This window comes from Polaromonas sp. (assembly GCF_030680935.1).
Classification (GTDB): Bacteria; Pseudomonadota; Gammaproteobacteria; order Burkholderiales; family Burkholderiaceae_C; genus Polaromonas.
This window is the reverse complement of the sequence record NZ_JAUXUP010000012.1, coordinates 1-55536: the sequence shown is the minus strand read 5'-3', so window position 1 is coordinate 55536 and position 55536 is coordinate 1. Positions and strand designations below refer to the sequence as shown.

General features: G+C 60.1%; 59 protein-coding genes (1 of these 59 only partly in view). 35 read left to right on the top strand and 24 right to left on the bottom strand.

All coding sequences use genetic code 11. The features are described 5' to 3' along the window. Both Q8L50_RS04055 and Q8L50_RS04050 read left to right on the top strand, forming a co-directional pair. A protein-coding gene (locus Q8L50_RS04055; protein WP_305347373.1) for a thermonuclease family protein crosses the window boundary here: on the top strand, positions 1-317 show its 3' portion. The gene continues 163 nt to the left of window position 1, outside the view; 317 of the gene's 480 nt are visible here — the last part of the coding sequence; its start codon lies beyond the left edge, outside the window; its stop codon occupies positions 315-317. Positions 318-469: 152 nt separating this feature from the next. Next, the gene (locus Q8L50_RS04050; protein WP_305347372.1) at positions 470-667 is read left to right on the top strand and encodes a CsbD family protein; all 198 of its coding nucleotides are present in this window, start codon (positions 470-472) and stop codon (positions 665-667) included. A gap of 133 nt (positions 668-800) precedes the next feature. Here Q8L50_RS04050 and Q8L50_RS04045 read toward each other — a convergent pair whose 3' ends face one another. The 6 genes from Q8L50_RS04045 to Q8L50_RS04020 form a co-directional block, all read right to left on the bottom strand. Further along, the gene (locus Q8L50_RS04045; protein WP_305347371.1) at positions 801-1115 is read right to left on the bottom strand and encodes a BON domain-containing protein; all 315 of its coding nucleotides are present in this window, start codon (positions 1113-1115) and stop codon (positions 801-803) included. A 94-nt stretch (positions 1116-1209) separates the two neighbouring features. Further along, positions 1210-1629, bottom strand: coding sequence for a hypothetical protein (locus Q8L50_RS04040; RefSeq protein WP_305347370.1), 420 nt, complete (start codon positions 1627-1629; stop codon positions 1210-1212). 10 nt (positions 1630-1639) lie between these two features. Further along, positions 1640-2005, bottom strand: coding sequence for a hypothetical protein (locus Q8L50_RS04035; RefSeq protein WP_305347369.1), 366 nt, complete (start codon positions 2003-2005; stop codon positions 1640-1642). Positions 2006-2037: 32 nt separating this feature from the next. Then, on the bottom strand, positions 2038-2436 hold the full coding sequence (locus Q8L50_RS04030) for a hypothetical protein (protein WP_305347368.1): 399 nt from the start codon (positions 2434-2436) through the stop codon (positions 2038-2040). 131 nt (positions 2437-2567) lie between these two features. After that, on the bottom strand, positions 2568-2732 hold the full coding sequence (locus Q8L50_RS04025; protein WP_305347367.1) for a DUF1328 domain-containing protein: 165 nt from the start codon (positions 2730-2732) through the stop codon (positions 2568-2570). A gap of 281 nt (positions 2733-3013) precedes the next feature. Next, on the bottom strand, positions 3014-4354 hold the full coding sequence (locus tag Q8L50_RS04020) for a CHASE3 domain-containing protein (protein ID WP_305347366.1): 1341 nt from the start codon (positions 4352-4354) through the stop codon (positions 3014-3016). A gap of 132 nt (positions 4355-4486) precedes the next feature. Here Q8L50_RS04020 and Q8L50_RS04015 point away from each other — a divergent pair, with 132 nt between their 5' ends. Then, on the top strand, positions 4487-5119 hold the full coding sequence (locus Q8L50_RS04015) for a response regulator transcription factor (RefSeq protein ID WP_077593954.1): 633 nt from the start codon (positions 4487-4489) through the stop codon (positions 5117-5119). Positions 5120-5159: 40 nt separating this feature from the next. On the opposite strand, the gene Q8L50_RS04010 is transcribed toward Q8L50_RS04015, so the two are convergent. Then, positions 5160-5555: a response regulator transcription factor gene (locus Q8L50_RS04010; RefSeq protein ID WP_305347365.1), complete on the bottom strand. Its 396-nt coding sequence runs from the start codon at positions 5553-5555 to the stop codon at positions 5160-5162. Positions 5556-5884: 329 nt separating this feature from the next. Between Q8L50_RS04010 and Q8L50_RS04005 the strand changes: the two genes are divergently transcribed. Then, entirely contained in the window at positions 5885-7939 is a 2055-nt protein-coding gene (locus Q8L50_RS04005; protein ID WP_305347364.1) for an AsmA family protein, read from the top strand. 8 nt (positions 7940-7947) lie between these two features. On the opposite strand, the gene Q8L50_RS04000 is transcribed toward Q8L50_RS04005, so the two are convergent. The 3 genes from Q8L50_RS04000 to gpmA all read right to left on the bottom strand — a co-directional run bounded on the left by Q8L50_RS04000 (position 7948) and on the right by gpmA (position 11131). Next, positions 7948-8709 carry a molybdopterin-synthase adenylyltransferase MoeB gene (locus tag Q8L50_RS04000; RefSeq protein WP_305347363.1) on the bottom strand — a complete coding sequence of 254 codons (762 nt, stop codon included), beginning with the start codon at positions 8707-8709 and terminating at the stop codon, positions 7948-7950. A gap of 50 nt (positions 8710-8759) precedes the next feature. Then, complete coding sequence (locus tag Q8L50_RS03995) at positions 8760-10196, bottom strand: S41 family peptidase (RefSeq protein ID WP_305347362.1); 1437 nt, start codon at positions 10194-10196, stop codon at positions 8760-8762. Positions 10197-10384: 188 nt separating this feature from the next. Next, complete coding sequence (gene gpmA / locus Q8L50_RS03990) at positions 10385-11131, bottom strand: 2,3-diphosphoglycerate-dependent phosphoglycerate mutase (protein ID WP_305347361.1); 747 nt, start codon at positions 11129-11131, stop codon at positions 10385-10387. 159 nt (positions 11132-11290) lie between these two features. Here gpmA and Q8L50_RS03985 point away from each other — a divergent pair, with 159 nt between their 5' ends. From Q8L50_RS03985 to Q8L50_RS03970, 4 genes are all read left to right on the top strand, one after another. After that, entirely contained in the window at positions 11291-11701 is a 411-nt protein-coding gene (locus tag Q8L50_RS03985) for a rhodanese-like domain-containing protein (protein WP_305347360.1), read from the top strand. A 41-nt stretch (positions 11702-11742) separates the two neighbouring features. After that, positions 11743-12000, top strand: coding sequence for a glutaredoxin 3 (gene grxC / locus Q8L50_RS03980; RefSeq protein WP_305347359.1), 258 nt, complete (start codon positions 11743-11745; stop codon positions 11998-12000). Positions 12001-12104: 104 nt separating this feature from the next. Next, positions 12105-12572 (top strand): protein-export chaperone SecB, encoded by a 468-nt coding sequence (secB, locus tag Q8L50_RS03975; protein WP_305347358.1) that lies wholly within the window; start codon positions 12105-12107, stop codon positions 12570-12572. A gap of 39 nt (positions 12573-12611) precedes the next feature. Further along, positions 12612-13652: an NAD(P)H-dependent glycerol-3-phosphate dehydrogenase gene (locus Q8L50_RS03970; RefSeq protein WP_305347357.1), complete on the top strand. Its 1041-nt coding sequence runs from the start codon at positions 12612-12614 to the stop codon at positions 13650-13652. A 266-nt stretch (positions 13653-13918) separates the two neighbouring features. Here Q8L50_RS03970 and Q8L50_RS03965 read toward each other — a convergent pair whose 3' ends face one another. Further along, the gene (locus Q8L50_RS03965; RefSeq protein WP_305347356.1) at positions 13919-15457 is read right to left on the bottom strand and encodes a wax ester/triacylglycerol synthase family O-acyltransferase; all 1539 of its coding nucleotides are present in this window, start codon (positions 15455-15457) and stop codon (positions 13919-13921) included. Positions 15458-15585: 128 nt separating this feature from the next. Between Q8L50_RS03965 and Q8L50_RS03960 the strand changes: the two genes are divergently transcribed. Then, positions 15586-15840: an acyl-CoA-binding protein gene (locus Q8L50_RS03960; protein WP_305347355.1), complete on the top strand. Its 255-nt coding sequence runs from the start codon at positions 15586-15588 to the stop codon at positions 15838-15840. A 182-nt stretch (positions 15841-16022) separates the two neighbouring features. Here the strand turns inward: Q8L50_RS03960 and Q8L50_RS03955 are convergent, their stop codons facing one another. Next, positions 16023-16649: a cyclopropane-fatty-acyl-phospholipid synthase family protein gene (locus Q8L50_RS03955; protein ID WP_305347354.1), complete on the bottom strand. Its 627-nt coding sequence runs from the start codon at positions 16647-16649 to the stop codon at positions 16023-16025. Positions 16650-16663: 14 nt separating this feature from the next. Here Q8L50_RS03955 and Q8L50_RS03950 point away from each other — a divergent pair, with 14 nt between their 5' ends. Continuing rightward, the gene (locus Q8L50_RS03950; RefSeq protein WP_305347353.1) at positions 16664-16990 is read left to right on the top strand and encodes a helix-turn-helix domain-containing protein; all 327 of its coding nucleotides are present in this window, start codon (positions 16664-16666) and stop codon (positions 16988-16990) included. Between the two features lie 234 nt (positions 16991-17224). On the opposite strand, the gene Q8L50_RS03945 is transcribed toward Q8L50_RS03950, so the two are convergent. The 5 genes from Q8L50_RS03945 to Q8L50_RS03925 form a co-directional block, all read right to left on the bottom strand. Continuing rightward, entirely contained in the window at positions 17225-18049 is an 825-nt protein-coding gene (locus tag Q8L50_RS03945) for an SDR family oxidoreductase (RefSeq protein ID WP_305347352.1), read from the bottom strand. 218 nt (positions 18050-18267) lie between these two features. Beyond that, positions 18268-19473, bottom strand: coding sequence for a CaiB/BaiF CoA-transferase family protein (locus Q8L50_RS03940; RefSeq protein WP_305347351.1), 1206 nt, complete (start codon positions 19471-19473; stop codon positions 18268-18270). After that, entirely contained in the window at positions 19470-19805 is a 336-nt protein-coding gene (locus Q8L50_RS03935; protein ID WP_305347350.1) for a polyhydroxyalkanoic acid system family protein, read from the bottom strand. The genes Q8L50_RS03940 and Q8L50_RS03935 overlap by 4 nt, the downstream gene beginning before the upstream one ends. Further along, positions 19798-20889 (bottom strand): aminopeptidase, encoded by a 1092-nt coding sequence (locus Q8L50_RS03930; RefSeq protein ID WP_305347349.1) that lies wholly within the window; start codon positions 20887-20889, stop codon positions 19798-19800. Before Q8L50_RS03930 ends, Q8L50_RS03935 begins: the two co-directional genes overlap by 8 nt. 6 nt (positions 20890-20895) lie before the next feature. Next, positions 20896-22986 (bottom strand): molybdopterin-dependent oxidoreductase, encoded by a 2091-nt coding sequence (locus Q8L50_RS03925; protein WP_305347348.1) that lies wholly within the window; start codon positions 22984-22986, stop codon positions 20896-20898. Positions 22987-23060: 74 nt separating this feature from the next. On the opposite strand from Q8L50_RS03925, the gene Q8L50_RS03920 reads away from it, so the two are divergent. Continuing rightward, on the top strand, positions 23061-24191 hold the full coding sequence (locus tag Q8L50_RS03920; protein ID WP_305347347.1) for an ABC transporter substrate-binding protein: 1131 nt from the start codon (positions 23061-23063) through the stop codon (positions 24189-24191). Positions 24192-24322: 131 nt separating this feature from the next. Then, the gene (locus Q8L50_RS03915) at positions 24323-25453 is read left to right on the top strand and encodes an ABC transporter substrate-binding protein (RefSeq protein ID WP_305347346.1); all 1131 of its coding nucleotides are present in this window, start codon (positions 24323-24325) and stop codon (positions 25451-25453) included. 53 nt (positions 25454-25506) lie between these two features. On the opposite strand, the gene argE is transcribed toward Q8L50_RS03915, so the two are convergent. After that, complete coding sequence (gene argE, locus Q8L50_RS03910) at positions 25507-26694, bottom strand: acetylornithine deacetylase (RefSeq protein ID WP_305347345.1); 1188 nt, start codon at positions 26692-26694, stop codon at positions 25507-25509. A 39-nt stretch (positions 26695-26733) separates the two neighbouring features. Here argE and Q8L50_RS03905 point away from each other — a divergent pair, with 39 nt between their 5' ends. Genes Q8L50_RS03905 through Q8L50_RS03880 form a run of 6 tightly spaced genes read left to right on the top strand, consistent with a single transcriptional unit; the run spans position 26734 to position 33139 of the window. Beyond that, positions 26734-27663 carry a decaprenyl-phosphate phosphoribosyltransferase gene (locus Q8L50_RS03905; protein ID WP_305347344.1) on the top strand — a complete coding sequence of 310 codons (930 nt, stop codon included), beginning with the start codon at positions 26734-26736 and terminating at the stop codon, positions 27661-27663. Beyond that, positions 27663-28616 (top strand): lysylphosphatidylglycerol synthase transmembrane domain-containing protein, encoded by a 954-nt coding sequence (locus Q8L50_RS03900; RefSeq protein ID WP_305347343.1) that lies wholly within the window; start codon positions 27663-27665, stop codon positions 28614-28616. Before Q8L50_RS03905 ends, Q8L50_RS03900 begins: the two co-directional genes overlap by 1 nt. A gap of 6 nt (positions 28617-28622) precedes the next feature. Continuing rightward, positions 28623-30164: a glycosyltransferase family 39 protein gene (locus Q8L50_RS03895; RefSeq protein WP_305347342.1), complete on the top strand. Its 1542-nt coding sequence runs from the start codon at positions 28623-28625 to the stop codon at positions 30162-30164. A gap of 11 nt (positions 30165-30175) precedes the next feature. Further along, a complete protein-coding gene (locus Q8L50_RS03890; protein ID WP_305347341.1) occupies positions 30176-30805 on the top strand; it encodes an HAD-IB family hydrolase in 630 nt (209 codons plus the stop codon). Positions 30806-30839: 34 nt separating this feature from the next. Beyond that, a complete protein-coding gene (locus Q8L50_RS03885; RefSeq protein ID WP_305347340.1) occupies positions 30840-32036 on the top strand; it encodes a M20 aminoacylase family protein in 1197 nt (398 codons plus the stop codon). Continuing rightward, positions 32033-33139, top strand: a complete 1107-nt coding sequence (locus tag Q8L50_RS03880) for a M14 family metallopeptidase (protein ID WP_370869746.1) — start codon at positions 32033-32035, stop codon at positions 33137-33139. The genes Q8L50_RS03885 and Q8L50_RS03880 overlap by 4 nt, the downstream gene beginning before the upstream one ends. Before the next feature lie 85 nt (positions 33140-33224). Here Q8L50_RS03880 and Q8L50_RS03875 read toward each other — a convergent pair whose 3' ends face one another. The 4 genes from Q8L50_RS03875 to Q8L50_RS03860 all read right to left on the bottom strand — a co-directional run bounded on the left by Q8L50_RS03875 (position 33225) and on the right by Q8L50_RS03860 (position 36786). Beyond that, complete coding sequence (locus Q8L50_RS03875) at positions 33225-33998, bottom strand: hypothetical protein (protein WP_305347339.1); 774 nt, start codon at positions 33996-33998, stop codon at positions 33225-33227. A gap of 26 nt (positions 33999-34024) precedes the next feature. Beyond that, complete coding sequence (locus Q8L50_RS03870) at positions 34025-34693, bottom strand: TetR/AcrR family transcriptional regulator (protein ID WP_305347338.1); 669 nt, start codon at positions 34691-34693, stop codon at positions 34025-34027. 78 nt (positions 34694-34771) lie between these two features. Further along, positions 34772-36028 carry a patatin-like phospholipase family protein gene (locus Q8L50_RS03865; protein ID WP_305347337.1) on the bottom strand — a complete coding sequence of 419 codons (1257 nt, stop codon included), beginning with the start codon at positions 36026-36028 and terminating at the stop codon, positions 34772-34774. Positions 36029-36285: 257 nt separating this feature from the next. Beyond that, entirely contained in the window at positions 36286-36786 is a 501-nt protein-coding gene (locus Q8L50_RS03860; RefSeq protein WP_305347336.1) for a phasin family protein, read from the bottom strand. A 228-nt stretch (positions 36787-37014) separates the two neighbouring features. Between Q8L50_RS03860 and Q8L50_RS03855 the strand changes: the two genes are divergently transcribed. The 5 genes from Q8L50_RS03855 (at position 37015) to rfbC (ending at position 42535) form a co-directional block, all read left to right on the top strand. Beyond that, positions 37015-39027, top strand: a complete 2013-nt coding sequence (locus tag Q8L50_RS03855) for an SDR family oxidoreductase (RefSeq protein ID WP_305347335.1) — start codon at positions 37015-37017, stop codon at positions 39025-39027. A gap of 111 nt (positions 39028-39138) precedes the next feature. Continuing rightward, positions 39139-40209, top strand: coding sequence for a dTDP-glucose 4,6-dehydratase (gene rfbB, locus Q8L50_RS03850; protein WP_305347334.1), 1071 nt, complete (start codon positions 39139-39141; stop codon positions 40207-40209). Further along, positions 40206-41102, top strand: a complete 897-nt coding sequence (gene rfbD, locus Q8L50_RS03845) for a dTDP-4-dehydrorhamnose reductase (protein WP_305347333.1) — start codon at positions 40206-40208, stop codon at positions 41100-41102. Before rfbB ends, rfbD begins: the two co-directional genes overlap by 4 nt. A 9-nt stretch (positions 41103-41111) precedes the next feature. After that, on the top strand, positions 41112-41999 hold the full coding sequence (rfbA, locus tag Q8L50_RS03840; protein ID WP_305347332.1) for a glucose-1-phosphate thymidylyltransferase RfbA: 888 nt from the start codon (positions 41112-41114) through the stop codon (positions 41997-41999). Continuing rightward, the gene (gene rfbC / locus Q8L50_RS03835) at positions 41996-42535 is read left to right on the top strand and encodes a dTDP-4-dehydrorhamnose 3,5-epimerase (protein ID WP_305347331.1); all 540 of its coding nucleotides are present in this window, start codon (positions 41996-41998) and stop codon (positions 42533-42535) included. The genes rfbA and rfbC overlap by 4 nt, the downstream gene beginning before the upstream one ends. Before the next feature lie 23 nt (positions 42536-42558). Here the strand turns inward: rfbC and Q8L50_RS03830 are convergent, their stop codons facing one another. Then, positions 42559-44523: a polysaccharide biosynthesis protein gene (locus Q8L50_RS03830; RefSeq protein ID WP_370869745.1), complete on the bottom strand. Its 1965-nt coding sequence runs from the start codon at positions 44521-44523 to the stop codon at positions 42559-42561. A gap of 59 nt (positions 44524-44582) precedes the next feature. Continuing rightward, a complete protein-coding gene (locus Q8L50_RS03825) occupies positions 44583-45098 on the bottom strand; it encodes a sugar transferase (RefSeq protein ID WP_305347379.1) in 516 nt (171 codons plus the stop codon). Here Q8L50_RS03825 and Q8L50_RS03820 point away from each other — a divergent pair. The 12 genes from Q8L50_RS03820 to Q8L50_RS03765 form a co-directional block, all read left to right on the top strand. Further along, positions 44989-45366, top strand: a complete 378-nt coding sequence (locus tag Q8L50_RS03820) for a hypothetical protein (protein ID WP_305347382.1) — start codon at positions 44989-44991, stop codon at positions 45364-45366. The genes Q8L50_RS03825 and Q8L50_RS03820 overlap by 110 nt on opposite strands. A gap of 111 nt (positions 45367-45477) precedes the next feature. Next, a complete protein-coding gene (gene rfbF / locus Q8L50_RS03815; RefSeq protein WP_305347329.1) occupies positions 45478-46248 on the top strand; it encodes a glucose-1-phosphate cytidylyltransferase in 771 nt (256 codons plus the stop codon). Further along, complete coding sequence (gene rfbG, locus Q8L50_RS03810; protein WP_305347328.1) at positions 46230-47321, top strand: CDP-glucose 4,6-dehydratase; 1092 nt, start codon at positions 46230-46232, stop codon at positions 47319-47321. Before rfbF ends, rfbG begins: the two co-directional genes overlap by 19 nt. 1 nt (position 47322) lies before the next feature. Then, positions 47323-47874, top strand: coding sequence for a dTDP-4-dehydrorhamnose 3,5-epimerase family protein (locus Q8L50_RS03805; RefSeq protein ID WP_305347327.1), 552 nt, complete (start codon positions 47323-47325; stop codon positions 47872-47874). Continuing rightward, positions 47871-49094, top strand: coding sequence for a class I SAM-dependent methyltransferase (locus tag Q8L50_RS03800; RefSeq protein ID WP_305347326.1), 1224 nt, complete (start codon positions 47871-47873; stop codon positions 49092-49094). The genes Q8L50_RS03805 and Q8L50_RS03800 overlap by 4 nt, the downstream gene beginning before the upstream one ends. After that, positions 49094-50005 carry an NAD(P)-dependent oxidoreductase gene (locus Q8L50_RS03795; protein ID WP_305347325.1) on the top strand — a complete coding sequence of 304 codons (912 nt, stop codon included), beginning with the start codon at positions 49094-49096 and terminating at the stop codon, positions 50003-50005. The genes Q8L50_RS03800 and Q8L50_RS03795 overlap by 1 nt, the downstream gene beginning before the upstream one ends. A gap of 16 nt (positions 50006-50021) precedes the next feature. Continuing rightward, positions 50022-51518, top strand: a complete 1497-nt coding sequence (locus Q8L50_RS03790; RefSeq protein WP_305347324.1) for an oligosaccharide flippase family protein — start codon at positions 50022-50024, stop codon at positions 51516-51518. Beyond that, entirely contained in the window at positions 51515-52156 is a 642-nt protein-coding gene (locus tag Q8L50_RS03785) for a DapH/DapD/GlmU-related protein (protein WP_305347323.1), read from the top strand. Before Q8L50_RS03790 ends, Q8L50_RS03785 begins: the two co-directional genes overlap by 4 nt. Before the next feature lie 2 nt (positions 52157-52158). After that, positions 52159-53301 (top strand): glycosyltransferase family A protein, encoded by a 1143-nt coding sequence (locus Q8L50_RS03780; protein WP_305347322.1) that lies wholly within the window; start codon positions 52159-52161, stop codon positions 53299-53301. A gap of 35 nt (positions 53302-53336) precedes the next feature. Beyond that, positions 53337-54215: an FkbM family methyltransferase gene (locus tag Q8L50_RS03775; RefSeq protein ID WP_305347321.1), complete on the top strand. Its 879-nt coding sequence runs from the start codon at positions 53337-53339 to the stop codon at positions 54213-54215. A 4-nt stretch (positions 54216-54219) separates the two neighbouring features. Next, positions 54220-55299: a glycosyltransferase family 4 protein gene (locus Q8L50_RS03770; protein ID WP_305347320.1), complete on the top strand. Its 1080-nt coding sequence runs from the start codon at positions 54220-54222 to the stop codon at positions 55297-55299. A 44-nt stretch (positions 55300-55343) separates the two neighbouring features. Next, positions 55344-55536 (top strand): hypothetical protein (locus tag Q8L50_RS03765; protein ID WP_305347319.1); only part of this gene is annotated, 193 nt, incomplete at its 3' end.

Sequence of the window (55536 nt, the reverse complement as noted above, 5' to 3'; positions counted from 1 at the left end):
ACGCGCCGGAAATTTGCCAGGCTGGTGGACAGGCCGCGCGAAAGGCGCTGGCTGCGCGTCTGATGGGCCGCACTGTGCAGGTCCTCCCACGCCACCAGGATGACTATGGCCGTACGTTGGCTGCGGTTTCTCTGGACGGGGAAGATATGGGCGGCTGGATGGTCGGCCAGGGCCATGCGTGGGCCTACCGCCAGGGTTCTGGCGCCTACCTGGCTTTGCAGGTACAGGCGCAAACCGCTGCGCTGGGTGTCTTTGCGGACAGTAACGCGCTGCATCCGCGTTTTTTTCGCAAGCAGCACGGACCTTGTTACCGCTGATGTATCGCCCGATGCCGCAGCGGGACCAGCGTGTCTTGCACCATGTCCTACAAGAAGTTCGGTACGCACTGACGGGCCAGCGGTCCGGGCCTGCCTAGAGTGGTTTCAGGTTGCCATAGGGGCAACCGGATCCACACTCAGAAGGAAATCTCATGAACAAACATCAGGTTGAAGGACGCAAAGATCAGGTTGCGGGCAAGATCAAGGAAGTGGCCGGGCGCGTGGTGGGCAATGAACGACTGGAAGGCGAAGGCCTTGCAGATCAGGTCAAGGGCAAAACCCAGGCGGGCTACGGCGACGCCAAGGAAGACGTCAAGGACAGGGCCAGGAAAGTTATCGACAAAATATGAGCCGGGATGTGCAGCGTTATACGCTGCACGTATTTCTGGCAAAAAAAAGGGCCCGGCAGTAATGCCGGGCCCTTTTTTTCGCAGTTTGACAGCCAGGCCTTGCGGCCTGGACATCAATCAGGAAGCCTCATGCTCAAGGACGGATGACGATGTCGTTGCGCACGGCGCGGACATTTTTGGTGTCGCGGGCGATGGCTTCGGCCTGGGCTTTTTCGGCAGCCGACTTGGCAAAACCGGACAGCTGTACGGTACCGTTGAGGGTTTCCACGCCGATGGAGGTCATGGCAACCGACTTGTCGGCAGCGTACTTGGCCTTCACCGCAGTGGTGATGGCAGCGTCGTCCACAAACGAGCCAGCCGTCTGTTGGCCACGCCCGACTGCGCAGCCAGTGCTGATGATGGTGATGCCGGCGAGGGCGGCGAATGCAATTGCGCGAGCGTATTTCATGGTGTTTCCTTGAGGTTTATAAGTCTGTTGTGGTGCGGAGAGTTGAGAAGCTGGCCAGCCGACGGCACCACGCCAGCTGGTTTGCGTATGAAATTCATCGGTGTCGGTTAGTCCCGGCGCCCGAAAGCAGAGAACCCACCACAACCGACAGATGGGGTGACTTCACGGCCGCCAGCAACGCGCCGGTCACGGACATCAGGCGCCAGGGGCGCAGGAGCACCACCGCAGCGCCCAGCCCCGCGGAAATGCCCAATAGCTTGAGCGGCTGGTCTTCGGCGTAAGTGCTGAGAACCGGCCTCGCCAGGTCGACCACCAGATGGGCGGGATGGTTTCGCCACCAGGCGCTGACCACTTGCCGCCCCAGGTCCCAGGAACTGGCGGAGGCATCTATTTCAGGCCGTGCGGCTTCGTCCGTCGGTGCGGTTTCTGCGGAATCATGGTTCATCTGGCGAACGATTGCCTTGTGGCTCAAAGCCAGGCGTTCGCGCGCAGAAAGTGCAGAGGTGTCGCTCATGGTCTGCACTTCACGCGGCGGCGCGCAAGGCGTGCGCGTCGCGCTGCACTTGTGCCTTCAATTCGGAAAAACGTTGGGTGGCAAGAGGCTTGCGGACTTTGGCAAGCGCGAATACCAGCAGCACCAGCACTGCTGCCGGCAAGACCAGCAACACCCAGTGAACCTGGCCAAACATCACCGCAAGCATCACGGCGGTGCCCGCAAGCGTAAGAAACACCACAGCAAACACCACAGCCAGCGCACCTGCGATCAGGCGCTCCAACAGCTCAGCTGCCGCTTGCGCCGCCTCTTCGTGGGCCAGAGCGGCATAACCAGAGACGTGCTCGACCACCAGGTCGGGCCGTCGGACCAGCAGTGAAAACAGTGGATGCAGCACGGATGATCCCTATGGTGTGTATTCGCTACGACTTAGCGGTTGTGGCGCTGGCGAGCTGTAGCCACCAACAGGGCAACGGCGGCACCCACTGCCGCAGCGATCAGAACCGATTTGACTGGCTCGTTGGCGACGTAACGGGTGGTTGCATCGGCATAGCGGTGCATGGAGCGTTGCGCACGCTCGCTCGCTTCAGATGCAATATCCAGGCTTTGGCGCGCCAGTTTTTGCGCTTGGGTGGCCAGACGGTCTACCACCGGGTCAATGCTGCCGCGCAGGCTGCGTACCTGATCCTCAGCCCGGCTCAGCGTGTCGTTGGCCATGTTGCGTGTGTTGTCCAACGCCCCGGCGGCGCTGCTCAGCATCTGATCAGAAAAGTGGCGGGCACTTGCCAGGGAATCATGGGTAGGTGTGCTGGAGACGGTTGTTTTCATGGTGGATTCCTTGGGTTATGACGAAGCGCCCATCGGGCGAATGGAGGGTAAGGGCCGAGATGGCAAACAGTGCCTGTGCACGGCAGTCAGGACGGCCTGCGAGAAAGCCCTGGCTGGCGGGTGCTGACAGCTCAGTTTCGTTTCATCAGGCCAACCACGAAGGTGACCACGGCAATAACGGCGAATATGAAGAAAAGGATCTTGGCGATTTCAACCGCACCAGCGGCAATGCCACCGAAGCCGAACACGGCTGCAATCAGTGCAATCACGAGAAATACGACGGAATAGTGAAGCATGTTTCCTCCTGGAAGGGCGCTGCCCTTGAATGCGGCGCTCCCTCTTGAAGCACCTGATGCAAGGTTAATAAGATGCCGGGGCAAACTTCATCGGTGAGGGACGGGAGCCCCTGTCGGTGGGCGGGATGAGCCGCTGTAGGACCCCACCGATACGGGGCGACCTGGCGCGCATGCCGTGAGAGCGCTGCATGGTGTCGCGGAGTGGCGTAACTGATCCGCCAGCTGGCGTCTGCCCGCGGTCTGCCTGTTTGCCTGTGCCAGGCGCGCAGTGCTTGACGGGGCTACAGCGTCTTTGGCAGCACCGCAGAGATCGTCGTGCCTTGCCCGGGTTCTGAGCTGATGCTCAGGCGTCCGCCAGCTGCCTCAACCCGGTGCTTCATGCCGGCCAAACCATGGCCGGACGCCTTGAGTTGCGTGGTGTCAAAACCGCCCCCATCGTCCTTGACTGTCACCGAAATGTAGCCCTCAAAGTCATGCAGGCTGATGTCGGCCTGGCGCGCTTCAGCGTATTTGCCCATGTTGGTCAGTGACTCCTGGACCAGGCGGTAAACCGTGAGCTGGGCCGAGTCGTCCAGCTCCACCATCTCCAGATCGGTGGTGATACTCAGGCCGGAGCGGTCTTCGAATTCGCGCGCCAGAATTTCCAGCGACGCCACCAGCCCCAGGTTGGACAGCGATGAGGGACGCAAATCCTCTACGATCCGGCGCTTCAGCGCAATGCCGCTGTTCAGCGTTTCTATCAGGTGTTGTATGCGCTCATTGGCTTCCGGTGAGATTTCGCCCAGGCGCGACTTGATGCGGGCCACATCCAGCTTGGCCGCTGTCAGCAGGGCGCCGAGTTCATCGTGCAGCTCCCGCGCCAGGTGGCCGCGCTCGTCCTCGCGCACATCCTGCAAATGCGTGGCCAGCTCAGCCAGCGTGGCGGTGCGGTCGCGCACCTCCTTGTCCAGCCGGTCGCGCTCGCGCTGAAGCGCGTCCTGCTCTCGCCTTCCTGCCTCAAGCAAGGCCCGCGTTTGTCGCAAATACATGTAAAACGCCAGCAGGCCAGCCAGCGTGACTCCGGCAATGCCAAAGCGCCCCATTTGCAGGGACCTGTCGATCTGCGCCTGAGCCACGCCCATCTTGTTGTTGCTGGCCTGCACCAGTTTGTCGATCTGGCTGCGAACAGCAATCATCTGTTCCAGCCCGACATCGGTGGTCAGTACAAACTTCCAGGCTTCCTCGTTGCCCTGCTTGCGCATGCGCACACTCAGGTCCATCTCGGCGAGTTTTCGCGAGACGTTTCTCGACAAGGCGCCAAACTCGGCCAGCTCATCCGTGTGAGGCGCGTAATGCCGGCGCAGGGTGTCGAGGGTCTGGTTGATGTCGCTGGTGGCGACGTCGTAAGGCGTCAGGTACTGCGGGTCGCCGGTCAGCAGATAGCCGCGCTGCCCGGTTTCTGCGTCCAGCATGTGCTGCAGCAGCCGGTTCACGGCGGCACGCGTGGCCTGGGCCTCCTTGATGTTGGCGGTGGCCTGGCTGGACAGACGAAATCCGGCTTCGTTGATGGAAATCAAAATGATCGCCGCCAGCACCGCCAGAGGCAGGCTGATGGCCATTTTGGGTATTGCAAACCATCTCATCGAGATCTCCGGCCGTATTCAGTCAATAATTCGTCAATAATCGCTAAAGAAATCCAGGGCCCGCGATGGAGTGCTCTGGTGTTGATACATTGTGCCGTGTGGCGGCGCTCACCATATTTTGGAGGACATGAAATGATCAAAATCGGGATTGTGGACGACCATGCCATCGTGCGTTCAGGGCTCAAACAGTTCTTTTCCGACCAGGTGGATTTGCGCGTGGTAGGTGAGGCCGCCAGCGGACGCGAGGCCATTGATCTGGTGCGCAACGTGGAGCTTGACATTCTGGTGATGGACCTTTCGATGCCCGGCCAAAGCGGCATCGATGCACTGGCCATGATTCGTGCCAAGGCGCCGGATGTCGGCATCCTGATTCTCAGCGGTTACCCCGAAGAGCACTACGCGGTCAACCTGATCCGGCAGGGTGCCAGTGGTTACCTGAACAAGGAGTGCGATCCGATGGAGATCGTCAACGCCATCCGCGTGATCTCGCTGGGTAAACGCTACATCACGCCAGCGGTGGCAGAGTTGCTGGCGCAGCAACTGAACCGCAAGAATGACGCAACACCGCATGAACAGCTTTCCGAACGCGAGTTTCAGGTTTTTCTGAAACTGGCCAAGGGCGAGACCGCAGGCGACATCGCCAAGGCGCTGTCGCTGAGCGTGAAGACCGTCAGCACCTACAGAACCCGGGTGATGGAAAAAATGAGCCTGGCATCGAACAGCGACCTCACGTATTACGCCTTGAAAAACAAGCTGATCGATTAAACAGGCCCAGGAGTCTGCACAAAGGCCCCAGCCGCAAGCGTCAGACGCCTGAAGGGGCGGTATGGGTACTGCCCCGCGCAATGCAGTAATCAATCAGCGCTTCAATTTCATTGGATTTGTCGAAGACCGCATCGACGCCGAGTTGCGCGCAACGTTTGCGGATATCGGCGGTGGCGTAGTTGCTCAGCACGATGACCTTCTGGTGCGGCTTGCGGTCGCGGCAGGCCTCCAGCACCCCGAGGCCGCTGCCCTGCTTGAGGAACAGGTCCACAATGGCCAGGTCCCATTGTTCTGCGTGCGCCACCAGCCACGCCTTGCCCTCGTTTTCAGCCTCTGCGGTACCGACGGGCTCAATGCCAGCCAGCTCTTCCAGCGTCGCCAGGAGATTGTCCCGGATGGTGGCATTGTCTTCAACGATATAAGTTCTGAGTCCCACTGAGCTTCAATCCCGGTTTGAAACGCTGGTGTCGGCAGCTTGTTTGGTATGTTTTCGACGGTCGATTAACCGTGTGGTCCAAATCTGTTAACTAATGTATCTGTACTCTTCGATTCATTCTGACAGGGTAGGGGAGTCGTCGGCGTAGGACATTGCCTACGGCCTTCGAGCTGTAGGCACACGCTGACAGTTCTCGGTGGCACTGGCCCACGGTTTCATCACACTTACACCCGGATACTGAATTTTGGGTGGATTTCCGCCTTTCGCGCCAAGGCCGGGACCGATACCCCCGTGATTGACTCGACCTGGTCCTTCTACCGAGGCCTGCTATGCCTGTTTTGAATCCCCCCCCCAGCGCCGCCGTTCGCTTCTCCGCCCGGCGCTGGCGCGTTGTGTTGCTGGCCTTGGGTAGCGTGGTTTTAGCCTTGGTATTACTGGGGCTGTTCTTTCCCTGGGACTGGTTGCGCGGCCCGGTGAACCGGTATGTCAGCGAGCGCACCGGCAGGACTTTTGAGATTACCCGTCGACTGGATGTCAAGCTCGGCCGCACTGTCACGGTACTGGCCGATGGTGTTGAATTTGCCAACCCGTCCTGGGCGCGTGACCCCTATCTCGTCAAGGCCGAGTCGGCTGAATTCGATATCCGTTTGTGGCCGCTGTTGCGCGGGCAGGTGATCCTGCCGCGCATCAGCCTGAAGCAGCCCTTGCTGGGCCTGCAGATCATGCCGGATGGTCGGCGCACCTGGGCGCTGGGCAAAGACACTTCGGACACGGGAACAGTCCCGGTTATTGACCAGCTGCTGGTGGACCAGGGGGTGCTCCATTATCTGGCGCAGGCGCAGGGCGCAGACATCAAGACAGAGTTTGGTATTGCTGGCAGCAGCCCTGATCAAGATCCGGCAAAAGCGGGCGCGCAGGATCTGCCACTGAGTTTCAAAGCCAAAGGCAGCTGGAAAAAGGAGGCCTTTGTGGCCGAAGGGCGCACCGGCAGCGTGTTGCAGCTCAGCGGCACCCAGACCCACCCTTTTCCAGTGGAGGTCAAAGCCAGTGCCGGTCGCACCAGCTTGCAGGCCAAAGGCAGCATTGGCAACCTGGGCGCACTGGACGGCCTGGACGTCAAGTTCGACCTGAAGGGACGCACACTGGCCGACTTGTACAACCTGCTCAAGGTGGTGTTGCCCGACACACCGCCCTATGCTTTGCGCGGCCACCTGGGCAAGCAGGGCGAGGTCTGGAAAGTGGGCGCCATACAAGGCCGCCTGGGCGAGTCTGACCTGTCTGGCGACCTGGCTTACGACACCTCCGGCGCGCTGTCCCTGCTGTCGGGCAAACTGCAATCGAAGTCGCTGGATTTCGACGATCTGGCGCCGCTGATAGGTGTGCCCACAGGCGGATCGCGCACCACTACCAAAACCGTGGCCAAGGCGGGCTCGTCATCGGCTGCCAAACAAGTGCAACCGGCTGGCAAAGTGCTGCCGGCGGCCACCCTTGATTTTGACCGGCTCAAAACCATGGATGCCGACGTCTGGTTCAAGGCCGTGCAGGTCCGGAACTCCCGGGCTTTTCCGCTGGACAGCATCAATACCCACATCAACCTGAAAGGCGGTGTGCTGCAACTCGACCCGCTCGATCTGGGGCTGGCTGGTGGCCGGCTTGCGGGATTGATCCGGATCGATGCCAACACCAAGCCGGCGGCGGTGCAAGCCAGGCTGGAAGCTCGCCTGCTGCAGCTGAACCAGCTGTTTCCGCGCATAGAGCGCACCGAGGGCAGCCTGGGCAAGCTCAACGGCCGGATTGATCTGGCTGGCCGGGGCAACTCAGGCGCGCAGATCCTGGGCTCATCGTCCGGCACCGTGGCCCTGCTGATGGGCCGTGGTGAGGTCAGCAATATCTTGCTGGAGTTCATGGGTCTCGATGGCGGCGAGATCATCAAGTTTCTGGCGGGCGGCGACCGCAACGTGCGCCTGCGCTGTGCTGCCGCTGCATTTGACGTGAAGCAGGGCCTGATGAGCAGCCGCGCCATCTTGCTGGACACCTCGGACACCGTGATCAACGGCAATGGGGAAATCAGCCTGGCCGACGAAACACTGGATTTGATCCTGTATCCACAGCCCAAAGACGTCAGCATTTTGAGTCTGCGTTCGCCTTTGAGGATTGGGGGGACGTTTTCCAGGCCTTCAGCCGGCCCGGACAAAGGTGCGCTGGCCGGGCGGGCGGGTATCGCGCTTTTGCTGGGTGCCATCAACCCCCTGCTGGCCCTGGCTGCCACGGTGGAAACCGGCCCTGGCAAAGACGCGGATTGCGAGCGCGTTCTGGCCCAGGCCAGCCCTGTCAAACCGCCTGAAAAACCGGGCGCTGCGACACCTGCCCCATCAACCAAATAGGCGGGGCGTCAGCTTGCTGCGGCAGCGGGGCCACACACCGGGCAAAGTGGCGCGCGGGCAATACGCACTTCTTGCCATTCCATACAGCGTGCCTCCAGCATCATGAGCCGGCCGGTCAGGGGCTTGCCTATCCCGCACAACAACTTCAGCGCCTCCGCGGCCTGCAGGGTTCCGATGATGCCGACCAGGGGCGCAAACACGCCCATGCTGGCGCATTGCGCCTCCTGCACCTCTTCTGCAGGAGGAAACACGCAGGCGTAACAGGGCGAATCGGACTTGCCGGGCTGAAACACCGCCACCTGGCCGTCAAAACGAATGGCCGCACCTGAAACCAGGGGCTTCTGGTGCCGGACACAGGCGGCATTGATGGCCTGGCGGGTGGCGAAGTTGTCGCTGCAATCGAGCACCAGATCGCAGGAGGGCAACTGCTCGTCGAGCACCGCCGCATTGGCGCGCAGGGTCAGGGGGATCACTTCCACGTCGGGGTTGATGGCCGCAATGGCTTGCTGCACCGACAGGGCCTTGAACTGCCCGACGCGCGCCAGCGTGTGTGCAATTTGCCGTTGCAGGTTGGTACTGTCCACCCGGTCGTCATCCACGATGGTGATACGACCCACCCCAGCGCTGCCCAGGTAAAGTGCGGCAGCACAACCCAGACCACCAGCGCCCACCATCAGCACCCGGGCGGCAAGCAGCTTGGTCTGGCCCTCTACGCCGATTTCATCAAGCAGGATATGGCGCGAGTAGCGCAGCAGCTGGGTGTCGTTCATGGGGCGGCCATTGCCGGGTGACCAGCAGCTGGCCACGGGCTTGGCGCTACTCAGTTTTCTTTCTTCTCTTCCTTGCGCTCAACAATGGTTTTGCTGATCAGCACCGGACGGCCTTTGAGCTTGTTGATGGCTTGAGCCAGCTGGAAATCCTTGTCGCTGCCAAACTCGGGCGGGCGACGCTGCTCAGGGCTCTTTTTCGACTCTTCTTCCAGCCGTTTGAGCGCTTCTTCGCGGGCTTTTTCACGGCCCGGGTCCTTGACCTCGGCACCCTGGCCACTGGCTAGGTGTTTCTCAAGGTCGGCTTCACGCGTACGCAGGGCTGCGAACGGGCTGCCTTCGGCGGTGTCATCCACCAGCACGTCGGGCACGATGCCTTTGGCCTGGATCGACTTGCCGCTGGGCGTGAAATAACGCGCGGTGGTGAGCTTCAGGCCGGTGTCGGGGCCGAGCGGACGCACGGTTTGCACCGAACCCTTGCCGAAAGTCTGGTTGCCCATGATGGTGGCGCGTTTGTAGTCCTGCAGGGCGCCGGCCACAATTTCGCTGGCCGATGCCGAGCCTTCGTTGACGAGTACCACCAGGGGCACGTTCTTGATCGCGGCAGGCAGGCGTTTGAGCGGGTCGGCGGCACTGCGCCGCTGGTAAAACTCAGGTGCAGCCTTGTAGGTGAATTTGCTTTCAGCCAGCTGGCCGTCGGTCGATACAACGGTGACGTTTTCTGGCAGGAAGGCGGCAGACACGGCCACTGCGGCATCAAGCAGGCCACCGGGGTCATTGCGCAAGTCCAGCACCAGGCCTTTGAGGTTGGGCTCCTGCTTGTAGATCTGTTCGAGCCTGGCGACGAAATCATCGACCGTGCGTTCCTGGAACTGGCTCAGGCGAATCCAGGCATAACCCGGCTCAATAACCTTGCCACGTACCGACTGGGTTCGTATTTCCTCGCGTGTGATGGTCACCGGGAAAGTGCGGTTCTCATCCTTGCGGAAGATCATCAGCACGACCTTGGTCTTGGGCTCGCCGCGCATTTTTTTGACGGCCTCGTTCAGGCTCAGGCCCTTGACGGCGGTGTCGTCAATCCTGGTGATCAGGTCGTTGGGCTTGAGGCCGGCACGGTCGGCGGGTGAGCCTTCAATCGGAGACACCACCTTGACCAGCCCGTCTTCCTGCGAGATTTCAATGCCGACGCCGACAAAACGCCCGCTGGTGCCTTCGCGGAATTCCTTGAACGATTTTTTGTCGAAATACACCGAGTGCGGGTCCAGACTGGCAACCATGCCGGAGATCGCGTCGGTGATGAGTTTTTTCTCGTCCACCGCTTCGACATAATCGGTCTTGACCATGCCAAACACGGCGGCCAGCTGTTGCAACTCTTCCAGCGGCAAGGGGGCCAAGCCACCCCGGGCCACGGCCTGCAATTGAACAGTGGTCAGGGCACCGGCCACGGCGCCGATGGAAATCCAGCCGGCAATTTTAAGTTTCTGACCCATAGGTACCCTCATTCGCCAGATTTTTGGCGGTTGTCACACATTTAGAACAATATACACCTTGGAGAAAGGCCCCGGGCAACAGTTCCCGCCTCTGTGGGCTACTTTCTGGCAACCGGGCGCGGTAGCGTGAAATTGTTCTAAAAAGTAGCTGGCTTTACCTGCGCTTGACACTCCGTCGGACCTCCTGTTCAGGCGGCCTTGCCTTGCGCGGCGACAGCGGCCTGTGCCTTGGCGATGGCACTGCTGTCGCCAAGGTAGTAGTGACGAATCGGCTTGAGATCGGCATCGAGCTCGTACACCAGCGGAATGCCGTTGGGAATGTTCAGGCCAACAATGTCTGCATCGGCAATGTTGTCCAGGTATTTGACCAGCGCTCGTATGGAGTTGCCGTGGGCCGCCACCACCACGCGCTTGCCAGCCCGTATGGCTGGCGCCATGGCCTCATTCCAGAACGGCAGAACCCGCTCGACCGTGTCTTTCAGGCATTCGGTCAGTGGCACCTCTTCGGGCCGCAATTTGGCGTAACGCCGGTCGCTGCGCTCGCTGCGCGCATCGTCCGCAGCCAGCGCTGGTGGCGGCGTGTCGTAGCTCCGGCGCCAGACCAGCACCTGGTCGTCGCCGTATTTTTTGGCGGTCTCGGTCTTGTTCAGGCCTTGCAGGGCACCGTAGTGCCGCTCGTTCAGGCGCCAGCTGTGCACCACCGGCAGCCAGGTGCGGTCCATCTCATCGAGCGTGTGCCACAAGGTGCGCGTGGCGCGCTTGAGCACGCTGGTGTAGGCCAAATCAAAGTCATACCCCTCGTTTTTGAGCAGCTGGCCGGCCTGTTTGGCCTGCTGCACGCCGGTGGGGGTCAGGTCCACGTCGGTCCAGCCGGTGAAGCGGTTGTCCAGGTTCCAGGTTGATTCGCCGTGGCGGATGAGCACAAGTTTGTACATGGTCAAAGGTGATTGGCAGGTGGCAAGAACGCAAAAAAGGCGGCAAAAAGGAGGATTTCACAGGTGTGAAAAAGCCCGATTAATGCTGCCGCGCTGCCGCCATTCTAAAATCACTCCCTAACCTGCAACCAAACCGCCCAAAACGAAGAAGGACCCACAGTGAAATTTCTCATCGACAACTGGATGCTCATCGGCATTGCCCTGGCGTCCGGGGGCATGCTTTTATGGCCGCTGATCTCCAGCGGCATGGCGGCCGGCTCGCTCAGCGCCAGCGGCGCTGTGCAACTGATCAACCGCGACAAGGCTGTGGTGATTGATGTCAGCGAGGCTGAGGAGTTTGCCACCGGCCACGTGGGCGGCGCCAAAAACCTGCCCTTGAACCAGCTGGAAGACCTGCTTCCCGCCACAGTGAAAAACAAAGCCTTGCCGCTGATTCTGGTGTGTCCCACCGGCGCCCGCGCCAATCGCGCGGTGGCCATGGCCAAAAAACTCGGCTACGAGCAGGCTCAATGCATGGCTGGCGGACTCAAATCCTGGAAAGAGGCTAACCTTCCGCTGGAGAAGGCGTAGTTTCCCTCTGCTGTTTTTCCTGACCTGACCCGGAGATGTTGATGCAAGCCGTGAAGATGTACCTGACCGCATCCTGCCCCTACTGCCTGCAGGCCAAGCAGTTGCTCAAGCAGCGCGGCGTGACTGAGATCGAGGAAATCCGTGTGGACACGCAGCCCGATGCGCGCCAGACCATGATGGAGATCACCGGGCGCCGCACGGTACCGCAGATTTTTATCGGGCAAACCCACGTGGGTGGCTGTGATGACCTGATGGCGCTGGACGGTAAAGGCGGCTTGCTGCCGCTGCTTGCCGCTTGAGTTGTTGACCGCCGGAAGCGTCCGTCAGGAAGCGAACACGGATAATCGCCAGTTGCCGCTGTCCACTCAGCGGTTTTATTTTTCAAGTAATTCGAAAGACCCCCATGGCCGAAGCCAACCTTGACCCTGTTTTCCAGATCCAGCGCGTTTATCTCAAGGACGTGTCGCTGGAGCAGCCCAATTCGCCGGAAATCCTGCTCAACCAGGAGCAGCCCGCTGTCGATATCCAGCTCGGCGTGGAAGCCACGCCTATCGCCGACGGCCTCTACGAAGTCAGTGTCACTGCCACCGTACACACCAAAATCGAAGACAAGACCGTCTTCATGGTCGAGGCCAAACAGGCCGGTATTTTCGAGATTCGCAACATGGCGCCTGAGCAGCTCAACGCCGTGTTGGGCATTGCCTGCCCGCAGATTGTTTACCCCTACCTGCGCGGCAATGTGGCCGACGTGATCCAGCGGGGCGGTTTTCCGCCGGTCAACCTGGCCGAAATCAACTTCCAGTCGATGTTTGAGCAGCAGCAGGCCGCCGCAGCTTCGGCTGCGCAGGAAGCGCCGCAAATCGTCGTTTAAGGCCAGCTCTGTGCGGCTCTGTGCAGCTTGTCCGGCGCCATGAAGATCGCCGTCATCGGGGCTGGCGCCTGGGGCACGGCGCTGGCTGTCAGTGCAGCCACCACCGACCTTTCCGCGCCCCGGCATCAGGTGACATTGTGGGCGCGTGACGCTGCCCAGCTTGCGCTGCTGCAGGCGCAGCGCAGCAACAGCCGTTACCTGCCGGGCATCAATTTCCCCAATGCCCTGGCTCTGGCGGGTGGCTCCGATGCCTCGCTGGACGCGCTGCTGGCAGGCCCGGACCTGATCGTGGTCGCGACACCCATCGCAGGCCTGCGCGGCTTGTTGCAGCGCATGCAACAGGTCAACGTGCCGGTGGTCTGGCTGTGCAAGGGTTTTGAAGCGCCACAGGCCGGCGGCGCCACTTCTTCAATGCCTTTTGGGCTTCTGGCCCACGAAATACGTGCGCAAGCAGCTATCAATTTAAGAGCGGGTGCACTCAGCGGGCCCAGTTTTGCGCAAGAGGTGGCGCGCGGCCAGCCGACTGCGCTGGTGGCCGCCAGCGAACATGCCGACGTGCGGGAGGCGCTGGTAGCGGCTTTTCACGGCCCTGCCCTGAGGGTGTACGCCAATGACGACATTGTTGGTGTGGAAGTTGGCGGCGCTGTGAAGAACGTGCTGGCCATTGCCACTGGCCTGTGCGACGGGCTGAAGCTGGGCCTGAACGCCCGGGCCGCGCTGATCACCCGCGGCCTGAGCGAAATGACGCGGCTCGGGCTGGCCCTGGGGGCGCGCGCCGAGACCTTCACCGGCCTGTCGGGCCTCGGCGATCTGGTGCTGACAGCCACCGGTGACCTGAGCCGCAACCGGCAGGTGGGCCTGCTGCTGGCGCAGGGCCACTCGCTGGAGCAGGCGGTGGCGTCGCTTGGCCACGTGGCCGAAGGCGTGTATTGCGCCCGCACGGTGGTGCAACGCGCGCGCGGGCTGGGTGTGGAGATGCCGATCTCCGAAGGCGTGGTCGCCCTGCTGGACGGGCAGATGAAACCTGCCGAGGCAGTGGCGGCGCTGATGGGGCGGGATCCGGCGGCTGAATTGCGGTAGGGACTTGTCGAAGGCTGGAAGCCTTCTTTGCTTCGACCACCTGCTGTTCGCCAACAAGCCGGGGGTTGCCCGGCGGCAACTCACTTTTCTTTTGGCGAAGCAAAAGACAAGTGAGTCGCCCGCCGGGGCGAGACCCGGCTTGTAGGCACACTCCAACAGCACGGGTTATCCAACAGGGCTCCAGAACAACTCCGAGTCAACAACCAATTGCTATCAATTAAATAGCTGATCACGCCCGTCGAATTAGGGCAAAACCCCTGAAAGCCTCAAGGGGTCGGCCCTTCATCCCCCCATGGCAACATCAGCGTCACGATGGACAGCTTGGCAAACTCCGGCACAAACTCGTCAATGATGCGCTGCGGCTCCGGGCACAGGGTGCTGTCGGTGATCACGCCAAACTGCACGCCGCCGCCGTAACTCAGGATGGACACCCCCAGCCCGACACTGCCGGATTGCGGCACCCAGAACATGCTTTGCTCCAGCGTGGCGCCGCAGAACTTGAGCTTTTCGCGCGGCCCCGGCACATTGGTCATGACTGCCGTGGTTTTTTTCGAGAACAGGTTGAGCATCGCGTCTTGCGCCGGCTTGATCAGCAGGCCGGCAACCGCCAGCAAGCTGAAGGCCAGCAGTGGCTGGTAACTGCCCTTGAGTGCCGCCATGCGCCGTCGCACTTCGTACACACGCTCGATGGGGTTGTCGACCCCGACCGGCAGCACCAGCGGTACCAGGCCAAAGCGGTTGCCCAGCTTGTAGGCCTGCTCGATGGGCCGCAGGTTCACTGGCACCATGGCGCGGATTTCCTGACCCGTCACGTCGTCGCCGTGCGACTTGAGGTATTCGCCGATCGCGCCGGCCACGCAGCTGAGCAACACGTCGTTGATCGAGCAGTTCAGCGCCTTGCCAACCGCCCGAACGTCATCGAGCGGAATCGGCTGGCACCAGGCAACCTTTTTGGTGGTGCCCGGTTGGCCCTTGAGCCGCGTTTTGGAGTCGTCGGGCATCAGGGCCAGCGCCGCGCTGTCCTTGAGCACCTGCAGCAGCACCTTGGCCATGTCCAGCGAGCCGGCCATGCCTTTTTGGGGATCACTCAGCAGGTTCAGTGAACGCACCGCGCCGTCACCCGCGGCTCCCAGCGCCTTCACAGTCAGGTCGGTGAAGGGTTTGAGCAGGGTCTCGGCAATCCAGTCCTCGGCGCCGCCGCTGCTTTCTTTTTTACGTCGCTCTGGGGGGGGCGCTCCGCCATCAACCAAGGACATGGTCACCGAAATCAGCGCAATGCCGTCGGCAATGCAGTGGTGGATGCGCACAATCATCGCGCTGCCCTTGATACCGTCGGGGCCGGTGTAGTCTTCGACCAGGTGGATTTGCCAGAGGGGCTGCTTGCGGTCCAGCGGCTGCATGGCCAGTTCGGCCACTCGGTCCTGCAGCACCTCCTGCTCATGGCCCTTGGACGCTTTGGGCAGCTTCTCGGCAATGAGGTGGTTTTTAAGATCGAAATTCCGGTCATTGACCCAGGTGGCGCCAGCGGTGTCTTCAATCACCCGCTGCTTGAAGCGGGCGTATTTGAGCAGGCTGTTTTCCAGCCGCTCGGCCACGGCGGCATAACTCACGCCTGGCTGCAGCGACCAGACGCCGACGATCATCATGAGGTTGGACGGTGTGTCCATGCGCAGCCAGGCGGTGTCCACCTTGGTCATGCGCTCGCCCGACAGACCCAGCGTGCCAGAGACCGCGCGCGTCACGTTTTTTTGTACATTTTTCGCGACTTTTTTGCCCGCTGCCTGGGCCGAAACGCGTGTGACCATGAAAACTCCGTTGACTGATTCTTGCCTCCGATGGAGGTGGGCCCCTATTCTGCAAGCAACGGGGTGGCTAAGATACTGGGCAGTTACCCGAATCCATTTCAACAGTCCCAACCTTACGGAGCAACTTCATGTCAGACCTCAAAGCCGCCTTCGACAAAGCCATGGCCGATTCCAAAAACCTCAGCGAGCGGCCCGACAACGCCACCCTGCTGAAAATCTACGCGCTCTACAAGCAGGGCAGCAGCGGCGACAACGCCGACAAGAAACCCGGCTTTGGCGACATGGTGGCCCGCGCCAAGTGGGACGCGTGGAACGGCCTCAAGGGCACGTCGCAGGAAGATGCGATGCAGCAGTATGTGGATTTGATTGCGTCATTGGGCTGACACTTATCGAGGGATATCGGTCCCCAGCCCTTATGGAATAAGCGCAAGCAGCTATTAATAACGTAGCAAATACAGGTTCAGGCGAAGGGACTTGGCGCTGCTCAAGGGTTGATAAATGCTTTGCCCATCCAGCACACCCAGCGTCGCGTCGACAGCGCTGGTTCAGCGCGCATCAGGCGTGTTTACGTTGCAATGGCCTGGTCATTCCGCCCACGGTGCTTGCGGGCAACCAGTGTGGCAAAAGCCTTGTTGGTGCCACCCGGCGCGGCGAAGTCGCTGAACTCTGAGTGAAGAATCTCCCACCCCTCGAAGCGAGTCTCGATTTCGGCGCGTGAGAAGAGGCAGTACCCTTTGACATCGAACATGTCCAGGTAGCTGGTGCCTTCGATCAGGACATTGACCACCGCTATGCCACCTTCGCGTACGTGGGCCTGCAGATGGGCCAGCGCCTTGAATGCCGTCGGACAGTCGAAGAACATCAGCAGTCCGATGCAGACGATCGCATCGAAGTCTTCATTCAGCACGTAGTCCCGCAGGTCGGCCACCAAGGCCTCCACGGGCAATGTATCAAGGGCTGCGCGCCGCTGAATGTGGGCGATGGCAGCCGGACTGGCGTCCAGCGCCAGTACAGAGCAGCCGCGCTCGGCGGCGGCGAAGGCCAGGTTGCCCAAGCCACACCCGTAGTCAAGTACCCGACCTTTCAGATACCCGATGGCGAGCTGCTCAAACGGATTGAGCGTGTTTTCGCCCAACGCCGCCTGTTTCTGAAACTGCTGGTCGAAGAACTCAATACTGCGGTTGGCTGGCATGGTCGGGTCTTTCGATGGGGTCCTTCAGACGTACTGGGCGGGCCTGCAACTATAGTCCGCTTGTTCGTGAGGCAACCTCCTGGGGCTCGGTTGACGAGCGCCTGGGCTACCGCAATTTCCCGTCTTACATCAACGAATACCGCTTGCAGGAGATGGCGGCCCGCCTGCTGGAGCCGTCGCTGGACAGGCGCTCCCTCCTGACCCTTGCCCTGGAGGCGGGCGTTGGCTCGATCGGCCCGTTCAACCGGGCTTTCAGGAGTGCCCATGGCATGACGTCAAGCGAGTTTCGCTCTTGGCGTGTGGCGCCTGCTGTCGCGGATGCCGGCGAAAACCGGACTTGACCCGGCGTGGTGGCCAGGCTCCTGGAGCGTTGGTTGACTGATCCCGCGCTGGGCCAAGCTAGCGACCTTGTTTTCAGGGAACTGGGCTTGAGCCGGGCGCAGATTCAGGGCTTGAAAGACAAGCGCATCGTGCCAGTATGTGGATTGGATTGAGTCGTTGAGCTGAGCGCTGACCGCAGGTCGGGACTTGATCGCCTGCGGCCAGGGGTCCAGCGCTGCACGCCAGGCGCGAAGTCAGATCCGGTCGAGACGTTCTTTGGCTACGGCAGCCCGGCTGATTTTTTCAACGAGCGCCGGAAACAGGCGGCCTATCCGCCATGCAAGACGCGCGCGCCCTGGCAAAACAATCACCGAAACATTACGTTCGATGGCTGCCAGTGTTTCTTCGGCACACTTTTCCACTGCATAGGGCGGTCCAGCCAGGGTCGTCAGAAAACGGCGCATGTCCGGCGCCCAGGGGATCGGAATGTCTTTGGGATTCTCGGCGTCGAGGATTGGGGTTTCGATGGCGGCGGGGCACAACACGCTGACCTTCACTCCCTTGAGCGCCGCCTCAATGCGTAGGCTTGTGGACAGGCCGACTACCGCGTGTTTGCTCAGGGCATACGGCGCCAGCAAAGGCGCTGGCCCCACCCCTGCCAGCGAAGCCGTGTTGATGATGTGACCATACCCCTGCTTGAGCATGATGGGGTAGGCCGCGAGTACCCCATGCAGTACGCCATGAACATTGATATCGATCACGCGCCGCCATGCGGCCAGCGGAATCTCATTGGTTTCTCCAGCGACCGCAATACCCGCGTTGTTGAACAGGAAGTCCAGGTGACCCTGTGCGTGGACATATTGCTCAATGCACGCTTGCACCGCATCGGCCTGGCGCACATCGAGCAAGGCCGCGCTCGCCTTGTTGCCGCATTCGGCGGCTACCTTTTGTGCACCGGCAAAATCGATATCCGTGACCAGAACGCTTGCTCCGCGCCGGGACATGGCCAAGCTCAACGCTCGACCGATGCCTGAAGCGCCCCCGGTCACAACCGCAGTCATTTTTTGCCAGTCAGTCATTCGAGTCCTCCTGTGTTTTTGAGCGGCATGCTGTCGCGGCGTGATTCTAGAGGGCTCTGAGGGACGAATGCAAGCCGTCAGCGCGTTGCGGGGTCTGTGAGGGATGACCCGCAGCGGAGGCTACAGCCCAGGTTTGCCAATACGCCCGCAGGGAAAAGGCCAATGCGTTCTTTGGCCCAGAGCGCGGCCAGCATGTGACAACGCCGCGTCAGCGCGCATCAACCCAAAACCCCACGCTCCCTCAGCGCGCCGATCTGCGCCTCCGTCAACCCGACTTCACGCAGCACCGCATCGGTGTCCTGACCCAACGCGGGCGCATTGCGACGATGGCTGCCGGGGGTGGCTGAAAGCTTGGGCACAAAGCCCGGCACGGCCAGCGCGGAGCCGTCGTCCATCTGCACGGTTTGCAACATGCCGCGTGCGGCGTAATGCGGGTCGGTGGCGATATCGGCCACGGTGTAGATTTTTCCAGCGGGGACTTGCGCCGCCTCCAGGGCGGCCAGCACCTCAGCCACCGTCAGCGTGGCGGCCCACTTGCCAATGGCTTCATCGAGTTCTTGCACGCGTGCCACGCGGCCGTCGTTGCCAGCCAGCGCGGGATCGGCTGCCAGGTCAGGCCGGCCTATGCACAACATCAGCCGTTTGAAAATGCTGTCACCATTGCCGGCGATCAGCGCATAAGCGCCGTCGCTGCAGCGGTAGGCATTGGTCGGTGCAATGCCGGGCATCGCGCTGCCGGCCGGGCCGCGCACCGCGCCAAAAGCGCTGTACTCGGGCAACAGGCTTTCCATGCAGTTGAAGACGGCTTCGTACAGCGCCACATCAACCACCTGGCCCTGGCCGGAGGTGTGGCGGTGCTGCAGCGCCAGCAAGATGCCGATCACGCCATGCAGCGCGGCCAAGGTGTCGCCTATGCTGACGCCGACGCGCACCGGCACCCGTCCCGGCTCGCCGGTCAGATGGCGCAGGCCACTCATGGCTTCGGCCACCACGCCAAAACCGGGCCGGTCGCGGTAGGGGCCGGTCTGACCGTAACCACTGATGCGAAGCATGATGAGCCGCGGGTTCAGCGCTTGCAGGACGTCCGGGCCCAGCCCCCAGCCTTCCATGGCGCCGGGGCGGAAGTTTTCAATCAGCACATCGGCGTCGAGTGCAAGCTTGCGCACAATCTCCTGCGCATCGACCTGGCGCAAATCAAGTGCCACACTGCGTTTGTTGCGCGATTGGACCTGCCACCAGACCGAGGTGCCGTCTTTGAGCAGGCGCCATTTGCGCAGCGGGTCACCTGCGCCGGGCGCCTCGATCTTGATGACCTCGGCACCAAAGTCAGCCAGCGTTTTGGCGGCAAACGGCCCGGCAATCAGCTGGCCCAGTTCCAGCACCTTCAGGCCCGCAAGCGGGCCCGGGCTGGCGGCTGCCGTCATTTCGCCGCCGGTTTCTTTTTGGCGGCCGGCGCTTTTGTGGGTGCCGCGCTGATCAGGGTGTCGAGGTTTTTCACAATCTCGCCCTCGATCTTGTCTTTAAAGGCACCCAGCAGAAAACCCAGCTTGGCATCCAGCACAAAGCTGTCTTTGGTCACCTGCAAGGTGCCGCTGACGCCCGAGCGCGTGAAGCTCACTTCATCGGCCGTGGCGCCTTCTTCATAGGTGCAGCTCATATCAAACTTTTCTTCCACCTGCTCGGCCCACTGGAAGGCTGTCTTGCGGGCCTGGGCCAGGCCCATGGTGTGGTTTCTTTCGATATGAATCTCAGCCATGTGGCGTCTCCTTGGGGTTGTTGTCAGTCAGGGCCTGGTGCCGCTGCGCTTTTGGCAGGGTGGCCAGCTTCCTGACCGCATCATAAAACCGTGGCCAGTGGCTGCCTTCGCGTACAAACAGCGCTTCAAAACCGGGCACCAGATCGTCATAGGCGGCCAGCGCGGCCAGCGATGCGTTGTTGGTGCGGGCCACCCAGGGGTCGTAACCAGCGTAGCCGCCCCACGCGGCTTTGAGCTCGGCATAGCGCTGGTGAAAGGTTTGAAGTGCTATTGTTTTCATAGCTACTTGCGCAAGACGGTCATGGGCTGGAGCCGTATTTGACTCATAGATTTCGCTGAGCTCGCGGCGCAGGCCCAGGGTCAGGCTGCGAAACTGCTGGCGCCGTCCGCTGAAGCGGGCGTATTCCTCGCGTGTCGCCGCGCTGCCGTGCCGCGCCAGCCAGCGCGCACTGCCCAGCCGCTCGACCGCCGTGGCAAACGATTCGTTGAATGCCATGTCGTCGGCCACATACACCACCTGGTGCGCCAGCTCATGAAAAATCAACCGCGCCAGTTCACCCTCGGGGTAAGTGATGAAAGTGTTGAGCAGCGGGTCACCGCCGGCCCAGTTCATCCAGCCCAGGGTTGAATAGGCCGGTACGCCATAAACACTCACTTCGAGTCCTTCAGCGCTCAACTGGTCCGCCTCGGCGCGGGCTTCGGCTTCATCAAAATAACCTTTGTAGCCCACGCAACCTGTGACCGGGAAACACCAGGTTTTGAGGGTCAGCGAAAACTCGGGCGCTGCCGACACATTCCACACCACCGCCTTGCGTTTGAGGTCGGCGTAACGCTGGTAGCTGGCGTTGTCGGGCAGGCTGAGTTCGCTCACCGCAAAACGCCGGATTTGCTGCGACAGCGCCAGCCGGGCCTTGAGCTTTTCTGGCGTGTCGGCGTCTTGCAGCCAGTCGTCTACCGGGCGGGCGGCGTTCATGAGGTTCAGGTGCCCGTGCACCGACTGCCAGTAATAGCCCAGGCTGGCGCAGCCGGACAGACCGAGCAGCAAGGTGCCGGCGATCATTGCAGTCAGGCGTGCAAGAGGCATGGCGTCTCAGGGGGCGGCTTGCACTTGCACCAGGCAATCGTAAAACACCGGCCCGCGTCCCAGGTCTGTCAGGTGCTGGCTGGTCAGCTGGTTCACATTGCTGCCGTCCAGGCCCAGTTTGCGCCACCAGACACCCAGGCCGTGGACCACGCCCGGACGCGCGCGGCTGGATACCTCGGCTTTGCAGCGGTAGCTGCCGCGGTGGTTGAACACCCGCACAATGCTGCCGTTGCTGATGCCGCGCGCGGCGGCGTCGTCGGCATGAATCTCCAGCAGTGGCTCGCCTTCGATATCGCGCAGGCTTTTGACGTTGACAAAGGTCGAATTCAAAAAATTGCGCGCTGGCGGCGAAATCATCGCCAGCGGAAAGTCGGTTGAGCTGCCGGCGGATTCATGGTTGGGCAAGTGGTCAGGCAGGCCGTCCAGACCCTGGGCCGCCAGGCGGGCGCTGAAAAACTCGCATTTGCCGGTAGGAGTGGGAAAACCGCCCTCGGCAAAAGGCGCGTCGGGCACAGGCAGGGTCGCAAAACCTTTGTCCAGCAACTGTTCAAAATCAATCTTGTCGCCATCGGAGTGGCTGAAGGCGGCGCGGCACAGGGTCTCATCGTCATCGGCAAAACACGGCTCGGTAAAACCCATGCGGCTGGCCAGACTCCGAAAAATTTCGGTGTTGGGCCGTGCCTGCCCCACAGGCGCAATCGCCGGGCGATTCAGCAACACGTCGGTGTGGCCGTAGGCGCCGTGGATGTCCCAATGTTCCAGCTGTGTGGTGGCGGGCAAAATGAAATCGGCATAGTCGGCGGTGTCGGTCTGGAAGTGCTCCAGCACCACGGTGAACAAATCCTCGCGCTCAAAGCCGCGCACCACCTGGCCAGACTCGGGCGCCACCGCCACCGGGGTGCTGTTGTAAACAATCAGTGCCTCGATCCTGGGGCCAAACGCTGCTGAGCTGTCCCGCAGCAAGTCGTTGCCAATGGTGCTCATGTTGATGGTGCGTGGCTGCCGGCCGGCCAGCAGGTCAGGCCGCTGCAAGGCCGCCCGATTGATGGGGAACATGCCCGAGCTTGACAGCAGCAGCCCGCCAGCGCGGTGTCGCCAGGCCCCCACCAGCGCCGGCAGGCAGGCGATGGCGCGGGCCGCATTGCCGCCGCCGCGTACCCGCTGCATGCCGTAGTTCAGGCGTATCGCCGCTGGCTGCGTGTTGCCATAGTCTTTGGCGAGCGAGCGAATCTGCTCCACCGGGATGCCGCAAACCTCTGCTGCGCGTTCTGGCGGCCAGAGCAAGGCTCGTGCTTTCAGCGCGTCCCAGCCAACGGTGTGTTTGGCGATGTAGTCGTGGTCCAGCCAGTCGTGCACGATCAACTGGTGCATCAGCGCCAGCGCCAGTGCCGCGTCGGTGCCGGGCCGCAGCGCGATGTGTTCATGACATTTGTCGGCGGTTTCGGTTTTGCGCGGATCGATACACACCACCCGGGCACCCGCGCGTTTGGCCTGCTGCACATAACGCCAGAAGTGCAGGTTGCTGGCTACGGAGTTGCTGCCCCAGATGATGATCAGGCGCGATTCGGCAAAAAACTCGACCTTCATGCCGACCTTGCCGCCCAGGGTCTGCGTCAAGGCCTCGCCACCGGCGGTAGAGCAGATCGTGCGGTCCAGCAACGAAGCGCCCAGCTTGTTGAAAAACCGCGCTGCGATGCTTTCGCTTTGCACCAGCCCCATGGTGCCGGCGTAACTGTAGGGGACGATGGCCTCGGGGTTGCGCGCTGCAATGGCTTGCAGCCGCCGGGCGATCTCATTGAGTGCGCTGTCCCAGCTGACTGGCTCGAACTGGCCCGAACCCTTGGGCCCTACGCGCCGCAGCGGCTGCAGGATGCGCTCCGGGTGGTAGCTGCGCTCGGTGTAACGCGAGACCTTGGTGCAGAGCACGCCGCCGGTCTGCGCATGATCGGGGTTGCCCTGAACCTTGACCGCCACGCCGTCTTCCACGGTGGTCAGAAGCGCGCAGGTGTCGGGGCAGTCGTGCGGACAGGCGCCGCGCACCGTGGCGCTGCCTGACACGAAACTGACGCTAGGGGAGATGCGGATGGCGGATGGCATGAATAGGAACTATATTTTCTTTACAAGGAGACAGGCCTGAATGGCCCCACTGAGGGCCGCTCGGTCCAACCATTATGAAAACAATTCAAACCCTGGGTCAGACACTGATCGTAGCGGCCCTGTTGCTGGCAGGTGCGCAAGGCCACAGCCAGGACGGGGTGAGCAAGACCACCATTGTGCTGGGACAGTCGCTGGCGCTGACCGGGCCGGGTTCTGCACTGGCCCAGCCGTTTCACGAGGGCGCCAAACTGTATTTTGACCGCTTGAACGCCAGCGGAGGTGTCAACGGTCGCAAGATTGATCTGGTCACGCTGGACGATCAGGGCAACCCGGCCAATACGGCGGCCAACGCCAAAAAGCTGCTCGATCAGGGCGTGCTCTCGCTGTTCGGTTTTTACGGCTCGCCCCAGGTGACAGCGGCCTATCCGCTGATCAAGGACGGCGACGTCTTGCTGTTTGCGCCCATGTCGGCGGCCGACGAATTCCGGGGCGGCATGTATACCAACATCTATTCGCTGCGTCCGGGCTATTCAGAAGAAGCCGCCGCCATCACCAAACATGCGGCGACCCTGGGCACGCGCAAGCTGGCCATCCTGCACGCCAGCGACGGTGAATCCCTGGCGGCGCTGGATTCGGCCGAACGCACCATGACCAGCATGGGCGCCAACCTGTTGGTCAAGTCTGCGATCAACAGCGGCAGTGTGGCCAACAGCGTAGACAAGGCGATGGCGGCAAAGCCGGAGTCCATTCTGGTGATCAGCGACTTTTCGGTGGCTGCCAACGTGGTGCGCGAGTTGCGTGCCAAGGGGTTCAGAGGGCCGATCTACGGCTTTTCCAACACCGGCGAGAGCCTCCTGGCCGAGCAACTGGGCCCGGCCGGCGCGGGTGTGGTGGTGGTGCGTGTCGTGCCCAAAAGCGATGGGTCGCGGGTGGCCGTTGTGCGTGAACTGCAGGCCGATGCCGCCACCGCCAAGCTGGGCAAACCCAACGTGTACATGCTGGAAGGTTATATCGCTGCCCGGGTGTATGCAGAGGCCTTGCGACGCATCCCCAAAGATCCGACGCGGGCCAAGCTCAAGAAAGCAATTGAGGGGCTGGACGAAGTCAGTGTGGGCGGGTTTCGCGTTCATTTCACCGAAGACCGCGTCGCGTCCAAGCTGGTGGAGCTCAGTTTGATCGACTCGCAGGGCCGGGTGCGCGAGTAGAAGCATTACTACTGAGGCCGGTTTTCGGTTGAATGTGGGAGAGAACCTGATGGATATCAGTCATGGTTCTGGCTATGGTGTTACCCAATGGAGGCAACCGCCGCCATCAACCACTTTTCAGGGAAACACCAGTGAAAACATCCCATCCCCTGAGGCAAACCCTGGCGGCGGCGGCTTTGCTGCTGGCCAGCGCTGTCAGCTTTGGCCAGAACGGCGTGAGCAAGACCACGATCGTGCTGGGGCAGTCCCTGCCTCTGACCGGTCCGGGTTCGGCGCTGGCCAAACCCTTCCATCAGGGGGCCAAGATGTACTTTGACCGCGTCAACGCGGCCGGCGGCATTCATGGCCGCCAGATCGAACTGGTCACCCTCGATGACGAAGGTTACGCCGCGACCTCGGCGGCCAACACGCAAAAGTTGCTCGGGCAGGGCGTGTTTTCCCTCTTTGGTTTTTATGGCTCGCCCCAAGTCACCATGGTTTACCCGCTGATCAAGAACAGCGAAACAGTTCTGTTCGCGCCCATGGCTGCCGCCGATGAATTTCGGGGCGCACAGTACCCCAACATCTATTCGCTGCGCCCCGGTTATTCGGAAGAGGCCGCAGCAGTGACAAAACATGCTGAAACCGTGGGGGCCAGAAAATTTTTCATCCTTTACGCGGGCGACAGCGAGTCCCAGGCGGCGCTTGATTCGGCCACGCGGGTCATCACCAGTCTGGGCGGTAATTTGCTGGGTAAAGACACCCTGGGCTCGGCTGGGCTGGCGGCCACGGTAGACAAAGTACTGGCGGCTCGGCCTGAGTCGGTTCTGTTGATCAGTGATTCCGTTGCCGCTGCGCCTGCGGTGCGCGCTTTGCGTACCAAGGGATTCCGAGGGGCCATTTACGGTTTTTCCAACACGGGGGAAAGCCTGCTGGCCGAGGAACTTGGCCCGGCAGGTGCCGGCGTGGTGGTGGTGCGCGCAGTGCCAAAAAGCGACGGTACCCGCGTGGCGGTGGTGCGCGAGTTGCAAGAGGACGCGGCGGCTGCGAAGCTGGGCAAACCCAATGTTTACATGCTGGAAGGCTATATTGCCGCGCGGGTGTATGCCGAGGCATTGCGGCGCGTCGGCAAAGACCCTACGCGGGCCAAACTCAAAAAGGCGATTGAAGGGCTGGACGAGGTCAGTGTTGGCGGCTTTCGCGTTCATTTCACCGAAGACCGCGTGGCCTCCCGCCTGGTTGAACTCAGTGTGATTGATTCGCAGGGCCGGGTCAGGGAGTAAAAAGGCGGTCAGGGCGGCACGCCTTGCACGACCGATCCGACCGGAATTTGCGCTCAGGCCAACGCGTCACTCACCGCCAGACCACGCAGAAAGGCCTCGCAGCGCGCCAGCTGTTCCAGACTCACGAACTCGTCGGGCTGATGCGCCTGCGTGATGCTGCCGGGACCGCAGACCACGGTAGAGATGCCGGATCTCTTGAAGATGCCGGCCTCGGTGCCAAACGCCACCTGTGTGGTGCGTGCTTCGCCGCTCAACCGCTGTGCCAGTCGTGTCACGGCGTCATCGGCCGAGCCGAGAAAACTCGGCACTTCGCAAATCGTCTCGAAACGGAACCCCGCCTCAGGCGCTATCTTTTTCATAGCTGGTTCTGCCCGTAACGCATAGGCCAACACCTCTTTTTGCATAGCCTGCGCGTCGGCAGTTGGCAAATCACGAAATTCATACCGGAACTCGGCATCACGAGGCACCACGTTGTCGGCAATGCCCCCATGGAACTGGCCGACGCTGGCAGTGCTGAAGGGAACGTCAAAACCTTCGTAACGTGGTTCGTCGCGCTCAAACCCCTCAGCCATGTCGCGCAGTTTGCCGACCACGCGCGCAGCCATCTCTATGGCGTTGACCGATTGGGGGGTCAGTGAGGAGTGTGCTTCCTTGCCGCGCACGCAACATTTGTAGCGGTATACACCCTTGTGGGCAATCGCCGGCACCATGCTGGTGGGCTCGCCCACGATGCAGGCCAGTGGCTGGATGCCGGCGTCTTTCATGTCGGCGATCAGCTCCTTCACGCCGAAGCAACCGACTTCCTCGTCGTAGCTGAAGGCCAGGTGAATCGCAAAAGGCGCGGGAGCGTTGAGAAAGGTGTCGGCCTGGGCCAGCGCCAGCGCAATAAAACCCTTCATATCGGCGCTGCCGCGGCCAAACAGTTTGCCGTCACGCACCGTGGCCGACAGCGGATCGACCGACCATTCCTGGCCGTCCCAAGGCACGGTGTCGGTATGGCCGGAGAGGATCACACCCGACGGTTTGCCCTCCCCCAGCGTAGCGAACAGGTTGGCCTTGGTCTTGCCGGCGTTGAAGGTCAGGCGGCTGGTCACGCCGGACTTTTTCAGTTCGTCGCGGATGAAGTGAATCAGCTCCAGGTTGGAATTACAGCTGACGGTATTCATGCGGACTAGGGTCTGCGCCAACGCCAAGGCGCGGTCAGACAGAACGGTCGGGGACAGGGTGGGCGTAAAAGTCATGGCTGATTCTGGCTCAACCACAGCCAGACTGGGGCGGTTATGCTTGAACCCGACCGCGTCAAGGTGGTCTATGCTCGCATCAGCCCGACCCCAACCCCATCACCGCTTCCGCCCATGCGTCTATTGCTCAGCCTCGTTGCCTTGATGCGACCCCACCAATGGTTAAAAAACGCCTTTGTGTTTGCCGGCCTGGTATTCAGCGAGACCTGGGGCGATGGGCCGATGATCGTCAAGGTGCTCAAGGCTTTCGGGGCATTTTGCTGCTTTTCGAGCATGGTTTATATCTTCAATGACTGGCAGGACCGCGCGAGCGACGCGCGGCATCCGGTCAAGCGGCTGAGGCCTCTGGCCAGCGGCGCCGTGCAGCCGCTGCCTGCCTTTCTGCTGGCGCTGCTGCTGCTGGGAGGGGGGCTGGCGCTGGCCGCCGGAAACCTGTCCCTGCTGCTTCTGCTGGGTATTTACCTGGTGCTGAACCTGGCGTATTCCTGGCGCCTCAAGCAGGTGCCGGTGGTGGATGTGTCCATTCTCGCTTCGGGCTTCATGCTCAGGCTGCTGGCCGGCACCATGGCGGTGGGTATTCCGCCTTCGCGCTGGTTGTTGCTGGCCGGCTTGTTCATCGCGCTGTTTCTGGGTTTTTCCAAACGCAAGGCCGAAAGTTTTCATGACCAGGCCGACCAGCGCGCCGTACTTGAGCACTACCCGCCGGCTCTGCTCGACATGTTCATGGCTGTGACCATGACCGCCAGCCTGATGACCTACGGCCTGTTTGCCACCAGCCCGGAAGCGCAGCAGCAGCACGGCAATCGCCTGGTGTACAGCGTGCCGATTGTGGTTTTTGCCATGCTGCGTTATGCCTACCAGGTGCACAAGGGGCGCGGTGAAGATGTGTCGCGCGACCTGTTGCGCGACCCCTGGATATTGCTGGCCCTGGCGGTCTGGCTGCTGATATTTCTGGGGCGCCGTTTCTGATGCGGCAGCCCCGGCCCGGGCCCGCTGCTGCTCCGGTCGTACGCCTGCCGCTCAAGCCTTTGCTGCTGGTTCTGGCGACTGCCATCACGGTTTATGCGGTGGTGCTGGCGGTCTTCGGCGAAGGTAGCGCCCTGGCAAGCCTGCAGCGGCTGGGCTCCTGGGCGGGCCTGCAGGCGCTGGCCCTGTGTCTGCTGAACTACCTGCTGCGCGGCCTGCGCTGGCGGCGCTGGATGGCGCACTTCGGACGGCCGCTGGGCCTGATCGAAGGGCTGCGCCTGTACCTGGCGGGATATACCTTCACCCCCACACCGGGCAATATCGGCGAGGCGGCGCGCGGGCTGCTGCTGGCACGCCAGCCCCTGAGCAGCACGCAAAGCCTGGCGATGTTTGGTGCGGAACGTCTGGCTGACCTGTTTGTCCTGCTGTTGATGGCTTTGCCGGTGGTCTGGTACGTGTCAGGCGCAGGCGGCTCTGGCACTGCTGCGCGCCTGGCGCTGGCGCTTGGGTTGCTTGTCCTCGCCTTGCTCGTGCTGCTTTGTCTGTGGATGCAGTTCCGGCTGCGGCTTTTGCGGCGCTTGCCCTGGCTGGATGGGGCCTGGCGTTGCCTGGCGATCCAGCCAGCGGCCTGGCTGGGCTTGACCGGGGTGGCGTGGGCCGCGCAAGGGGTGGCGGTCTGGTTGCTTTGTCGTGATGCAGGACTGTCCATCGGTGTGGTGCAGGCAGCCGGGTTTTACGCGGTGGCCATGGTGGGTGGGGCCTTGTCGCTGTTGCCAGCGGGGCTGGGTGGCACCGAGGCCCTGCTCACCGGGCTTTTGGTGCTGCACGGTGCCAGCACTGCGCAGGCTGTGGGCATCACCGTGCTGGTGCGGCTGGCAACGCTCTGGTTTGCGGTGGCCATTGGCGCGCTGGCGCTGGTCTATAGTGCCGCCATTCGGGACATCAGTTTCAGGTAGTTTTTCATGCGCAACAGTGCTCCTGCCTTCGGGCTTTTTTCATCCTCCCTCTCGCGTTGGCTGCTTGCAGCGGGCGCGCTGTCGCTGATCCTGCGGCTCTGGATTTCGGTGAGTTTTCCCATCACCGGTGACGAGGCTTTTTTCTACTGGTGGGGGGTCTATCCCGATTGGGGTTATTACGACCACCCGCCCATGGTCGGCTGGCTGATTGCGCTGATGCGTGCCGCGCTGGGCGACAGTATCTGGGCCATACGCCTGCCTGCCGTGTTGTTGCCGCTGGTGCTGGGTGGCCTGCTGGCCTGGGCACTGAGCCCGCTGGACCGGGTGCGTGCCGCATGGGCGGTGCTGTTTTTCTGGTTGGCACCGATCAACTGGCTCAATGTGCTGATCACCACCGACACGCCGCTGATGGCCTGGTCGGTGCTGTCGGTGGCGCTGCTGCTGCGCGCCGACAGGCGCGAGGAAATGGACCGCACCGCCTGGCTGCAGTACGCTCTGGCCGGCCTGTTCCTGGGGCTGGCTTTTTTATCGAAGTATTTCTCGGTGGTGCTGGGTCTGACCTATATGATTTACTTTGCCGTCTACCGGCGCGAGCGCTGGCCGGCTTTGGCGCTTTTGGTGCTGTGTGCGCTGCCCGGCCCGGCGATCAACATCGCCTGGAACATGTCACACGGCTGGTCGAACATCATGTTCAACATCTACAACCGCAACGAAAGTGCAGCGTTTGCCTGGAACAAACCGCTGCTCTATGCAGGCATGCTGCTGTATCTGGCCACGCCGGTGGCCGCCTGGCTGGCTTGGACGCAGCGCGGCGCGCTGGCCGCCGCCTCGCGCCAGCAACGGCTGCTGGCCTGCGTGGTGCTGGTGCCCTTGCTGTTTTTTGCGCTGCTTTCGCTCAAGAAGGTGGTCGGCCTGCATTGGGTGTTGTCGTTTTACCCCTTTGGTTTTGCGCTGCTGGCTTTTGCCTTGCCCCAGAATAAGCTCAAGACCTGCGCGATCGGCATGGCGGTATTTGCCGCGTTGCATGTGCTGGTGGTGGGCGGTTTGTACGCCAGCTCGCTGGACAACTGGAAAACAACCAAGCTCTATCCCCAAATCATCCGCAGCTACAAAACCAGTGAAATGCTGCAACAGGTGGTCAGCCCCGGTGTGGTGCTGATGGCCAGCGCTTACACACCCGCTGCCATATACGGGCATGCGCTGCGGCAGTACGTACCGGTATTCGGGCCCGGTAATTTCCACGCGCGGCAAGATGACGTGCTGGTCGATTTTTCGCTGTACCAGGGCAAAACCCTGCGCGTCATCCGCATGGACCAGCCGCTGCTGGAGGAGTACCGGCCCTACTTCGACAGCGTGCAGGTGCTGAGTTTTTCGCAGGATGGCGTGCCTTTTTATGCGGTCGAGGGCCGGGGCTTCAACTACGCGGCTTATAAAAACGGCGTGCTCGCCACCATCCATGACCGCTACTACAACATTCCCAACTGGCTGCCGATGACCGGCTGCCCGTTTTGCGAGCGTCTGTGTGGCCAGGTGCGATGTACGCGCTAGAGGAGAAGGCGTTGCCTGAGGTCGCCGCGTTTGACTTTGACGGCACCTTGACCCGGCGCGACACCTTGCTGCCCTATCTGCGTCGCGCCCTGGGCTGGCCGCGATTTTTGCTGGCGGTGCTGCAAAGTGCGCCCTGGCTGGCGGCTTATGCCTGTCGCCTGATCAGCAACCACAGGGCCAAGGCGCGCCTGCTTCGGGTCAGCCTGCGCGGAAGAAAGACGGCTGAAGTAGTTCACTGGACCGAAGATTTTGTGAAAAATTATCTGCCGGCGCAGTTTCAGCCTGAGGCATTGGCCAGATTGCGCTGGCATCAGCAGCGCGGCGACTGGTGCGTGATGGTGAGTGCTTCTCCCGGCATCTATCTGCACCGGGTGGGTCAAGACCTGGGCCTGCACGCGGTGCTGTGTACCGAGCTTGCTGAAGAGGGCCATGCGCTCACGGGAAGCATGTTGACCCGCAACTGCCACGGCCCGGAAAAAGTGCTGCGCCTGCAAGCCTGGCTGGCTGACTCACCTGCCGTCGCAAAACCCGTGGTGCTGCATGCCTATGGCGACTCGCCGGGCGACATCCCCCTGCTAAATCTGGCAGACTATGCTCACTATCAAGGTCGCCCGTGGGCCCGAAAAACATCCGGCACATGAAGGATGCGGCGGGCCTCATCATCCAAAGGTTTTCATGAAAATCATCGACTCCATCGTCACCCAGGCCGCCGGCATTGCTGCTGTGCGCCGTGACATCCACGCCCACCCCGAGCTGTGTTTCCAGGAAGTTCGCACCGCCGATGTGGTGGCGCAGAAGCTTACTGAGTGGGGTATTCCGATTCACCGCGGCATGGGCACCACCGGCGTGGTCGGCATCATCAAGAATGGCACGTCCAGCCGGGCGATTGGCCTGCGCGCCGACATGGACGCCCTGCCGATGCAGGAGTTCAACACCTTTGAACACGCCAGCCAGCACGCCGGCAAGATGCACGCCTGCGGCCATGACGGCCACACCGCCATGCTGCTGGCTGCAGGACAGCATTTTGCGAAGAACCGCAACTTCGACGGCACCGTGTACCTGATTTTCCAGCCGGCAGAAGAAGGCGGCGGCGGTGCGCGCGAGATGATCAAGGACGGCCTGTTCGAGAAATTTCCCATGGACGCGGTGTTTGGCATGCACAACTGGCCGGGCACACAGGTCGGCAAGTTTGCGGCCAGTACCGGGCCGGTGATGGCTTCGAGCAATGAGTTCAAGATCACCATCCGCGGCAAGGGCGGCCACGCGGCCCTGCCGCACAACGGCATTGACCCGGTGCCGGTGGCCTGCCAGATGGTGCAGGCTTTTCAGACCATCATCAGCCGCAACAAGAAGCCGGTCGATGCGGGTGTGATCTCGGTCACCATGATCCATGCCGGTGAGGCGACCAACGTGATTCCGGACAGCTGTGAGCTGCAGGGCACGGTGCGCACCTTCACGCTGGAAGTGCTGGACATGATCGAAAAACGCATGCAGCAGATCGCGGAGCACATCTGTGCAGCGCATGACGCCCAGTGTGAATTCGAGTTTGTGCGCAACTACCCGCCCACTATCAACCACGCGAAAGAAACGGAATTTGCGCGCAAGGTCATGGCCGAGATCGTCGGTGCCGACAACGTGATCGAGCAGGAGCCCACCATGGGCGCGGAAGATTTCTCTTATATGCTGCAGGCCAAACCCGGGAGTTACGTCTTTATTGCCAATGGTGACGGCGCGCACCGCGAAATCGGCCACGGCGACGGACCCTGCATGTTGCACAACCCGAGTTATGACTTCAATGACGACCTGATCCCGCTGGGCGCCACTTTCTGGGTGCGCTTGACCGAAAGCTGGTTGACCCAGGGTGCTGCATGACTGGCGTGTCGGGCGTTGCAGAGACTTTTTCTGCCAGCTATGCCGAGGCGCGTGCCAAGTTTCTCCGGGCCGCTGCTGCGGCTGGGCTGAAGGTTGACTCTCGCCTGCACCCTGAGCGCGGGCAGGAAGGGGAAGAGCTGGCGATGGATGTGGTGCTGGACGGCTCCGCCGATGCCAGCGCGCTGCTGGTAGTGAGCAGTGCCTGCCACGGCGTAGAGGGGTTCTGTGGCTCGGGCGTCCAGGTGGCTGCATTGCAGGATGAAGCCTGGCGGGCCAAGGCCAAAGCGGGGGGTGTGTCGGTGTTGTATGTGCACGCGCTCAATCCCTATGGCTTTTCGCACGTCCGGCGCGCCACACACGAAAACGTCGATCTGAACCGCAACTTCCACGACTTCTCCAAGCCGCTGCCGGTCAACACCGCTTACCGTGAGCTGCAGCCGCTGCTGTTGCCTGAAGTCTGGCCACCCAACGAAGCCAACGGGGCGGCAACGGACCAGTACATCAGCGACAAGGGCATGGACGCCTACCAGGCGGCGATTACGCGCGGCCAGCATGAGTTTCCCGAGGGACTCTTTTTTGGCGGCACGGCGCCGACCTGGAGCAACCGCACTTTGCGCCAGGTGTTTCAGTCCTATGCGGGCAAGGCAGAGCGCCTCGCCTGGATCGATATTCACACTGGCCTGGGCCCCAGCGGCTTGGGTGAGCGCATCTGTGCCTGTCGCGATGACCCGGCTGCGCTGGCCCGCGCGCGGGCCTGGTGGGGTGGTGGCGGCGCGACACCGGTGACCTCCATCTACGACGGATCGTCCAGCTCCGCATTTTTGACCGGACTGATGTGGTCGGCGATTTACGATGAATGCCCCGATGCGGAATACACCGGCATTGCCATGGAATACGGCACTTTGCCGCCGTTTGAGATGATGCAGGCCCTGCGTGCCGAACATTGGCTCAACATTCACCGCGGTGCGCGGCCTGCGCTCGCGGCACAGATCAAGCAGCAGATGCGCGATGCGTTTTATGTCGATACCGACGAGTGGAAAGGCCAGATTCTCAGCCAGGCCCGCCAATCCTTTGTGCAGGCGGTGGATGGCCTGAGCTCATAGCCTTTTTGGCCTGCAGTCCTTACTGGTTGTGCGTGAGCAGCTACTCAATTTATAGCAAATCGGGGGGCGGGAGATTCACTGCCTCTCAGTCTTCCAGCTCGGCTTTGGCCATCTCCACATCGAGCCGCTCCATCGCATCCATGGGGGTGCTGGCGGCGGCCTGCTCGTACAGCTTGGTGGCCTCTTTCATCTTTTTGTCGCCTTCCAGCATGACCATGCCGTTGGCGTATTCAATCATTGCAATGGCCGACCCCGGGTTGAGTTTGAGGGCCTCCTTGAACAGCGACAGGCCCAGGTCTTTTTTGGCACCGTAGGTCATGCCGCCTATGAGCGAGCCGACCTTGTCAATCACCTCGGCGTGAAATGCCGCCAGCGCAATGTGTGCGTCGGCATGTTTGGGTGACAGCTTGATGGCCTGCTCCAGCGCATTTTTGACCTTGCTGCCCAGCCCCTGAGCCAATGCCTTGGCGACACTGATGCCCTGGCCGTAGCGGCCCAGTGCGTAGGCCTGCCAGTAGTAAGCATTGGCATTTTTGGGTTCGGACGCCTGTTGTGCCTCGGCCCGATCAGCGACTTCCATGAAGAGGTCGAGTTTGACCTTCTCTTTGGTTTCCAGGTAGTTGGCGTAGATGCTTGTGGCCTTGTTGGCAATGGTGATGCCGGCGCCGCCGGCCTTGAGCCCGGCCTCGGCGGCCTTCTGGAACTCGCCGTTGTGAAACAGCATCCAGGCCTGCAGTACCGCAGCTTCTTTTGGCAGGGGCTCGCAATCGCCCTGGTGCAGTCGTGCCCAGTTTTTCTTCAGGCTGGCTGCGTCCAGTGTGTAGTCACCGGCGTGGGGAAAGGCTGTCCATTTGGCCATCTTGTGTCTCCTTGAAGGGGTTGTTTTTAGTTGGACTTTGCGGGGCTGGTATAGGCTCCCACCAGCGCCTGCAAATGCATGCGCTGGCCCTGTTCGAGGTAGGGAATCAGGAGGTTCAGTACATGGTGGGCGCCGCGCAGCAATGCCGCCTGCGCGTTTTCCGGCTCCAGTGCGTTGCGCGGGTCGCGCACATACTCGAAGCTCAGCCAGTAAGTCAGCACCACGACCATGCTGGTGGCGGTGGCTTCAACCTCTCGGGAGTCAATGCTGACGGTGCCCGCACGGCTCATGCCGTCGAGCATGGTCTTGACAGAACGTGTCTTGTTTTTCAGTACCCACTGAAAGTGCGTTTCCAGTCTGCGATTTTTGCTGAGCAGGTCGTTCAGGTCGCGGTACAGAAAGCGGTATTGCCAGATCAGCTCGAACAAGGTGTGCATGAAAAACCAGGCGTCCTCCACATCACGCACGCTGTCGCTGGCGTTGAGCAGTTCGCTCAGGGAGCGCTCATACCGGTCAAACAGCGAATTGATCAGCTCGTCTTTGGCCGGGTAGTGGTAATACAGGTTGCCGGGGCTGATGCCGAGCTCGGCAGAAATCAGGGTGGTGGACACATTCGGTTCACCAAAACGGTTGAACAGGTCCAGCGTGACCTCAAGGATGCGTTCAGCGGTTCGGCGCGGCGCTTTTTTCGCCATGTTGTCTACCTCGTATTTTGTATCGACTCTAACCGACTCACAGGGGTGTTGGAAGTAGGGAAGTCGAGCAAGGCCGGATCAGGCCCGGCCCCTGGATGGTGACTGCAGCGAATGGTTCAGGTCTTCCATCATCTCTTCGAGTGAACGCACGGCGCGGCCCAGTCGTGTGGCGGCCGGTGGCTCACTGACCAGATGGCGGCGCGGGTCGTCCAGCACCTGCTGATTGAGCGAGACGCCGTGGCGCGCCAGTTTGGCCGACAGCGTGGTCTTGCGCGACCGCAACATCTCCCGCGTCTTCTGGTAGGCATGTTCTGCCAGCTGGCGCCGCTGCCGGTAGCTGAAGATGTTGGCCAGAAACATGTCTGCATCGCGATGGTCGGGCTCGATCAGCACGATGTCGGTACTGGGGTAGGCATGCTCGTAATGTTTCATGCCCAGTTCCAGCCGGGAGTGGATCATCGAACGAAAGGTCTGGCTCAGTACGGCCGGCAGGCCGCCGTCCACAATGCGCGGTATGGTCTGTCTTTCCCGGGGCAGACCACGTCGCATCACGCGCTGTGCCATGGACAAGTCGGGTACCCGCGTGGCGTCAAACGGCACCAGCGGATTGAGGCACAGCATGAGGTCGATGCCGCCATCCATGGCCACGCCGGCATGCAGCGTTTTCTTCAGTGCACCATCGACGTAATAGTGGTTGTCGATCTCCACCGGCGGAAACAGCCCGGGCAGGGCAGAGCTGGCCTGAACGGCTTTGGAGATGGGCACATGGTCCCAGCCCGGCTGGCCAAAAGGCGCGGCGTCGCCGCTGTCCAGATTGGTGGCCACCAGCGTGAGCCTCGTTTTGAGCTCCCGGAAGTCATTGGTGCGCCCCGGCTTTGAAAACAGAAGGCCGAGCCGCTTGTTCACCTCCTCATTGGAGAAGATGCCTGTGGGTAAAGCTGGCCCCAGTTTTTCAAGTGCATTGAGCAGGTTCTGGCGCCCCACCGTGGCTCGCCACAGGGCGGATGCAGCAAGGCCAGGCAACATGATGGCGCGGCGCAAAAACTCGCCGTAGGCCGGCACCATCAGCCAGGCCGGGTCGAACAGGTCAGACGTCTGGTGGTCGTTCTCGATAAAAGCCGCACACAGCTCGCGCGGTGTCAGGCCGTTGGCCAGGCCGGCTGCGATGAAACCACCAGCGGACACACCCACGTAGTGGTCCAGCCTGGTCAGCGACAGACCCTGCAGCGATTCGTCAAGCGCGCAAAGCGCACCAATTTCATAGATCGCACCCAACGGACCGCCGCCCGCTAGCGCCAGAGCAATACGCGGCTTGGCGGCGGTCCGTTTTGTCATTTTTGCCGAGTCGGCTGGCTGCGCAGCAGCTAGATGACCGCCGCCCGCTAGCGCCAGAGCAATACGCGGCTTGGCGGCGGTCGGTTTCGACCTTGTTTCAGCTGTGGATGGGGCGCCTGGAGGTTTGGCAAGGGTCATGGGTCAAAAGTGTAGTTGGCGGTCAACGGCAAATTTGCTGCGTCGCAGCAAATTTGCGACCGGGAAGTGGGCGTAAAAAAGGGACGTTAAAACGTCCCTTTGGCTGGTGCCGCCAGATCTCAGGTGGATTTGCGTGCCGGTGCGCGCTTGGCCGCCGGCTTGCGTACAGGCGCTTTTTTTGCGGCCGCACGCGGCGCAGTGGCGGGCTTTGCGGCCATCTGCTGCACGTTTTTGTTCAGCTCGTCGATGCGCGCGATCAGGGCTTCGACATCCTTGGCGGATGGCACGCCCAGCTTGTTCAGGGCTTTGGCAACGCGCTCTTCAAAAATGCTTTCCAGCTTGTCCCACTGGTGGCCGGCTTTGGAACTGATGTCTGTGGCCATGCTGGCCATCTTGTTGGTGGCCGTCGAAATTTTTTCCTCGGCAACGGCTTGCGTTTTGCGTTGAATGGACAGGCCTTCCTTGACCAGGGTCTCAAACACTTTGCCGCCTTCTTCCTGCGCTTTGGAAAAAGCGCCCAGACCAGCCAGCCAGATCTGCTGCGCTGACTCTTTGACCGCGCCGGAAAGGTGGGGTGCAGATTTTTTGTCGGCGCTCATTTTTTGCAGTTTCTTGACCATGGGGGCTCCTGTCGATGATGTGGGGTTTGTTGGTTTACGCCGTGTTGATGTGTGACGCGCATGAGTGGAATGTAAGCCTTGAACGCGTACAGGTTTAGGTATTTGCTTCTAGAAGCGACGAATGTTGCTCCTGCACGCTGCGCGTTGAACGATCAGAGCGCGGGTTTCTGCTGACCAGTGTGCTGCACCGGATCGGCAAGAATCCAGAGTCGTCAAGTGGAGAACACAATGCAGTATTTCGTCACCGGAGCCACGGGCTTCATCGGTAAACGTCTGGTCAAAAAGCTTCTGGAGCGAAAAGGCAGCACGGTTTATTTTCTGATCCGCAAGGAGAGCGCCGGCAAGGTGGAGGCGCTGCGAGCTTATTGGGGCGTCAGTGCCGCCCGCGTTATTCCGGTGCATGGCGACCTGACAGCCAAAAAACTCGGTGTATCAGCCGACGACGTCAAGAAGCTCAAGGGACAGATCGATCATTTTTACCACCTCGCGGCGGTGTATGACCTGGGTGCCGACGAGGAAAGCCAGATTGCCGTCAATGTGGACGGCACCCGCCATACCGTTGAGTTTGCGAAAGCAATCGACGCGGGGCACTTCCACCATGTGAGTTCGATTGCCGCCGCGGGCCTGTACGAGGGCGTGTTCCGCGAGGACATGTTCGAGGAGGCCGAGAACTACGAACACCCCTACTTCATGACCAAGCACGAGAGCGAAAAAATCGTTCGCAAGGAATGCAAGGTGCCGTGGACCGTGTTCAGACCTGCCATGGTGGTGGGCGACAGCACCACCGGCGAGATGGACAAGATAGACGGGCCCTACTATTTTTTCAAGCTGATCCAGCGCATGCGCCAGTTGCTGCCGCCGTGGATGCCTTCGGTGGGTTTGGAGGGTGGCCGCGTCAACATCGTGCCCGTTGATTTTGTGGTGGATGCACTCGACCACATCAGCCACCAAGCCAACGCGACCAAAAAGTGTTTCCATTTGGTTGACCCTGTGGGCTACCGCGTGGGCGATGTGCTGGACATTTTCAGCAAGGCCGCGCACGCGCCCAAGATGAATCTGTTCATCAACGCGGCGTTGCTGGGCTTCATCCCGAAAAGCGTCAAAAAGGGCTTGATGGCACTGGCGCCAATACGCCGTATTCGTTCTGCTGTCATGAAGGACTTGGGTGTGCCCGAGGACATGATGACCTTTATCAACTACCCGACGCGCTTCGACAGCCGCGACATGACGGCTGCCCTCCAGGGGTCAAACATCTCATGCCCAAATTTGCGTGACTACGCCTGGCGCTTGTGGGACTACTGGGAGCGCCACCTGGATCCGGCGCTGCACATTGACCGGTCATTGAAAGGCACGGTGAGCGGCAAAGTGGTGCTGGTTACTGGCGGTTCATCGGGGATTGGCCTGTCTGCATCCTGCAAGTTTGCCGAGGCGGGCGCCATCACCATTATTTGCGGCCGGGGTGAAGACAAGTTGGCTGAGGCTAAAAAAGAGATCACGGCCTTTGCCAGGTCTTCGGGTGTAGATGCCAAAGTCTTCACTTATTCGGTTGACATTGCAGATGCCGTCAGTTGCTCGGAATTTGTCAAGACGCTGGAAGAAGTTCATGGCGGCGTGGACTTTTTGATCAACAACGCGGGCCGGTCGATCCGCCGTGCCATTGAAGCCAGCTACGACCGCTTTCATGACTATGAGCGCACCATGCAGCTGAATTATTTCGGTTCACTGCGTGTCACCATGGGGCTGCTGCCCGGCATGGTGGCAAAGCGCAAAGGCCATGTGGTGAATCTCAGTTCTATCAGTGTGTTGGTCAATGCGCCACGCTTTTCAGCCTACGTGGCGTCCAAAGCTGCATTGGACGCATGGACAGCCTGCGCTGCCAGCGAGTTTCAGGACCAGGGCATCACTTTCACCACCGTCAATATGCCCTTGGTACGTACACCGATGACGGCACCAACCAAGATTTACGAGAACATGCCCCTGCTGGATCCCGATGTGGCGGCCGACATGGTGGTGCAGTCGTGCATCAACAAGCCAACACGTGTGGCGACCCGCCTGGGCACCACGGTCGCCCTGTTACACGCCCTTGCGCCGCGCGTCACGCAGATCATGATGAACACCACGTTCAGAATGTTCCCCGACAGCTCGGCGGCCAAAGGTGTCAAAGGTGAAAAAAGCGCCAAACCAGGTCTGTCCGCAGAGGCAACGGCCATGGCAGAGATGATGCGCGGTATCCATTTCTGATTGAGTGGGTCTGTTCGTGGTGACCGCCGCGCTGCGTCGCAGGTGTCCCAAAAGGCATAATGCAAACGGGCGTCAGGGGGCGTCCGTACAAGCAGGACATAGGACAGACCCATGATTTTGGTTACCGGCGGCGCGGGTTTTATCGGCGCCAATTTTGTGCTTGACTGGTTGGCTGGGCCGAACGAGCCGCTTGTCAATCTGGACAAACTGACCTACGCAGGCAACATGGAGTCGCTTGCTGCACTGCGGGACGACTCCCGGCATGTTTTTGTCAAAGGCGATATTGGTGACGGGTCGCTTGTCGCCAGGCTGCTGGGCCAATATCAACCGCGCGCAGTCATTAATTTTGCCGCCGAATCCCACGTGGATAGATCCATATCCAGTCCGGAAGATTTCATCCAGACCAATATTGTGGGCACCTTTCGCCTGCTTGAAGCGGTGAGAGCGTACTGGGGGGGCCTGACCGGCATAGCCAAGGACGAATTTCGTTTTCTGCATGTCTCTACCGACGAAGTGTATGGATCGCTCGCGCCAGCGGCCCCAGCTTTCACGGAGGCCCATTCCTACCAGCCCAACAGTCCCTATTCGGCCAGCAAAGCTGCCAGTGACCATCTGGTGCGCGCCTATCACCACACCTACGGTTTGCCGGTACTCACGACCAACTGCAGCAACAACTATGGCCCCTTTCACTTCCCGGAAAAACTGATTCCCCTGATGATCGTCAACGCCCTGGCCGGCAAACCCCTGCCGGTTTATGGCGACGGCATGCAGGTGCGTGACTGGCTTTACGTCAGGGACCATTGCAGCGCGATCCGCCGAGTGCTTGAAGCCGGAAAGGCGGGAGAGGTTTACAACGTGGGCGGCTGGAACGAAAAACCGAACATAGATATCGTGAATATTGTCTGCGACCTGCTCGACGAGCTACAGCCGCGTCCGGATGGTAAACGTTATCGTGAGCAGATCACCTACATCAAAGACCGCCCCGGTCATGACCGGCGTTACGCCATTGATGCCAGGAAAATCCAGCACGAACTCGGCTGGAAACCCGCGGAAACTTTCGAAACTGGCATACGCAAGACCGTCGTCTGGTATCTGGCCAACCCGCAGTGGGTCCAACACGTACAAAGTGGTGCTTACAAGGACTGGGTGGACACGCACTATGCGGGCGCCGCTGCTTCATGAAAATCCTGCTTTTCGGCAAGAACGGCCAGGTTGGCTGGGAGTTGCAGCGTAGCCTGGCGCCGCTTGGTCAGGTCATCGCACTGGATCGGCACAGCCCGGAGTTGTGTGGGGACCTGGCTGATCTGCGCGGGATTGGCGACACGGTCCGGCGCGTTCAGCCGGGGGTCATCGTCAATGCGGCTGCATACACCGCAGTGGACAAAGCTGAAGGGGATGTGGAGACCGCGCATGTTGTAAACACAGAAGCTGCTGGAGCCCTGGCAGAAGCGGCGACTGTCGTTGGAGCATGGTTGGTGCACTATTCAACTGACTATGTTTTCGATGGTAGCGGAGACATACCCTGGAAAGAGGATGACCCGACCGGCCCGCTCGGTGTTTACGGTCGGACCAAGCTCGAAGGCGAACGGCGCATCGTCGCTGCATGCCAGAAGCATTTGGTACTACGCACCAGCTGGGTCTATGCCGCGCGAGGCGGCAATTTTGCGAAGACCATGCTGCGCCTGGCGCGGGAGCGTGACCGCCTGGCAGTTGTGGATGACCAGTTCGGTGCACCTACCGGTGCTGATCTGCTTGCAGATGTGACCGCCCACATGGTGCGTGCCCTTGCTGTCAGCAGTTCGGGCAATCTGGGCGGTACTTACCATCTTGCGGCCGCTGGTCAAACGTCCTGGCACGCTTACGCCCGTTTCGTGCTGGATTGCGCCTCAGAGGCGGGTGTTGCTCTCAAGGCAACGTCGTCCGCTGTTGATCCGGTGCCGACAACGGCTTTCCCCACCCCCGCTGTGCGGCCGCGGAACTCGCGCTTGAATACCGCTAAACTTCGCACGCACTTTGGCTTGACCCTTCCTGAATGGCAGCAGGGCGTGGCACGGATGCTCACAGAAATCACCTGACCCCTACCCATGACCCAACGCAAAGGCATCATCCTCGCCGGTGGATCAGGCACCCGCCTGCACCCGGCTACGCTGGCCATCAGCAAGCAATTGCTGCCGGTGTACGACAAACCCATGGTGTATTACCCATTGAGCACACTGATGATCGCGGGCATCCGCGAGGTGCTGATCATCAGCACCCCGCAGGATACGCCTCGTTTTGAGCAGCTTCTGGGCGACGGATCGCAATGGGGCATGAAGCTGCAGTACGCGGTGCAACCCAGCCCGGACGGGCTGGCGCAGGCCTTCATCATTGGCGAGCAGTTTCTTGCAGGTGCACCCAGCGCCCTGGTGCTGGGAGACAACATTTTTTATGGGCATGACCTGCACAAGTTGCTGATGGAGGCGGATGTGCAAGGCGTAGGTGCGACGGTGTTTGCCTACCATGTTCACGACCCTGAAAGGTACGGCGTTGTGGCTTTTGACGGTTCAGGCAAAGCCAGCAGCATTGAAGAGAAGCCGGTGGCGCCCAAGAGTAACTATGCGGTTACCGGCCTCTATTTTTATGACGCGCAAGTAGTGGATATCGCGAAATCCATACGGCCAAGCGCACGCGGTGAGCTCGAGATTACCGCTGTGAATCAGGTTTATCTTGAGCGTAACCAGCTTGCGGTGCAAATCATGCAGCGAGGTTATGCATGGCTGGACACGGGGACCCATGACAGCCTGCTGGATGCGGGACAGTTCATTGCCACGCTGGAACATCGCCAGGGCCTCAAAATTGCCTGCCCTGAGGAAATTGCATGGCGCAACGGTTTTATCAGCGATGGAGAGCTGGAAAAGCTGGCCCAGCCCCTTGCAAAAAGCGGTTACGGGCAGTATCTGCTGCGACTTCTGGTAGAGCGGGGACAGCCATGAAGGTCATGCCCACGCCCATTGCTGACGTTCTGATCGTTGAACCCAAATTGTTTGGTGACTCGCGCGGTTTCTTTTTTGAAAGTTTCAACCAGGCCGCGTTTAATGCTGCCACAGGCACCAATTTGAGTTTTGTGCAGGACAATCACAGTCGCTCGGCCAAGGGGGTACTGCGAGGCCTTCACTACCAGCTCGGTCAACCGCAGGGCAAACTTGTTCGCGTTGTGCGAGGCGCCGCGTATGACGTTGCTGTGGATATTCGTCCAGCCTCGCCGACTTTCGGCAGCTGGTTTGGCCTGGAACTCAACGAGCACGATCACCGGCAACTGTGGGTGCCCCCAGGGCTTGCGCACGGCTTTCTGGTGCTCAGTGATAGCGCTGATTTTCTTTACAAGACCACGGACTACTATGCGCCCGCATTGGAACGCTCAATCGCCTGGAACGACCCGACCTTGTCCATCGACTGGCCGTTGCAGGGGTCACCGGTACTGTCGGCAAAAGATGCGGCCGCCCAGGCTTTCAAGGATGCCCAGTTCTAGCTGCTTGGTTGTTCCGAGGGGGCTCAGGCTGCTGCCTTGATCATTAAATCAGCGTTTTCCGCATCAGGCTTGAAGCCGCTGACCCGATTGAGCAGAATTTCCCGCAGGGCTGAGGAGTCGTTGTTGGCGACTGCCAATTGAAGCGCCTGCAAATCATTCTGAAGCGCACGCCAAGGTACGAAATCTTCCCGGGCTTTCAGTATCCGGGGGTGAACGGTTTGTTCCGGGTTGTCTCCGATGAGGAGCTCTTCGTACAATTTTTCCCCCGGCCTCAGGCCGGAGACCTCGATTGCAATGTCCCCATCTGGACATTTTTCGTCCTTGACCGCAAGCCCTGACAATTTGACCATTCGGTAGGCTAGGTCGATGATTCTTACGGGTTGGCCCATGTCGAGCACAAAGACCTCGCCGCCTTCCGCCATGGCACCCGCCTGCAGCACAAGCTGCGCTGCTTCCGGGATCGTCATGAAGTATCTCGTGACGTCGGGGTGGGTCAAGGTAATTGGGCCACCGGCTCGAATCTGGCGCCGGAACAGGGGCACCACGCTTCCGCTGCTACCAAGGACATTGCCAAAACGCACCATCGCGAAGCGTGTCAGGTTATTGACCGGTGGACTGGCGCTTCCTTCCTGCGTCATGAAGCTGACCACGGGCGTGGCCGACAAAGCCTGCAAAACCAGCTCCGCCAGACGTTTGCTCGCGCCCATGACATTGGTGGGCCGGACAGCCTTGTCCGTGGAAACCAGCACAAAATGACTCACACCCGACTCGATCGCGGCGCGCGCCGTGCTCAGCGTACCGAGGACGTTGTTGGCCACGCCCTCCGTCGGGTTGTGCTCTACCAGCGGCACATGTTTGTAAGCGGCTGCGTGATACAAGGTGTCGGGGTGGTAGGCCCGGCAAATCTGCAGCATGCGCGTGTGGTCCTGAACATTTGCAAGCAGGGGGACGATGTCGGTTACGACATTCCCGCGTTCAACCAGCGTCGCCAATAGAAGCTGGAGCTCCTGATGAATGGTGTAGAGGCCATATTCGCTGTGCTCGACGAGGATCAGCCTGCCAGGACCTTCTGCGAGAATTTGGCGGCACAGTTCACTGCCAATGCTGCCGGCTGCGCCCGTGACGAGCACCACTTTTCCTGCGAGATTGTGGGCCAGAAGCGCGCGATTCGGTGCAACAGGGTCGCGCCCCAGCAGATCCTCAACATCCAGCTCCATCAGGTCTGCCAGCGCAATGCGGCCGTGCGCCAGATCGCTCAGGCCAGGAATGGATCGCACATGAACCGGCAGGGGCTGCAATTCATTAAGTATCTCGTTGCGGCGTGCGCGGCTGGCAGAGGGTAGCGCGAGAAGCAGGTCAGTAGCGCCATATTTCTCCAGCATTGCAGAAAGCTCAGACGGGGCGTGCACACGTACACCGTTGATGGTCAACCCTCTGAGTGCGGGGCTGTCATCGACAAAACCGACCAGCCTGAATTCATGCGAGCCTGCAATGGCATTGGCCATCTGGATGCCGGCCGAGCCCGCCCCGTAGATGATCAGCCGGCTCACTGCCAGCCCTCTGCTCTGGCTACGCGACAGGCTGTTCAGCCACAGACGGGCAGCGATGCGGCTTCCACCTACCAGAAGCAGCAGCAGAATGGGCTGGAGCACCCCGATCGATCGGGGTACCTCAAACCACTTCATGAAGAGCAGCACACCGAAGAAAAGTACCGCGTAAAGCAAAACCGATAGTCCGAGCGCCCGTATGGCGGCGATACCGCTGTATCTGAACACTGCGCGGTATAGGCCGTTGCGTATGAAGATCGGGGCTGCCAGCAGGGGCGCCACGAGATAGGGCCACCATTGGGCCCCTTCGGGCCAATGCAAAACGTCCAGCCGCAACGAAAAAGCAGCCCATACTGCCAGCACACCCATCAGCGCGTCAGCCAGAAGCGCTACGGCTTGCTTGACAGGTCGGGATTGTTTGAGGAGTGTGTTTTTCAGCATGGGTCAACAATAAGGGAGCAAGTCTGGTTTGCGCGTCGTGCAGGGCCTGAGCCGGATATTTAATGCGTTACGCCGTCTCGCCGCAAAACCTTCTGAGCCGTCATCCACATTATCTTCAGGTCAAACCAAGTCGACTGCATTCGCAGATATTCTGCGTCAAGGGCAACTTTGTCGGGTATGGGCAATTCATCGCGGCCATTGACCTGGGCCCAGCCGGTCAGGCCCGGAACCAGCTCGTGAACCCCAAGCCGCGTCCGCAGTTCGATCAGGTCCGTCTGGTTGAAGAGTGCCGGACGGGGTCCCACGAAGCTCATGTCGCCAGCGAGAATGTTCCAGAGTTGAGGAAGCTCGTCAAGGCTGCTTTTGCGCAGAAACGAACCTATGGGCGTGAGATGGGCAGCAGGATCAGGCAGTAAATGCGTGGCAACCGCCGGAGTTCCTACGTGCATGCTTCGAAACTTGGGCATGCTGAAAAGCTGGTTGTGTCTGCCCACCCTGGCAGACCAATACAAGGCCGGTCCCTTTGAGGTTGAGCGTACCAGGACCATAACGATGACAAGAAGTGGCAAGAACACCACTGCAGAACAGGCGGCAAGCGTCAAATCAAGTATGCGTTTCAAAGAGAACCTCATTTATTGGACACGCCCGTCAGAGATGGCGAAAGGCTCTGGTCGTATGACTTTTACTGTTGCAATGGGCGCTGAGAGATTTGGCTTGGTCACGATACAAAAGTTTGGCGGATTAAAAAACCTACAGGCCAGTGGCCGGATGCATAGCCGCGGGCATCGAAAAAATGCGAAGTTCATCCCGGGCACGGCGCTCGATGCTCACTGTCAGATTTAGAATAAGTTAATAGGTCTTCTACAATCCCAAAATCGAGCAATTTTTTGGAGAAGAAGATGAGCCATCTCGCGGATTTACGGTGTTTAACACTCGAATAGTCGGAAAACCATCATGAAAGCTGTAATTCTTGCGGGGGGGCTTGGTACGAGAATCTCGGAAGAAACCGGTTCTCGTCCCAAACCCATGGTTGAAATTGGTGGCAAACCGATTCTCTGGCACATCATGAAAATCTATTCGGCTCATGGGGTGAATGATTTCGTGATTTGTTGTGGGTATAAAGGGTACGTTATCAAGGAGTATTTTGCCAACTATTTCCTGCATAGCTCGGACGTCACTTTTGATATGGCCAGTAACCAGATGCATGTGCATCAAAAATATGGTGAACCCTGGAAGGTCACTCTTATCGACACGGGTGAGCAAACCATGACGGGTGGCAGACTCAAACGAGTCAAGGATTATCTGGATGGCGAGGACTTTTGCTTTACCTATGGCGATGGCGTGGCGGATGTCAATATCACCGAATCCATCCGATTTCATCGAGAGCAGAAAGTCCTTGCGACTGTTACTGCAGTGCAGCCGCCGGGGCGTTTCGGTTCACTGGCTATGGAAGAATTTCGTGTGACGGGCTTTATGGAAAAGCCGGCTGGCGAAGGCGGATGGATCAATGGCGGTTATTTTGTCTTGTCGCCGAAGGTGTTCGACTTCATCAAGGACGACACGACTGTGTGGGAGCGCGAGCCGCTCGAAGGCTTGTCGGCGATGGGGCAGTTGGCACCTTTCATGCACCGGGGTTTCTGGCAACCGATGGATACGCTGCGCGACAAGATGCACTTGGAAGAACTCTGGAATTCCGGCAGCGCGCCATGGAAGGCCTGGAAGTGAGCCACTTTGGTGGTGCGTTTCGCGGGCGAAAGGTTCTGCTCACTGGTCATACCGGTTTCAAAGGCAGCTGGCTGGCCCTATGGCTTCAGCAGCTTGGTGCCGAGGTGGTTGGTCTGGCGTTGCCGCCCGATACCCAACCTAGCCATTGGAATCTGCTCAAGTTGGACGTTGAAGAACGTCAACTTGATATCCGTGATTACGCGGTCGTACAAAAGATGGTCGCGCAGGTGCAACCTGATATTGTGTTTCACTTGGCAGCGCAAGCGCTCGTGCGGCGTTCTTATACCGACCCTCTGACCACCTGGGCAACCAACGTGCAGGGTACGGCTCATGTGCTGGAGGCCTGTCGCCAGGCAGGGAATGTCAGAGCCATCGTCGTGGTGACGACGGACAAATGTTATGAGAATCAGGAATGGTTGTGGGGCTACCGCGAAAACGACCGCCTTGGTGGTCACGACCCCTACTCGGCGTCAAAGGCAGGCGCCGAACTTGTTGCGGCCAGCTACCGTAAATCCTATTTCAGCGGCGAAAACTCGCCTCTCCTGGCGACAGCTCGCGCTGGCAACGTCATCGGCGGCGGAGACTGGTCGCAAGACCGTCTCATTCCCGACTTGGTGCGCGCCAGTTCGTGTGGCGAATCAGTCGAGATCCGCTCGCCGCAGGCCACGCGGCCATGGCAGCATGTTCTCGAATCCTTGTCTGGTTACCTGCTGCTTGGCCAGCGCTTGCTGGAGCGGCAACCCGAGTACGCCGAAGCGTGGAATTTCGGCCCGGATGAATCAGGCAATCAGCCGGTTTCGGCTGTCCTCTCAAAGCTGACTCAAAGCTGGGGTGAGCTGCGTTGGCATGTGACCGGGGCTCCCCAGCCGCACGAAGCAAGCCTGCTCCAACTGGACAGCACCAAAGCTCGCACCTTGTTGCGGTGGTTGCCGGTTTGGGGGCTCGACGAAGGCCTCAGGCAGACGGCCAGCTGGTACCGCGCTTATGGCGAAAAAGGTGACGTGATCAGCCGGCAGCAGCTGGCCGATTATGTTGCGGCGGCCAAGGCAAAGAATATCGGCTGGGCGGTCTAGCGTGAAACTTCTTCCAACCGCCCTTGTCGGTGTTTTTATTGCGGAAACCAACGCTTTCCAGGACAGCCGCGGCGCATTTTTGCGGCTTTTCTGTGAGCGCGAGCTGGGTGAGGCCGCTGGTGGCCGGCGCATCGAGCAGATCAACCTCTCCCGGACGACCGCGGTCGGTGCGGTGAGGGGGCTGCATTTTCAGCGCCCGCCCCATGCGGAGATGAAGATGGTGCGGTGCCTCAGGGGTTGTGTCTGGGATGTTGCCGTGGACCTGCGCAAGGGGTCACCAACTTTTCTGCAATGGCATGCCCAGGAGCTGTCGGCCGCCAATGCCCTGATGCTCGTGATTCCTGAAGGCTGCGCGCACGGCTTCCAGGTGCTCGAACCGGACTCCGAATTGCTGTATCTGCACACCGCCAGCTACACGCCTTCGGCCGAAGGCGGCCTGCGTTTTGATGATCCGGCGCTGAACATTCCATGGCCGCTGCCGGTGGCTGACCTGTCCGAACGTGATAAAGAGCATCCGCTCATAGATAAAAACTTCCAGAGTATTACAGTATGAATTGCCGTCACTGCAACACCCCCCTCAAACATGTCTTCCTGGACCTCGGCTTCGCTCCGCCTTCAAACGCTTACCTGAGCGCGGCCGATCTTCAGGCTCCGGAGCAGTACTTCCCGCTAAAGCTATTCGTGTGCGACCAGTGCTGGCTCGTCCAGACCGAAGACTACTCACGCTCGGACGAGCTTTTTACGAAGGATTACGCATACTTTTCATCGGTATCCACCACGTGGCTCGCGCATGCGCGAGCCTATGTTGAGATGATCACGACGCGCCTGGGGCTGGGCGCTGACAGTTTCGTCATCGAAGTGGCGTCGAACGATGGCTACCTGCTCAAGAATTTTGTCGCCAGCGGCGTGCCGTGCCTCGGCGTTGAGCCCACAGACAGCACGGCTGCGGTGGCGGAAGCCGCCGGCATCCCGGTGGCCCGCGAGTTTTTTGGCCAGGACTTTGCTGGCAAGCTCGTGAAGTCGGGCAGACAGGCCGACCTCATTATTGGCAACAACGTTTATGCGCATGTGCCTGATATCAACGATTTCACGGCAGGCATGAAGACCGCGCTGAAGCCCGGCGGAACCATCACGCTCGAGTTCCCGCACCTCATGAGCCTGATGCGCCTTAACCAGTTCGACACCGTTTACCACGAGCACTATTCCTACCTGTCGCTGCAGTCTGTCAAGGCGATCTTTGCGCGGGCCGGACTGAGGGTTTGCGACGTCGAGCAGATCACGACACACGGCGGTAGCCTCCGCGTCTATGGTTGCCATTCCGATGACGCCCGCATCGACGGCGCTGCGGTGGCTCGCATACTTGCCGAGGAAATTGCAAGTGGCCTGCAGGACCTGGCGACTTACCAGCGTTTCCAGCGCGAAGCGGACAAGGTCAAGAACAATCTGCTGGCATTCCTCATTGAAGCCAATCTGGCGGGCAAGATGGTAGCCGCCTACGGCGCTGCCGCCAAAGGCAATACCCTGATGAATTACGCGGGAGTCAAGCCTGATCTGGTGTCGTTCGTCTGTGATGCGGCCGCATCGAAGCAGGACAAGTTCATGCCGGGTAGCCATATCCCGATTCTGGCCCCGAAAGAACTGCGCGAGCGCAAGCCTGATTACGTCGTAATCCTGCCGTGGAACATCGCCGATGAAGTGGTCAAGGCCAATGAGTTCGTTCGGGAGTGGGGCGGCAAGTTCGTCGCAGCCGTCCCGGCCTTGCGCATATTCTGATGAAAGTTCTGGTCACTGGCGCAAGCGGATTCATCGGCCGCCATTGTGTTGCGCAGTTGCACGCCAAAGGTTACGAAGTCCACGCAGTTTCGTCGGCCATGCGCGACGCGCCGCCTGGGGTAACGTGGCACGGCGCTGACCTGTTGGCCGACGGAGAAGCCGCGGGGCTGGTGCGCCGCATAGGCGCGACGCACTTGCTGCATCTGGCCTGGTGCACCCAGCCTGGGAAATACTGGACAGCACTTGAAAATTTTGACTGGCTGCGCGCCAGCTTGGCCATGATCCAGGCCTTCACTGCGATTGGCGGCAAGCGGCTCGTCGCAGCCGGGACCTGTGCTGAGTATGATTGGCATGGTGGTGGCATTTGTGCTGAGGCGACGACGCCGCTGGTGCCTGGGACGCTTTACGGCAGTTCCAAGCATGCGCTGCAACTGCAGTTGGCCGCCTGGTCGCGGCAGACCGGGCTATCGAGTGCCTGGGGACGTGTTTTTTCACTCTATGGCCCCCATGAACACCCGCAGCGCCTGATGGCCTCAACGATTTCCAGCTTGATGGACGGGAACACGGCAACTTGCGGCAATCCCGGCCTGGTCCGGGATTACCTGCATGCGGAAGACGTCGCATCGGCATTTGTCGCGCTCCTCGAGTGCGAGCTCGCAGGACCCGTCAATATCGGATCCGGCCATGGCGTGGCATTGGGCGATATTGTTACTGCCATCGGACAAAAGCTCGGTGCGGTTGACCGCGTACGCTTGCCGTCGGTGTCTGTCCGGGGCACGGAGCCCGCGCTTTTGGTGGCCGAAACCAGCAAACTCGCGCTTACCGGGTGGACCCCAAAGTTCGATCTTGACAGGGGGCTGGACGATACGATTGCGTGGTGGCGAGCCCAGCCGCGCGCGACGCTGCGATAAATCCGGGCATCCTGCCTTGTCCAAACTCAAGTCCAACATCATCTTCAACTTTCTGGGCAGCGCGTGGCTCGGGATACTGACGCTTGCCGTCACCCCGATTCAGGTGCATTTCCTGGGCGTCGAGGCCTTCGGTTTTGTCGGACTCATCACGATCCTGCAGGTACTTCTGGGTACTCTCGACCTCGGCATCTCGGCGACAGTGACGAAGGTTGTGTCATCCGATCACAGCGATAGGCGCAGTGCAAGTTCCCATGCCGTGAATACGGCCTCGAGCGTGTACTGGATCATTGCGCTGCTCATCGCCGTGCTGTTGTGGTGGAACTCGACGACGGTGGCAGCCTTCTGGTTGAGCCGCACGCGTCTCGACACAGCGACCGTCACGCTGGGCATACAGATCATTGCCGTTTATTTGGGCCTGCGCTGGCCGGTCGCGTTTTATACCGGGGTGATCAGTGGCCTGCAGCGCATGGATGTCCTGAACATGATCAAGGCGAGTGTGCAGACGCTGCGTCTTGGCGGCGGGGTGGTTGTTCTCTTTTTCGTCCCGGACCTTGTGGCATTTCTTGTGTGGTTCGCGATCAGTTCTGCCGTGGAGCTTCTGGTCTATGCGATCTTCACCTATCGCCTTCTGCCGACTTTGCGGCTTTGGCCCCGTTTTTCGCTAGCCTCGTTCAAGGACATCTGGAAGTATTCTGCAGCCATGAATCTCATCGCACTCACGGCGTTGGTGCTGAGTCAGGCCGACCGTCTGGCCGTCACCAAGTTCCTGAGTCTTGAAGCCTTGGGCTATTATTCGATCGCTTACAACGCCTCCATTGCCATCTCCCTGGTACAAAGCGCTATCAACAGCGCTTCTTTTCCGGCCTTCTCGCATTCGTTCAGCACCGGCCAGCATGCCGACCTGCTGTCGCGCTATGGCAAGGCCAGCCAGCTCATGGGTCTCGTCGTGGCGCTGCCCTGTTTCGCGCTGGTTTTTTTCGGCCACGAAGTCCTCCAGCTCTGGATCAACGCGAGGGTCGCCGACGAGGCGGCGCTGACCATGGCGTGGCTGGCCTTGGGCTTTTTCTTCAATGCCATGGTCTCGAATGCGTACATGGCGGCAGTGGCTTGTGGTCAACCCGGCTTGCCGCTAAAAATCAACTTGCTGGCCCTGGTGTTGTACCTTCCGGCGCTTTACTGGTTGGCTCACCAATACGGCATCAGCGGCGCTGCCGCGGCTTACGCCGGCCTGAACGCCTATTACCTGTTTACGCTATTGCCCGTGGTTCAGGCGAGAGTCTTGAAGCAGGGGATGGGGATGTGGCTGCGCGCCAACTTCTTGCCTTTCGTGCTTGCCGGAGTTGGTGCGTTCGGAAGTGCGAAAATCCTTGCTATGGCCGTCCAGCCCGGCTGGCAGACCCTGGTCTCGCTGGCTTTGGGCGTGGCGCTGTACGTGGCTGCTGCTTGGTTTTTTCTTTCAGACGCTTTGCGGGCTGACCTGAGTAACATGATCAAACGCGTGTCCGACCGATGACCTCCTTTGTTGCCTTCCTGTTCGAAAGGGTTCGCTTTGAGCGGCTCTTGGCAATACCTTATGGATGGTTGTACCGGATGCTTTTCCAACGCATGGGCGTGGGGACATTCGTGAGTCCCTTCATCCAGTCCGTGGGCCTGGATCGCGTGAGCCTCGGCGATCGCTCTCGCATCAGCAGAAACACCCGCCTGCTAGCGCTCAAAGCTTACGGGTCCCAGGTTTTCGATCCCCAGATCGACATTGGCGACAATGTCAGTATTGGCTTCGGCTGCACGCTGTCCTGCATCAACCGCATCGAGATCAGTCATGACGTGACAATCGGGGACAATGTGTACATCGCTGACTCGCACCACGACTATCGGGACACCAACCTTGGCATTCTGCAGCAACCCCTGTTGCCGGGCAAGGTATCCATAGGGCGGGGAGCCTGGGTTGGTTACGGCGCCTTTGTTGCCGGAAACGTTTCGCTGGGAGATCATTCGGTGGTCGGGGCCAACAGCGTCGTGACGCGCTCGGTACCGGCCTACACGGTCGTGGCTGGGGTACCAGCGAAACCGGTGAGACGCTTCAGCCATGAACTGGGCCAGTGGATCAGGATCGATGCTGGTTCGCAAGAAGATTTTGGAAAATTGAATTAAAAATGAAATTCTCGGTACTGCTTCCTACCCGCAATGGCGGACCCTACCTCGAAAACTGCATCCATTCGATTCTCGGGCAGGGTTATGACGACCTGGAATTGATCATTTCGGACAACGCCAATACCGACAGAACGCCCGAGATCATTGCGCAGTATGCTGACGACCCGCGTGTGAAGATCCTGCGGCTCGAGACGCTGATTTCAGTCACCGACAACTGGAACAATGCGCTGTTCGCGGCGTCGGGCGACTACATCATGATGATGGGCGACGATGATCTGCTGCTTCCCGGGTACTTCACCAGGATGGCGCAGATCGTTGACCAGTACGGGCAACCCGACTGCGTTCTGCACAACGGTTATTCCTATGTGGCGCCGAATTCAATCGGCCAGAACGAGCACGGGTTTTACAGCCGCGCCCATTTCAATTTCGGGCCCGACCTGACTCGTGAGGGCGTGATGTCGCTCGACCAACGGTTTTCCATTGTGCGCGACATGTTCCGCTTCAAGGTGCGTATCCCGTTGAACATGCAGACCACGCTGGTCCGTCGCGACAAGCTTCCGCAGTTTCACCCTCCGTTTCCCGACCACTACGCACTCAACTCGCTGCTGTTGACGGCGGACAAATGGATATTCAGCCCCGAAAAGCTTCTCGTCGTGGGGGTTTCCCCGAAGTCTTTCGGGCACTATTTCTATAGCAGCAAACACAAAAGCGGCCTGGCTTATCTCGGCATCGACCCCGAATTTCCCGGGATGCTCCCCGGTAGCGACCTCACCAATGGCATGCACATGTGGCTTAACCTGCTGAAGAGAAACCTGGGTGCGAAGCTCGCGGACGTCGAGATTGATCGCGGTGGTTATGTCCGGCGGCAGGTTTTTGCCTGGTACATGCAGAAGAAACTCGGCGTACTTAGCGTGGCTGATTTTTTGGCGAACCTGCGGCTGCTGTCCCTGCGCGACTGGGGTGGACTGCTGCTTTCTTTTTTCGACAAGGCCAGCTGGCGCCGTTTCGCAACGATAATCTCGTCTTCAAGGAAGAGTACAGCAGAAATTCAGTGGAACAGTCTCCAGCCGTTGCCGGGTGTCGTCAATATCGCCCAGTTCTCGGACTGGATAACAAACCAGGCCACGCCCGAGCAAAAGGGCTAGGCTTTGCGTCGTGCTGAATATTTGAGTCTCGAATAATGATGATGAACTGGATTCCGACACCGCGAAAAATCGTTCAACTATTGAACGGCTTCCTGCTTTCAACGATCAATGCCAAGATCGTCAGGGCGTACCCTGACACGTTCAGCTACAAAAAATTGGGTGTGCGGGACGGGATGGATCGCCTCACGCTTGCTAACCGTCTGAACGATGGTCAATCCAATATATTCCTGCGCTCGGCAACGTCAGACTGGTTCACTTTCGACCAGATATTCATCCATGAGGACTACAACCTCAAGGCACTCAAACGTTATCCTGAATTTGAAGCGCTCTACGCCAAATACTCCGCCGAGGGTGTGCCGCTGATTCTGGATCTGGGTGCCAACATTGGTTTGTCGAGCGTGTATTTTCACCATATCTGGCCGAACTCCAAGATCGTCGCGGTTGAACCGAGTGAAGACAACTTCAGGGTTTTGCGGGAGAATTTTGGTAACAACGAGCAGTTCGAAGCGCTGCTCGCCGGCATTGCCAGCAAGCCATCCAGGCTCGCCTTGACCGACCCGAGTGCCGAAAAGAATGCGTTTACGACAACGACGGTCGAGGAAGGCGCTGAAGGCGGCATTTCCGGGGTGACGGTGCCTGAAATTCTGGCGCGCCACCCGCGAGCCGCGGGTCATTTTCCGTTCATCGTCAAGATCGATATTGAAGGGTTCGAGTCGGAGTTGTTTTCGGGCAATACCGACTGGATCGACGAATTCCCGGTGCTGATCATCGAAATGCACGACTGGCTGTTTCCCGGGCAGCGTACATCCGCCAACTTCCTCAAGACGATTTCTCAACTGGACCGTGATTTTGTCTATCTGGGCGAAAACGTATTTTCGATCAGGAATGACCGCCCCGTTTCGTCACAGTCCTGAACCCATGAATCCGAAAGTCCTCATCCTCTGTCCTTATCCCCTGGGGATCAGTCCGAGCCAGCGTTTTCGCTTTGAGCAATACCTCCAGGCCCTGCGCGAGCGCGGAATTGACATTGATGTGCGCCCGTTCCTGGACATGGTCACGATGCGCATCCTTTACAAGCCGGGCCACATGGCCCAAAGGGTGTTGGGCGTCATTTCTGGCTTCGTGCGCCGGCTGTTGATCCTGCCGCGCGTGTTTGGCTACGATTACATTTTCATCCATCGCGAGGCTACTCCCTTGGGGCCGCCGTTTATCGAAGCCATTTTGTTTGTGCTGCGTCGTCGGGTGATTTTCGACTTCGATGATGCGATTTTCATCAGCAAGACTTCGAAGGTCAATCGCATCGTGGGATTCGCAAAATGGTCGTCGAAGATCCGTTTCATCACACGGCACAGTCTGAAGGTGGCGGTTTGCAACAACTATCTCGTCAACTGGGTCAAGCAGTACAACGAACACGCGGTGTTGCTGCCGACGACCATAGACCTGGATTATCACAAGCCCATCGCGAAGGCGCCGCTTGCCACTCGCCGCGCCGTCATCGGCTGGACCGGGACGCAATCGACCATGGGCTACCTTGAGCTGGTTCGCGAAGCGCTCACTGAGTTGCAATCGCGCTACGATTTCGAGTTCAGGGTCATCTGCGACGTGGACCCGAAGTTTCCCGAGCTGAAAAACTACCGCTTCATCAAATGGGCGCTTGCGTCAGAGATCGAGGATCTTGCAGGCATGGACATAGGCATCATGCCTGTGCCTCAGGGTGAGTGGGAGCAGGGCAAGGTCGGGTTCAAGGCCATTCAATACTCCGGCGTTGCGGCGGCGCCGGTGGTGTCGTCTACCGGGTCGGGTCATGAGGTCGTACTGCACGGCAGGACGGGCCTCGTCGTGGACAATGACAAGGGATCCTGGGTCGAGGCGCTTTCGTCCCTGCTCGATAACCCGGGCCAGCTTGAGGTCATGGGCCGGGCGGCCCGTGAATATATAGATTCACGTTACTCCGTGCGTTCGCAAGTGCCAACCTATTTGGCCCTGTTTGGCGAATAGCTTGAACCCGCTAAACCCCGATATTTCTGAAAAAGGTGAGCTCCTTGAAGATTGAAACTGGAACCCGTGTTTATGTAGCAGGCTGTGGCGGCATGTTGGGCGATGCGATGTATGCGCGCCTCAAGAGAGTCGGCGCGACCATCAAAGCCTCCGACATCAACTGCATCGAGAGCTGGCTCGAATACGGCGACGTGCGCGACCTGGCTGCGATACGGAAAAGCATTGTCGATTTTGGGC

Bases quoted from the DNA above. Each gene is read 5' to 3' on its own strand.
- Q8L50_RS04045 (WP_305347371.1), bottom strand. From the start codon at position 1,115: ATGAAATACGCTCGCGCAATTGCATTCGCCGCCCTCGCCGGCATCACC.
- Q8L50_RS04030 (WP_305347368.1), bottom strand. From the start codon at position 2,436: ATGAAAACAACCGTCTCCAGCACACCTACCCATGATTCCCTGGCAAGT.
- grxC (WP_305347359.1), top strand. From the start codon at position 11,743: ATGCAAGCCGTGAAGATGTACCTGACCGCATCCTGCCCCTACTGCCTG.
- rfbC (WP_305347331.1), top strand. From the start codon at position 41,996: ATGAAGGTCATGCCCACGCCCATTGCTGACGTTCTGATCGTTGAACCC.
- Q8L50_RS03925 (WP_305347348.1), bottom strand. From the start codon at position 22,986: ATGCCATCCGCCATCCGCATCTCCCCTAGCGTCAGTTTCGTGTCAGGC.
- Q8L50_RS03930 (WP_305347349.1), bottom strand. From the start codon at position 20,889: ATGCCTCTTGCACGCCTGACTGCAATGATCGCCGGCACCTTGCTGCTC.
- Q8L50_RS03800 (WP_305347326.1), top strand. From the start codon at position 47,871: ATGAATTGCCGTCACTGCAACACCCCCCTCAAACATGTCTTCCTGGAC.
- Q8L50_RS04025 (WP_305347367.1), bottom strand. From the start codon at position 2,732: ATGCTTCACTATTCCGTCGTATTTCTCGTGATTGCACTGATTGCAGCC.
- rfbB (WP_305347334.1), top strand. From the start codon at position 39,139: ATGATTTTGGTTACCGGCGGCGCGGGTTTTATCGGCGCCAATTTTGTG.
- Q8L50_RS03775 (WP_305347321.1), top strand. From the start codon at position 53,337: ATGATGATGAACTGGATTCCGACACCGCGAAAAATCGTTCAACTATTG.
- Q8L50_RS03860 (WP_305347336.1), bottom strand. From the start codon at position 36,786: ATGGTCAAGAAACTGCAAAAAATGAGCGCCGACAAAAAATCTGCACCC.
- Q8L50_RS03950 (WP_305347353.1), top strand. From the start codon at position 16,664: ATGGGGTCCTTCAGACGTACTGGGCGGGCCTGCAACTATAGTCCGCTT.
- Q8L50_RS04005 (WP_305347364.1), top strand. From the start codon at position 5,885: ATGCCTGTTTTGAATCCCCCCCCCAGCGCCGCCGTTCGCTTCTCCGCC.
- Q8L50_RS03770 (WP_305347320.1), top strand. From the start codon at position 54,220: ATGAATCCGAAAGTCCTCATCCTCTGTCCTTATCCCCTGGGGATCAGT.
- Q8L50_RS03920 (WP_305347347.1), top strand. From the start codon at position 23,061: ATGAAAACAATTCAAACCCTGGGTCAGACACTGATCGTAGCGGCCCTG.
- Q8L50_RS03855 (WP_305347335.1), top strand. From the start codon at position 37,015: ATGCAGTATTTCGTCACCGGAGCCACGGGCTTCATCGGTAAACGTCTG.
- Q8L50_RS03905 (WP_305347344.1), top strand. From the start codon at position 26,734: ATGCTTGAACCCGACCGCGTCAAGGTGGTCTATGCTCGCATCAGCCCG.
- rfbD (WP_305347333.1), top strand. From the start codon at position 40,206: ATGAAAATCCTGCTTTTCGGCAAGAACGGCCAGGTTGGCTGGGAGTTG.
- rfbF (WP_305347329.1), top strand. From the start codon at position 45,478: ATGAAAGCTGTAATTCTTGCGGGGGGGCTTGGTACGAGAATCTCGGAA.
- Q8L50_RS03865 (WP_305347337.1), bottom strand. From the start codon at position 36,028: ATGACAAAACGGACCGCCGCCAAGCCGCGTATTGCTCTGGCGCTAGCG.
- Q8L50_RS04020 (WP_305347366.1), bottom strand. From the start codon at position 4,354: ATGAGATGGTTTGCAATACCCAAAATGGCCATCAGCCTGCCTCTGGCG.
- Q8L50_RS04040 (WP_305347370.1), bottom strand. From the start codon at position 1,629: ATGAGCGACACCTCTGCACTTTCTGCGCGCGAACGCCTGGCTTTGAGC.
- Q8L50_RS03940 (WP_305347351.1), bottom strand. From the start codon at position 19,473: ATGACGGCAGCCGCCAGCCCGGGCCCGCTTGCGGGCCTGAAGGTGCTG.
- Q8L50_RS03820 (WP_305347382.1), top strand. From the start codon at position 44,989: ATGCTGAAAAGCTGGTTGTGTCTGCCCACCCTGGCAGACCAATACAAG.
- Q8L50_RS03945 (WP_305347352.1), bottom strand. From the start codon at position 18,049: ATGACTGACTGGCAAAAAATGACTGCGGTTGTGACCGGGGGCGCTTCA.
- Q8L50_RS03880 (WP_370869746.1), top strand. From the start codon at position 32,033: ATGACTGGCGTGTCGGGCGTTGCAGAGACTTTTTCTGCCAGCTATGCC.
- Q8L50_RS03970 (WP_305347357.1), top strand. From the start codon at position 12,612: ATGAAGATCGCCGTCATCGGGGCTGGCGCCTGGGGCACGGCGCTGGCT.
- Q8L50_RS03960 (WP_305347355.1), top strand. From the start codon at position 15,586: ATGTCAGACCTCAAAGCCGCCTTCGACAAAGCCATGGCCGATTCCAAA.
- Q8L50_RS03900 (WP_305347343.1), top strand. From the start codon at position 27,663: ATGCGGCAGCCCCGGCCCGGGCCCGCTGCTGCTCCGGTCGTACGCCTG.
- Q8L50_RS03830 (WP_370869745.1), bottom strand. From the start codon at position 44,523: ATGCTGAAAAACACACTCCTCAAACAATCCCGACCTGTCAAGCAAGCC.
- Q8L50_RS03935 (WP_305347350.1), bottom strand. From the start codon at position 19,805: ATGGCTGAGATTCATATCGAAAGAAACCACACCATGGGCCTGGCCCAG.
- Q8L50_RS04000 (WP_305347363.1), bottom strand. From the start codon at position 8,709: ATGAACGACACCCAGCTGCTGCGCTACTCGCGCCATATCCTGCTTGAT.
- Q8L50_RS03995 (WP_305347362.1), bottom strand. From the start codon at position 10,196: ATGGGTCAGAAACTTAAAATTGCCGGCTGGATTTCCATCGGCGCCGTG.
- Q8L50_RS03795 (WP_305347325.1), top strand. From the start codon at position 49,094: ATGAAAGTTCTGGTCACTGGCGCAAGCGGATTCATCGGCCGCCATTGT.
- Q8L50_RS03955 (WP_305347354.1), bottom strand. From the start codon at position 16,649: ATGCCAGCCAACCGCAGTATTGAGTTCTTCGACCAGCAGTTTCAGAAA.
- gpmA (WP_305347361.1), bottom strand. From the start codon at position 11,131: ATGTACAAACTTGTGCTCATCCGCCACGGCGAATCAACCTGGAACCTG.
- Q8L50_RS03780 (WP_305347322.1), top strand. From the start codon at position 52,159: ATGAAATTCTCGGTACTGCTTCCTACCCGCAATGGCGGACCCTACCTC.
- Q8L50_RS03870 (WP_305347338.1), bottom strand. From the start codon at position 34,693: ATGGCGAAAAAAGCGCCGCGCCGAACCGCTGAACGCATCCTTGAGGTC.
- rfbA (WP_305347332.1), top strand. From the start codon at position 41,112: ATGACCCAACGCAAAGGCATCATCCTCGCCGGTGGATCAGGCACCCGC.
- rfbG (WP_305347328.1), top strand. From the start codon at position 46,230: ATGGAAGGCCTGGAAGTGAGCCACTTTGGTGGTGCGTTTCGCGGGCGA.
- Q8L50_RS03885 (WP_305347340.1), top strand. From the start codon at position 30,840: ATGAAAATCATCGACTCCATCGTCACCCAGGCCGCCGGCATTGCTGCT.
- Q8L50_RS03965 (WP_305347356.1), bottom strand. From the start codon at position 15,457: ATGGTCACACGCGTTTCGGCCCAGGCAGCGGGCAAAAAAGTCGCGAAA.
- Q8L50_RS03785 (WP_305347323.1), top strand. From the start codon at position 51,515: ATGACCTCCTTTGTTGCCTTCCTGTTCGAAAGGGTTCGCTTTGAGCGG.
- argE (WP_305347345.1), bottom strand. From the start codon at position 26,694: ATGACTTTTACGCCCACCCTGTCCCCGACCGTTCTGTCTGACCGCGCC.
- Q8L50_RS03875 (WP_305347339.1), bottom strand. From the start codon at position 33,998: ATGGCCAAATGGACAGCCTTTCCCCACGCCGGTGACTACACACTGGAC.
- Q8L50_RS04015 (WP_077593954.1), top strand. From the start codon at position 4,487: ATGATCAAAATCGGGATTGTGGACGACCATGCCATCGTGCGTTCAGGG.
- Q8L50_RS04050 (WP_305347372.1), top strand. From the start codon at position 470: ATGAACAAACATCAGGTTGAAGGACGCAAAGATCAGGTTGCGGGCAAG.
- secB (WP_305347358.1), top strand. From the start codon at position 12,105: ATGGCCGAAGCCAACCTTGACCCTGTTTTCCAGATCCAGCGCGTTTAT.
- Q8L50_RS03895 (WP_305347342.1), top strand. From the start codon at position 28,623: ATGCGCAACAGTGCTCCTGCCTTCGGGCTTTTTTCATCCTCCCTCTCG.